The organism is Streptacidiphilus pinicola (assembly GCF_003258295.1).
In the GTDB taxonomy this organism is placed as follows: domain Bacteria; phylum Actinomycetota; class Actinomycetes; order Streptomycetales; family Streptomycetaceae; genus Streptacidiphilus; species Streptacidiphilus pinicola.
Genome location: NZ_QKYN01000010.1, coordinates 1 through 47,103, shown reverse-complemented (window position 1 = coordinate 47,103; position 47,103 = coordinate 1). Strand labels below are relative to the sequence as shown.

The following is a 47,103-nucleotide window of genomic DNA, read 5'->3' as shown; positions in this document are numbered from 1 at the left end:
GCAGCGGCGCGACCGCCGTCACCGCGCGGCGCAGCAGCTCGTCGTGGGTGATCTCGTCGCGGTAGGCCTGGCCCGTCTCCACGTCGTCGAACGTCCGGCCGTCGAACAGGTCCGGGGTGTGCACGGTGTGCCCCGCCGCGCGCAGGCGCTCCGCCGCGGCGTGGACGGCCGGGCGCAGGCCGTAGGTGGAGTGGAAGAGGACGATCTGGGCCACGGACGGATTCCTTCGCAGGCTGGACGGGTGCCCGTCCATCATCGCCGATGACCCGGCGGCTCAGCCGCCACGACGCCCGCTCGACGCCCGGGTCCGGACGTTCCCCACCGGCTGCCCGGTTCCCCACGGTGACCAGGCGGAGCCCGCCGCGGACTGAGCGGTCCCGGCGGGGTTCCGCGGCGGGCGTCGGGCGTGCGACGCTCCTACTCTCCGCAGTGCCCCGCCGACCACGATGGGGGACCCGCATGGGCCCGTTCCTGCCCGACGCCGTCCGCGACCATGCCGTCCACCGCCCCGACGCGCCTGCCGTCACGGAGGGCGGACGGACCGTCAGCTACGGGGAGCTGGACGCGCGCAGCAACCGGCTCGCGCAGGCGCTGTTGGCGGAGGGGCTGCCGCCGGGTGCGCGGGTCGGGTGTCTGGCCCGGCCGGGGCTGCTCACGGCGGAGGCGCTGCTGGCCTGCGCGAAGGCGGGATTGGTGCTGACGCCGGTCAACTGGCGGTTGGCGGAGCCTGAGTTGGCCGCCGTCGGGCGGGACGCCGAGTTCGCCGCCGTGCTCACCCAGGAGGAGTTCCTGCCCGGCGCGCGGGCGATCCGCGCGGTGCTGCCCAAGGCCCCACTGATCGTGGACGGGCCCAGCGCGCCCGGGCCGGACGAGCTCGCCCACGAGCTCTGGCTCGGGTCCGCGCCCGACCGGGACCCCGGCCGCGGCGGGCCGGGCGAGGCCGACACCGTCTGCCTCCAGCTCTACACCTCCGGCACCACGGGGCAGCCCAAAGGCGTGCTGACCACGCTCGGCAACCTCGACGGCGGCCCGCACATCCTCGGCGAAGTGGGCTGGGACGCCGACTCGGTGAGCATGAACGCGATGCCGTTCTTCCACATCGCTGGCGCCGGCTGGCTGGTGCAGGCGCTGGTCGTCGGCGCGCACACCGTCACCGTCCCGGACCTGGTCCCGCAGCGCGTCGTGGAGATCATGGAGGAGCGGCGGATCACGCACACCTTCTTCGTCCCGGCCGTGCTGCACATGCTCACCGCGCTGCCGGACATCACCGCACGCGACTTCTCCGCGCTGCGTCTGATCGCCTACGGCGCCTCACCGATCACCCCCGCGCTGCTGCGCCGCTCCATGGACGTGTTCGGCTGCGGCTTCCTGCAGATCTACGGCCAGACCGAGACCGCGGGCGCCGCCACCCGGCTGCTCCCGCAGGACCACGACCCGGACGGCCCCCGCGCCCACCTGCTGCGTTCCGCCGGGAACACCCGCCCCGACGTCGAGGTCCGCGTCGTCGACCCGGTCTCCGGCGAGCCGCTGCCGAGCGGCGCCGTGGGCGAGATCTGCACCCGTTCGCACTACGTCACCCCCGGCTACTGGCACCGCCCGGAGGAGAGCGCCCGGCTGTTCACCGAGGACGGCTGGCTGCGCACCGGCGACGCCGGCTACCTCGACGCGGACGGCTATCTCTTCATCACCGACCGGATCAAGGACATGGTGATCACCGGTGGTGAGAACGTCTACCCGGTCGAGGTGGAGGCGGCCCTCTCCGAGCACCCGGCCGTGCTGGACGTCGCGGTCTTCGGTACGCCCGACGAGCGCTGGGGCGAGGCGGTCACCGCCGCGGTCGTGCTGCGCCCGGACGCGGGCGAGGTGAGCTCGGCGGAGCTGATCGCCTTCGCCCGCGAGCGGATCGCGTCGTACAAGAAGCCGCGGATCGTGCTCTTCCTGGACGAACTGCCGCGCAATCCCACGGGCAAGATCCTCAAGCGGGTGCTGCGGGAGCGCTTCGTCGAGCAGCAGCCGTAGCGGGCACGGCTCCAGCGGTCAGCGTCGGCCGTCAGCCGGGCGTAGCGAACGGGCGCCCCTCCCGGTCCCGGTCCCAGAAAAGAATCAAGCGCCATTGATTTTTTCTCGGGCGAGTGCCATCGTCGCTCGGGACGCCGAAGGGAGACCGCGCCATGGCCGACGCCGCACCGGTCCTCGCAGACCTGCACGCCGAATCGCAAGCGCTCGACGACCTGGTGGCCCGGGACGGGCTCGACTGGGCCCGCGCGACCCCCGCCGTCGGCTGGACGGTGGCCCACCAGATCGCGCATCTGGCCTGGACGGATGAGAAGGCGCTGATCGCCGTCCGCACCCCGGAGGCCTTCGGCGAGGAACTGCGGCGCGCCCTCGCCGGCGGCGAGGAGTACGTCGACGCCGCCGCGCACGCATGGGCCCGGCGGCCCGTGGCCGACCTGCTGGACCAGTGGCGCGCCGGTCGGGCCACCCTCGCCGCCGAACTGGCCGCGGCCGCGCCGGACGCGCGGTTCCCCTGGTACGGGCCGCCGATGAGCGTCGCGTCCATGGCCACGGCGCGGCTGATGGAGACCTGGGCCCACGGCCTCGACGTGCGCGAGGCCCTCGGTCTGCCGCCCGTGCCCAGCGCGCGGCTGCGGCACATCGTCCGACTAGGGGTGCGCACCCGCGACTTCGCCTTCGGCGTGCACGGACTCACGCCGCCCGCGACGGAGTTCCGCGTCGAACTGCGGGCGCCCGGCGGCGAGCTGTGGACGGCCGGGCCCGAGGACGCCGAGCAGCGGGTGAGCGGGGACCTGCTCGACTTCTGCCTCGTCGTGACCCAGCGGCGGGACTACCGCGACAGCGAACTGCTCGCGGTCGGCCCGGACGCCGCCGCCTGGCTGCGGATCGCGCAGGCCTTCGCCGGGCCTCCCGGCAAGGGACGCGGGCGCGAGGACCGGAACCGGACGGAAGAGACCGCGTGACCGAGACGCCGGAGCGCCGCCAACTGCGCGAGACCGTCCGGAGCTTCGTGAAGGCACAGGTGCTGCCGCACCTCGACGGCTGGGAGCGGGCCGGCGAGCTGCCGCGCGAACTGCACCGCTCCGCGGCCGCGTTGGGTCTGCTCGGGGTCGCCCTGCCGGTCGAGGTCGGCGGCGGGGGAGGGGACCTGCTGGACGCCCTCGCCGTCGCCGAGGAGATCCTGCAGGCGGGCGGCTCCGGCGGCCTGGTCGCCTCGCTGCTGACGGGCGGGATCGCCCTCCCGCACCTGGTCGCTGCCGGCGACCCGGACCAACTCGAGCGCTTCGTGCGCCCGGTGGTCGCGGGCGAGCTGATCGGCGCGCTCGGCGTCACCGAACCCGACGCCGGGTCGGACGTGGCCGCGATCCGCACCACCGCGCGGCGCGAGGGCGACCACTATGTCGTCAACGGCGCCAAGACCTTCATCACCTCCGGCTGCCGCGCCGACTTCGTCACCACGGCCGTGCGCACCGGCGGTCCGGGCGCCCATGGCATCTCGCTGCTGGTCGTCGAGCGCGGCACGCCCGGCTTCACCGTCGAGCGGCGGCTGGAGAAGCTGGGCTGGCACTGCTCCGACACCGCCGAGCTCTCCTTCGTCGACGCGCGGGTGCCCGCGGCCAACCTGGTCGGGCCGGAGAACAGCGGGTTCGTGCAGATCGCCACCCAGTTCGTCACCGAGCGCCTCGCACTGGCCGCGCAGGCCTACGCGACCGCGCAGCGCGCGCTCGACCTCGCGGTCGACTGGACCCGTCAACGCCACACCTTCGGCCGCCCGCTGATCTCGCGTCAGCTCGTGCAGCACACACTGACCGAGATGGCCCGCCGGATCGACCTCGCCCGCGTCTACACCCACCACGTCGCCGCCCGGCACATCGCGGGCGAGGACGTCGTCACCGAGGCCTGCTTCGCCAAGAACAGTGCGGTGGAGACGGCCGAGTGGGTGGTCCATGAGTCGCTCCAACTCCACGGCGGCATGGGCTACATGCGCGAGTCGGAGATCGAGCGGCACTACCGCGACGTCCGGATCCTCGGCATCGGCGGCGGCACCGACGAGATCCTCACCGGCCTCGCCGCCCGCCGCCTCGGCTTCCACGCCTGAGGCGCGAGGCCGACGGCGGCTCCGGAGATCGCGTAGCGTGGCGCGCGGATCACCGAGGAGGCGTCGATGCTGGACACACCGCGGCTCACCTTGCGCCGGTTCCGCGCGGAGGACGCGCCGGCCCTCGCCGCCTACCGCTCCGATCCCGAGGTCGCCCACTTCAAGAGCTGGACGGCGCCGGTCTCGGCGGAGACCGCCCGAGCCTGGGTGCGTGACTTCGCCGCCGCCTCGCCGGCCGAGCCCGGCCTGTTCCCCTACGCGATCGAGCTCACCGCGGAGCGGCGGCTGATCGGCGACATCGGCGTCCGCCTGCACGAGAACCTGCGCCAGGCCGAGCTCGGCTTCACCCTGGCCAGGGACGCGCAGGGCCACGGCTACGCCACCGAGGCGCTGCGGGCCGTCCTCGCCGACCTCTTCGACACCCGCGGCCTGCACCGCGTCTCCGCGGAGTGCGACGCCCGCAACCTCCGCTCGGCCGCCCTCCTGGAACGCGTCGGCTTCGTCCTCGAGGGCCGCCCCCGGCAGGCCACCTGGCTGAAGGGGGAGTGGACCGACGACCTGGTCTTCGGCCTGCTCGTCACCGACCCGCGGTAACCACCGCGAGCCGCCGGGAGCGGGCCGGTGCCGACGCGGCGCGGGAGGTGCGGACCTTCGGCCGTTGATTCGGCTCACCGGACTCGACTACCGTAGTCAGGGAGCTACGAAATCAGCGCGTGTTTCGCTCTGGCGAGACGGAAACGGTTGTCCGGAAGGGTCGGCAATGTCAGAAATCGCAGTCACGGACCGAACGCAGCACCGGCGGATGCGGGAGAACGGCAGCACCCGCAAGGAGGATCTGGACGCGGTGCTGGCGGCCGGTTTCGTCTGCCATCTGGGCGTGATCGTCGACGGTGTCCCGATGGTCGTGCCCACCTGCTACGGCGCCACCGCCGACACCCTCTACTTCCACGGCTCCGTCGCCAGCCGCAGCCTGCGGCAGGACCCGGACGCCGAGGTGTGCGTGACCGTGACACACGTGGACGGCCTGAGCCTGGCCCGGTCGGTGTTCGAGCACGGGATCAACTACCGCTGCGCGATGATCTACGGCACCCCGCGTCTGCTGGAGGACGAGGAGAAGCTGGACGGCCTGCGGGTGCTCACCGAGCAGTGCGCGCCCGGCCAGTGGGACTACGCGCGGCAGCCGAACCGCAAGGAGCTCGCCGCCACCGCGCTGCTCGCGCTCGACCTGACCGAGGCCTCGGTCAAGATCGCCGCGGGTCCGCCGGAGGACGGCGACAGCCCGGACGCCGAGCTGGGCCTGTGGGCGGGCAACGTCCCGCTCCGCCCGGTCTTCGGCGCCCCCGTCCCGGCCCCCGACCTGGCCGCCGGCATCGCCCTTCCGCCCCACATCGCCGCCCTCCAGACGCGCTGAGCTCCCTCCGGCATCAACATTCCGGCGTGCGGCGTCAGGAACGCGTCAGGAGCGGCCTTCGGCCCGTGAGCAGCGGGAACGACCGGTCTAGCGTCGAAGGCGCACCGGTCGGGCGGCGGTTCCCCGTCGTGACGGCCGGTGGTTGACGACTGGTCACGCTCACGCGCGTCGGAAGGAAGCTCGCCATGACTGTCCACCTGGCTGGGGACGACTCCGAACCCGTGGATCACCTGCCGACCGGACTGTTGCTGGTCCCGGTCCGGTCGGGCCCCGCCGGGGCGGTGCTGCGCCTCTTCCGCTCCCCGCTGGGCGAGCGGACGGCGGTCGGGTTCAGCAGCAGGCGACAGCTGGCCGCCGTGCTCGGGCCCGAGCAGACCGCGGTGGAGCTCGCGGAGCCCGCGCTCCGGGCCATGGCCGACGCCCTCGGCGTCGGCCGGATCACGGTGGACCCGCAGCTCGCCGCCGCGCCCGCAGCGGCGGCGGTGGCCGGATCTGCCACGGCCCCGGTCTCCGTGCGGGTCTCCGCGCCGGTCGCGGCGCCGCGAGGCACCGATGGCGGGCGCGCTCGACGGGCTGCCCGGGCGCGGGGTCGGGGCGCGGAGTCCGCGCGCAGCGTCGCCGTCGGCTCGGGCCGTTGAGCAGCCCGATGCTCAACAGCCCGGCCGCCGAGGAGGAGACCGCGATGACCACCACCCTGATTCCCCCGCGCGTCCGCGCCGCCGAGGCGCCCTGGCTCCCGGTGTGGCCCGCGTCCACGCGGGCGCTGGCGAACGGGGACCTGACCGTCGGCGGCGTCTCGCTCGCCGACGCCGCCGAGCGATTCGGCACCCCCGCCTACCTCGTCGACGAGGACGAGGTGCGGGCCCGGTGCCGGGCCTACCGCGAGGCGTTCCCTGAGGCGGAGATCCACTACGCCGCCAAGGCGTTCCTGTGCCGGGCCATGGCCCACTGGGTCGAGGAGGAGGGACTGGGCATGGACGTCTGCTCGCGCGGAGAGTTGGAGCTCGCGGTCACCACCGGGTTCCCCGCCGAGCACCTGGTGCTGCACGGAAACGCCAAGAGCCCGGACGAGTTGGAGGCCGCGCTGCGCCTCGGCGTCGGTCGCATCGTCATCGACAACGCCACGGAGATCGCCCGCATCGCGGCGCTCGTGCCCTACGGCGCGCGCCAGCGCGTCCTGCTGCGGATCGCTCCCGGCATCGCGGCCGGTGCGCACCCGGCCGTGCGCACCGGGACCGTGGACCAGAAGTTCGGCCTCTCCAGCACCGACGGCACCGCCCAGCACGCGATCGCCAGGGTGCTGGAGCAGCCCCGGCTGGAGCTGGTCGGCCTGCACTGCCACCTCGGCTCGCAGATCGACAGCCCGAAGCCGTACCTGCAGGCCGTGCGCCGCCTGGTCGCGCTGATGCACGGGACCCGGTAGGCCCACGGCGTCGTGCTGCCCGAGCTGGACCTCGGCGGCGGCCACGCCATCGCCTACCGCCCCGGCGAGGACGCGCTGGACGTCCGGGCGCTGGCCGCCCGGGTCCGGGCCGAACTGCGGTCCGCCTGCGCCACCGTGGGCCTGCCGGAGCCGCGGCTGCTGCTGGAGCCGGGCCGGGCGATCGCGGGTCCGGCGGGCGTCGCGCTGTACCGGGTGCTCTCGGTCAAGCAGAGCGGGCGGCACACCTTCGTCGCCGTCGACGGGGGTATGAGCGACAACCCGCGCCCGGCACTGTACGGGGTGCGTTACGCGCCCCGTCTGGTCGGTCGCGCCGCGAGCGCGGAGCTGCGGCCGGTGCAGGTCGTGGGCCGTCACTGCGAGGCGGGCGACGTGCTGGCCGCCGGGGTCGAACTCCCGGCGGACATCCGGCCGGGCGACCTGCTGGCCGTGCCGGCCTCGGGCGCCTACCACCTCTCCATGGCCTCGGGCTACAACCTCGTCGGCAGGCCGCCGGTGGTCGCGGTGACGGGCGGGACGGCCCGGCTACTGGTGCGCCGTGAGTCGCTCGCCGACGTCCGCAGCCGCGACGTGGGGCTGTAGTCGGCCGTCGGTCCATACCAGAGAAAACAAGCGTGAGGTGGCTTGTCGCGTACATCTTCCTAACGCGAGGGTAACTAACGTATCGTCACCTGACGGTCCCTCTGTCAGGAAGGCGTACCCCCCATGCGTCGACGAATGATGTGGCTGAGAGCGGTGGCCGGCGCCGCCGCTCTCGTCACAGCGACCAGCCTCGCCCTGCCCGCCGCGGCCTCGTCCCCACCCAGGGCCGCCACGGCCGTGCAGGACTATTGCGGCGGTCAGTGCAACGACATCCTGCCGCCCGGTGAGAACGGCAACGCCACCCTCGCCGACATCCTCGCCAACCGGGCCTTCGGCACCCACCCCGCCCACACCGACGACCAACTCGGGCCGTACAGTTCGCTGGTGGACGGCTACACGGGCCTGTCCGACTCGACGCTCTCCAGCTACTTCAACTCCTCCTCCTTCGGGGTCCCCACCGACCAGGTGGAGAGCAGCATCAGCCCGCGCAGCGACGTCACCATCGTGCGCGACAAGGCGACCGGCACCCCTCACATCACCGGGACCACCCGCTACGGCACCGAGTACGGTGCCGGCTACGCCGCCGCGCAGGACCGGCTGTGGGTGATGGACCTGTTCCGGCACGTCGGGCGCGGGGAGTTGAGCAGCTTCGCCGGCGGCGCGGCCGCCAACCGCCAGCTGGAACAGAGCTTCTGGCAGGCCGCCCCCTACACCGAGGCGGAGCTGCAGCAGCAGATCGACTCCGTCGCCAACCAGGGCCCGCGCGGGCAGCAGGCGCTCTCCGACGCACAGGCCTACATCGACGGCATCAACGCCTACGTCACCCAGGCCTACAACGCCCGCACCTTCCCTGGCGAGTACGACCTGACCGGCCAGATCAACGCGATCACCAACGCCGGTTCGATCCAGCCGTTCAAGCTGACCGACCTGGTCGCGCTCTCCTCCGTGATCGGCGCGCTGTTCGGCAGCGGCGGCGGCAACCAGGTGCAGTCGGCCCTGGTCAAGGAGGCCGCCGACGCCAAGTACGGGACCACGCTGGGCGACCAGGTGTGGAACTCGTTCCGTGAGCGGGAGGCCACGAGCGCGGTGACCACCGTGCACGACGGCCAGAGCTTCGCCTACGGGCAGGACCCGGCCTCGCCGCAGGGCCTGGCCATGCCGGACGCCGGCTCGGTCACCCCGCAGCAGCTGATCTTCGACCCGACCGGCTCGGCCGCGACCTCGACCGCGTCGCCCAAGGTGGCCAGCCGGTCCACGGACGCGGCGGCGGCGAGGAAGGCCCCGGCCAAACTCCGGCCGTTGGCAGGCATGTTCGACAAGGGCGTGCTGCCGGGCAACCTGCTGACCGCCAAGCACGGCATGTCCAACGCCCTCGTCGTCTCCGGCAAGTACACCGACGACGGCCACCCCGTCGCCGTCTTCGGCCCGCAGACCGGCTACTTCGCGCCGCAGCTGCTGATGCTGGAGGAGATCCAGGGGCCCGGCATCAGCGCGCGCGGTGCGTCCTTCGCGGGCCTCAGCTTCTACGTCGAGCTGGGCCGCGGCCCGGACTACTCATGGAGCGCGACCAGCGCCGGCCAGGACATCACCGACGTCTACGCGGTGCGCCTGTGCAACACCGACGGCTCGCCGGCCACCAAGGACTCGATGGCGTACCAGCTCAACGGCGTCTGCACGCCGATGACGGCGCTGGAGCGCGACGACTCCTGGAGCCCGACCACGGCCGACAGCACGCCCGCCGGCTCCTACAGACTCATCATGTACCGCACCGCGTACGGGCTGGTGACGGCCCGCGCCACGGTCGGCGGCGTGCCCGTCGCCTACACCTCGCTGCGCTCGACGTACATGCACGAGGCCGACTCGATCATCGGCTTCCAGATGCTGAACGACCCGGGCGCGGTGAACTCGCCGCAGACCTTCCAGCAGGCGGCGCAGCACATCGACCTGACGTTCAACTGGTTCTACGTCGACTCCGCGCACACGGCGTACTACAACTCCGGCCGCAACCCGGTGCGCCCGGCGACGGTCGCCGCGGACCTGCCCGCGTGGGCCGACCCCAAGTACACCTGGCAGAACTGGGACCCGAGCAGCTGGACCGCGGACTACGCCCCGCCGGCCCAGCACCCGCAGAGCGTCGACCAGGACTACTACGTCTCCTGGAACAACAAGCAGGCCCCCGGCTTTGCCGCCGCCGGCTTCGGCGACGGCCCGGTGCACCGCGCCAACATGCTCGACGCCCGGGTCAAGGGCCTGGTCGCGACCGCGGCCGCGAACGGGCCGAAGGTGTCGCGAGCCTCGCTGGCCCAGGCGATGGAGTCCGCGGCGCTCACCGACCTGCGCGGCGAGGACGTGCTGCCGCTGCTGCTCTCGGTCGTCAACAGCGCCCCGGTGACCGACCCGACCCAGGCGGCGCTGGTCAAGCAGCTCCAGACCTGGCTCTCTGACGGCGCCCAGCGAAGGGAGACCTCCGCCGGCAGCCACACCTACGCCGACGCCTCCGCGATCCAGACCTTCGACGCCTGGTGGCCGCTGCTGGTCCAGGCGGAGTTCCAGCCCGGCATGGGCAGTGACCTGTTCAACGCCATGATCGGGGCCCTGCAGCTCAACGAGTCGCCGTCGGGCGGCCAGACCGGCCCGAGCACGGGCCCGGCCGACGCGAACGAGTCCATCCCGCACAAGGGCTCCTCGTTCCAGTTCGGCTGGTGGTCCTACGTCAACCTCGACCTCCGCGCGGTCCTCGGCCAGCACCCGGCCGACGCCCTCGCCCAGCCCTACTGCGGCGGCGGCGACCTCTCCTCCTGCCGCCAGATCCTGCTGACCAGCCTCCAGCAGGCCGCGTCCGAGTCCGCCGCCACGGTCTACCCGTCCGACTCCACCTGCTCCGCGGGCGACCAGTGGTGCGCCGACTCCATCGTCCAACGCGCCCTCGGCGGCGTCACCGACACCAACACCAACTGGCAGAACCGCCCCACCTACCAGCAGGTCGTCCAGTACACCTCCCACCGCTGACCCCCTGACCCAACCCCACCGGGGCGCGGGCACCTGCCCGCGCCCCGGTGGGGTTCAGCGAGCCGGACCGATTCAGCGCACCACGAGCGTGTGGGTCTTGCTGTAGTCCAGCGGCTTGACCTGCTGGGCCTGGCGCTGGCCGACGAAGAGGCGCAGCTGGTAGGTGCCCTTGCCGAAGCCCTTCTCCGCGGTCGCGCGGAACGCGCTGACGTGACCGGCCTTGGCACCCTCGCAGATCTGGGTGACCCAGGGACCCCACCCGTGCTTCTGGGTGTCGTACCAACGCTGCTGCAGGCACAGGAGGTTGCCGCGACGGTCTTCGCCGTGGCCGGAAACGGTGAAGGCGTGGTGGGCCTTGACCACGGACGGCGAGGACAGCATGGCCCAGCCGTGTGCCGGTGCGGCGTTCGCGGCACCGGTGGTGCCGACGATGGCGGCGGTGGCTATGACCGCAACGGCGGCAGCCTTCTTGAGCATGTGTGACCCCCCATGGATCAGACAGTTGGTATGCGCTTGATCGACAGCCAGGCTATCGGGGCTCGGGTCGGTCGGTCAGCGAAAGCCGCGTCGCGATCATGTAACAGGTCCCCGATCGCGTGATCGGCGAGGCGGACTCCCTCATCAGCGACGACGACGTCGTGGTCTTCGTCGACGCCGTGAGGGACCAGGTGATCGCGCTCGGGATCAAGCCCGCCGGTGGTGGCGAGAGGGGTGGGGAATGGGCGAGCGAACCGGGACGCTGCTGGTGGCGGAGGGATATCGGGATGCGTTGCGGCGGTACCAGGTGCTGGTCGACGGGGTGAAGGTCGGCAGTGTCGGCCGGGGGAACGGCGTCGTTCGTGTGTGCGCCCGGGGGTGACGAGTCCGAGGCGCTTGTGGCCGTCACCGTGGGGGCGGGCGACTGCATCGCGCTCGCGGGGACGGTCGAGCCCGTCGTGATCACCGCAGCGCCGATGCAGAAGGGCCTGCGCGAGCAGCTGTGGGCGGGTCGGCGGGCGGCGGCGGTAGGCCGCTGCGGTGTAGGTCACGTAGGGGTGAGGGCCGAAGCTGTGCGGGCGGAAGATAGCATGAGGTACGTCGCCCGGCTCGAATACCGCGAAAGATGAATTTGTGACTGTCAACGACGACGTGTTCACGGACTGGATGAACCGCGAGGAGATCGCGGAGTCGATGATTCCGATCATCGGCCGACTGCACCGGGAGAAGGACGTCAACGTCCTGCTGCACAGCCGCTCTCTGGTGAACAAGTCGGTGGTCTCCATCCTCAAGACTCACCGGTTCGCCCGCCAGATCGCCGGCGAGGAGCTCTCGGTCACCGAGACGATGCCTTTCCTGCAGGCGCTGGCCACGCTCGACCTCGGTCCGTCCCAGATCGACCTCGGCATCCTGGCTGAGCAGTACAAGGCCGACGACCGCGGTCTGACGGTCGAGGCGTTCACCGCCGAGGCCGTCGCCGGTGCCACCGGCGCGAACAAGCTGGAGCGTCGCGAGGCCCGCGACGTCGTGCTGTACGGCTTCGGCCGGATCGGCCGCCTGCTGGCCCGTCTCCTGGTGGAGAAGGCCGGCTCCGGCAACGGCCTGCGGCTCCGGGCGATCGTGGTGCGCAAGGGCGCGGCCGACGACCTCGTCAAGCGTGCCTCGCTGCTGCGTCGCGACTCGATCCACGGCCAGTTCAACGGTTCCATCACGGTGGACGAGGCGAACAGCACCATCGTGGCCAACGGTAACGAGATCAAGGTCATCTACTCGGACGACCCCTCCACCGTCGACTACACGCAGTACGGCATCCGCGACGCCATCCTGATCGACAACACCGGCCGCTGGCGCGACCGCGAGGGCCTGTCGAAGCACCTGCAGCCGGGCATCGCCAAGGTCGTGCTGACCGCGCCGGGCAAGGGCGACGTCCCGAACATCGTGCACGGTGTCAACCACGACACCATCAAGCCGGACGAGCAGATCATCTCCTGCGCCTCCTGCACCACGAACGCGATCGTCCCGCCGCTGAAGGCGATGGAGGACAAGTTCGGCGTGCTCCGCGGCCACGTGGAGACCGTCCACTCGTTCACCAACGACCAGAACCTGCTGGACAACTTCCACAAGGCCGAGCGTCGTGGCCGTTCCGCCCCGCTCAACATGGTGATCACCGAGACCGGTGCCGCCTCCGCCGTGGCGAAGGCCCTGCCCGACCTCAAGGCGAAGATCACCGGCAGCTCGATCCGCGTCCCCGTCCCGGACGTCTCGATCGCCATCCTGAACCTGCAGCTGGCCCAGGAGACGAACCGCGAGGAGGTCCTGGACTACCTGCGCGAGGTGTCGCTGACCTCGCCGCTGCGCCGCCAGATCGACTTCACCACCGCGCCCGACGCGGTCTCCATGGACTTCGTGGGCTCCCGCCACGCGTCGATCGTCGACGCCGGCGCCACCAAGGTCGAGGGCGACAACGCCATCCTCTACCTGTGGTACGACAACGAGTTCGGCTACTCCTGCCAGGTCGTCCGGGTCGTCCAGACGATCTCCGGCGTCGAGTACCCGACCTTCCCGGCCCCGGCGGTCTGATCCCCGGCAGCACGGCGAACCGGCCCCGCACCCTCGACGACGAGGGAGCGGGGCCGGTCCCGTCTCAGGCGGGCTGAGGGGTCTCCTCGACCTCGGCCAAGCCGGCCTTGTCCAGGCCGTGCTCGTCCAAGAAGCCACCCGACTGGTGCTGCCACAGCTTCGCGTACGCGCCCTCGGCGGCGAGCAGCTGCTGGTGGCTGCCCTGTTCCACGATCCGGCCGCGGTCCAGGACGACCAGACGGTCCATCCCGGCCACCGTGCTCAGCCGGTGTGCGACCACCAGCGCCGTGCGCCCGTCCATCAGGCGCCACAGCGCCTCCTGGACCAGAACCTCGCTCTCCGAGTCCAGCGCGCTGGTGGCCTCGTCGAGCAGCAGGATCGGCGCGTCCCGCAGGATCGCGCGGGCGAGCGCGACCCGCTGGCGCTGGCCGCCGGACAGCTTGACGCCGCGCTCGCCGACCATGGTGTCGAAGCCGTCCGGCAGGCCGTCCGCGAACTCGGTGACGTGCGCCGCCTCGGCCGCCCGGCGGATCTCCGCCTCGCCGGCACCGGGCCGGGCGAAGGCGATGTTCTCGCGCAGCGTGCGGTGGAACATGGCCGGGTCCTGCGGGACGTAGGAGATCAGGCTGCGCAGGTCGGCCTGGCGCAGTCGGCTCACGTCCTGGCCGCCGATCAGGATCCGGCCGCCCTCGATGTCCGTCATCCGCAGCAGCAGCCGGGTCAGCGTGGTCTTGCCACCGCCGGACCGGCCGACCAGGCCGATCTTCTCGCCGCTCGCCACCGCCAGCTCCATGCCGTCGAAGAGCGGACGGTCCGCGCCGCCGTGGGTGAAGACCACGTCCTCGAAGCGGACGTCAGCGCCGCGTGGGCGCAGCGGCTCCGGTTCCGGCTGGTCGAGCACCGTCGGCGGGTCCAGCAGCAGCTCGGTGAACTGCGCCGCCTCCGTCATCGAGCTCTCCAGGCGCCGGTAGATCTGGTTGAACTCGAACATGATCCGGGTGGCGTTGGAGTAGTAGGTGAACGCGACCACGACCGCCTCGACCCCGCTGCCGTGCGTGGCCAGCAGCACCGCGAGCAGCAGACCCACCCCGTTGGTGATCACCGACATCGGTGCCACCAGGGTGTCGATGTGCAGGTTGCCGTAGTCCCAGGAGAGCACCGAACGCCGGCGCGACTCCGCGACGCGGGTGCGGTGCTCGGCCGCCTCGCGTTCCTCCGCGGCGAAGGCCCGGACGGTGTCCATGTTCATCAGGCTGTCGGCGACGTGCCCGGAGACCCGGGCGATCGCCGCCTCGCGCTCGTTCACCAGCTCCTGGCGACGCCGGATCAGGGGTGTCACCAGCAGGCCGGTCACCGCGATCATCGCCAGCAGCACCACCACGAGCCACGGCTGGTACGTCCACAGCACCACGGAGCCGAAGACCAGCGGCACCAGGCTGCCGACGACGTTGAAGGTGAGCGTGTCGACGAGGTCCTCGAAGCGGGAGGCGAAGCTGAGCACCCGCTTGGTCAGCGAACCGGCGAAGTTGTCGTGGAAGAAGGAGGCGTCCTTGGCGAACAGCTCGTCCATGCCGACGACGTAGAGCCGCTCGATGCCGAGGCCGTCCACGCGGTTCAGACAGTGGATGCCGATCCGCCAGAATGTCTCGGACACCAGCAGCACACCGGCGAAGCCGAACACGTAGGGCAGCAGCGCCGCCGTGGTGAGGTGCTGTCCGGAGCCGCCCGGTTCCCCGGCGATTCTCGCCACCAGCTTGGCGACGATCAACGGAGCGATGTACGCGATTCCGATATTGCCCAGTGCGGGCCCGAGCATGGCGGGCACGGTCATGCGTTTGAGTCGGACCAGCTCCCGGCCGTAGTAGCGGAGCGCGAGGCGTACCGCGCCGCGCTGCGGTCGTCCCTCGGGGGGTTGGGGATTCGGCATCACACGTCCTGTGTGTCGTCAGGGTCGTAAGGCAGTCGGTTCTGGAAGCGGGCACGGCGAAGCCGCCGTGCGTATGCGGAGAAGGGGTGGGTACGGCAGTCTCCCGCGCGGCCGCCCACAGCGTCCAAGCCTTTTTCCCCGAATGGGCGAGTATGAGCCGATCACTGACGGACCGTCGGAACGCGAAAGCCGCTGCTCCCGGGTGGGAGAAGCGGCTTTCGTCCGGCGCTGGTTGCTTGCGGTGTCGTCGTCTCAACGGCTGCGGAGTTCGTCGAGGAGGCGCTCGATGTCGCGGTCGCGGTGGTCGGCGGCGGGGGTCCGGAGGGGAACGGCGGGGAGGGTGCGGCGCGCGCGGCGCGCGTTGCGCTCCAGGCCGAGGACGAGGACGGCGATGACGAGAGTGAGAATCAGGAGGCCCATGGCATAAATTCTGTGCTCATCGAGATCCTGCCACTAGTGGCAGAAGAGTCCCCCTGCATCGATATCCTGCCATCCGCGGGCGTACCATGGGCTCATGCTGCGCAGCGTCGCCGTCGCCCTGATCGACGATTTCGCCCCCTTCGAGTTCGGCGTGCTGGCCGAGGTCTTCGGCATCGACCGGACCGAGGACGGGGTGCCGCCCTTTGACTTCCGGGTCTGCTCCCCGCGGCCGGGGGTCCCCGTCCGCACCACGGTCGGCACGACCATGACGACCGAGTGCGGCTTCGACGCCCTGCTGGACGCGGACCTCGTCGCGGTCCCCGCCTACCGGATCCGCGACTCGTACCCGGCCGAGCTGATGGAGGCGCTGTGCGCGGCGCACGCGCGCGGGGCGCAGTTGCTGACGGTCTGCAGCGGCGCCTTCGCGCTCGGCGCCGCCGGGCTGCTGGACGACCGGCCCTGCACCACGCACTGGCGCCACGTCGAGGAGTTCGGCGCCCGCTTCCCCTCGGCCAAGCTCGACCCCGACGTGCTCTACGTCGACGACGGCGACATCATCACCAGCGCCGGCACCGCCGCGGGCATCGACGCCGCCCTGCACCTCGTGCGCCGCGAGATCGGCTCCGAGGCGGCCACGGCGATCGCCCGTCGTATGGTCGTCCCGCCCCAGCGGGACGGCGGCCAGCGGCAGTTCATCGTCCAGCCGGTGCCCGAGTACTGCGCGGACAGCCTGGACCCGCTGCTGGCCTGGCTCTCCGAGCGCCTCGACCGCGAGCACAGCGTGGCCGAACTGGCCCGCCAGGCGCACATGTCCGAGCGGACCTTCGCCCGCCGGTTCGTCGCCGAGACCGGCACCACCCCGCACCGCTGGCTCTCCGCCCAGCGCATCCTGCACGCCCGCCGGCTGCTGGAGCAGACGCCGATGGCCGTCGAGGAGATCGCCCGCGCCTCCGGCTTCGCGACGGCGGCGATGCTGCGCCACCACTTCCGCCGCGCGGTCGGCGTCGCTCCGGCGGACTACCGCCGGAGCTTCGCCCAGTCCCGCTGACGCCTCGTCAGTGCACGGACGCCGGAGCCGGATCGGCCTCGGCGGCTCGCTCCGCCGACGCCGCGCCGGCCGGGCGGTGGCGGGGGAGCGTGGCGGTGACGGCGATGGCCAGGAGCAGCAGCCCGGCGCCGACCTCGAAGGCGAGGTGGTATCCGCCCGTCAGCGCGGCCTCCGTGGAGACGCCGGGGCGGGCGAGGTGCGCGGTGCGGGAGGCGGCGACCGTGGACAGGGCCGCGACGCCGAGGGCCGCACCGAGCTGCTGCGTGGTGTTGAACAGCCCCGAGGCGACGCCCGCGTCCTGCGGCTCCGCCCCCGCCATGCCGATTCCGGTGACGGCCGGGAAAGCGAGCCCGCCGCCACCCGTCAGCAGCATCACCGGAAGCAGGTCGGCCAGGTAACTACCGTGCACCGGCAGGCGGATGAGCAGCAGTCGGGCGGCCAGCAGCAGGACCAGGCCCGCCAGCAGCACGGTGCGCTCGCCGAACCGGCCGATCAGCCGGGCCGACAGGCCGAGTGACGCGGCACCGATGGACAGCGCGGCCGGGAGCATGGCCAGACCGGTCGCCAGGGCGCTCTGGTGCAGCACCTGCTGCAGGTAGAGCGCGATCTGCACCTGGAAGCTGAACATGGCGGCCAGAAACAGCAGTTGGATCAGGTTCGCGCCCAGAAGGCGCCGCGACCGCAGCAGGCGCAGCGGGAGCAGCGGATGAGCGGCCACGGCCTGCCGGCCGAGGAAGGCGCTGAGCAGCACAACGCTCGCGGCGGCGAGCAGCAGAACCCGCCCCGAGCTCCAACCGAGCTGCTGGGCCTGGACGATGGAGTAGACGGCGAGCATCGCCCCGGCGGTCACCAGTACCGCACCGAGCGCGTCCGAGCCGCCGCGCAGCCCGGTGCCGGCCTCGGGGGGCAGTGCACGGAGCGCGAGGGCGACGGTCGCCACGCCGATCGGCACGTTGATCAGGAACACCCAGTGCCAACCGAGCGTGTCGGTGAGCACGCCGCCCAACACCTGCCCGGCCGCCGCGCCGGCGGAACCAGTGAACGCGAACGCGCCCAGCGCGCGGGCCCGTTCGGCGGGCGTGCGGAAGAGCGTGACCAGCATGCCGAGGCTGACGGCGGAGACCAGCGCGCCGCCGGCGGCCTGCAGGAACCGTGCGGCGACCAGGAGTGCCGGGCTGCCGGCCAGTCCGCAGAGCACGGACGCCAGGGTGAAGACCGTGAGCCCGGCGACGAAGACGCGCCGCCGTCCGAGCAGGTCCCCCAGCCGTCCGGCGAGCAGCAGCAGCCCGCCGAAGGCGATCAGGTAGGCGTTGACCGTCCAGGTGAAGCCGGAGGCGGAGAAGCCGAGATCGTGCTGGATGGCCGGCAGTGCCACGGTCACGATGCTGCCGTCAAGAATGATCATCAACGTGCCCGCGCACAGGACGGCGAGGGCGAGGCCGGGTGAACGGGTCTGGAGTCGGGCGGTGCGCGATGCGGGCATGGGCGTCTCTCCTGTCGATCGGCGACAGGTAGGACGCTAGCAGATGGTTTTGTAATAGACGATCTACTTCGGGATTAAGTTGGTTCAGTTGGTGGTGCGGTCAGCTCTTCCGTTCCCGGGAGCGGCGGACGGAGGTCGGGCCCTCGGCGGGTGTCGCCAGGCTGCCGGCGACGAGCCGCTGCAGGGCCTGCAGGACCAGCGACTGCTCGCGCGCCGGGAGGGAGGCGAGCGCCTCGGCGTGCACTGCGTCGACGATCCGCCGGCTCTGCTGGGCGACCTTCTCGCCCGCCTTGGTGACGGCGATGATCCGCGCCCGCCGGTCGGTGGTGGACGGACGCCGCTCGGCCAGACCCGCCTGCTCCAGCGCGTCCACCGTCGCCACCATCGTGGTCTTGTCCATCCCGCCGATCTCCGCGAGTTGGGCCTGGGTGCGCTCCTCCTCCAGGGCATGGACCAGCACGCAGTGCATCCGCGGAGTCAGCTCGATCTCGGCGAGCGCGGCGGCCATCCGGGTGCGCAGCACGTATCCGGCGTGGTCCAGCAGGAACGACAGGTCGAACTCGCCGGGTGCGGGTGCGGGTGCTGCGGCAGGCGGTGTCGCTTGGGCGGGTGCGGACGTCGTCATGGCTCCAGGGTACCCAGCTCGTCAGTTTGCGGATGATCCGCGAGGCGACCTATCGGGTCGAATGGCCGAGGTGCAACGGTCGGAGAAGACTTGTCCTGAACGCCGCCCGCCGGCCGGGGCGGACCCGCCCGGGCGTGCGTCGGCGCGGGCGCGGGCCGCGCACCTTCCCATATTCCTTCGGAAGGAGCGGTGATGACCACCGACACCGCGGCCGATCTGGCGCTGGCCATGTCCGGCGAGCTGTTCGGCCCTGCGGATCCCGGCTACGACGAGGCGAGGAAGATCGCCAACGGGGACCACGACCTGCATCCCGCGCTGGTGGCCCGCTGCTTCGGCCCGGAGGACGTCGTTGCCGCGCTCGCCCACGCGCGGCAGCACGGACTACGGGTCGCCGTGCGAGGCGGCGGCCACTCGACGGCCGGCTACTCCAGCTGCGACGGAGGGCTGGTGATCGACACCGGCCCGATGAAGGAGGTCGCGATCGACCCCGGCGCCCGCACCGGCCGCTTCGGCGCGGGCCTGAGCTGGGCCGAGTTCGACGCCGCCACCCAGGAGTACGGCCTGGCCGTCACCGGTGGCCGGGTCTCCGACACCGGTGTCGCGGGGCTCACGCTCGGCAGCGGCTCCGGCTGGCTGGAGCGGATGTACGGACCCTCGGCCGCCAGCCTGGTCTCCGCCCAGGTCGTGACCGCCGACGGCCGCACGGTCGAGACCGATGCGGAGCAGCACCCCGAGCTGTTGTGGGGCCTGCGCGGTGGCGGCGGCAACTTCGGCGTGGTGACCCGGTTCGGCTTCCGCCTGCACCCGGTCGGCCCGATCGTCCAAGGCGGCATGATCCTCCACCCGGCCTCGGCGGCCCGGGCGTTGACGCGGTACTACCGCGACTTCATGGCCGAGGCCCCGGACGAGGTCGGCGGCGGCCTCGCCATGATCACGGCTCCACCGGCGCCGTTCGTCCCGGAGCGGGCCCGAGGCCAACTCGCCTGCGCCCTGGTCCTGCTGTACGTCGGCGACCCGGACGAGGGCGAGCGGGCGTTGCGCCCGCTCGTCGACTGGGGCGACCCGTGGGTCACCCAGGTCCAGCCCATGCCCTACTCCGTGCTCCAGCAGCTCCTCGACGAGGGCTCGCCGCGCGGCATCGGTGAGTACTTCAAGGTCGACGCCCTGCGTGCCCTGCCCGACGAGGCGATCGACGCCTTCGTCGACCACGCGGAGAAGGTCACCTCGCCGCTGACGCAGCTGGTCCTCTGCCCGATGGGTGGCGCGATGTCCCGCCTCGACCGCGCGTCCATGGCGCTCAACCCGCCGGACGCGCCCTGGCTCTACTTCTGCCTCTCCATGTGGTGGGGCTCTGACGGACGCGAACGCCATGTCGCCTGGGCCCGCTCCTTCATGGACCTCATGCGACCCTGGTCCGCGGGCGGCGCGACGGTCCCCAACTTCATCGCCGCGGACGACGGCCGCGGCCGCCTGCTGACCTCCTTCGGCCCGGAGAAGTACGCCCGCCTGGTCGCCCTCAAGGACGTCTACGACCCGGACAACGTCTTCTCCCTCAACCAGAACATCCCACCGAGCCGGCTGATCTAGCGCATCCGGGGCCGGCCGACGTCGTGTCAGGAGCGGGGCTCGACGACGTCGGCAACGGCCGCGAGCAGGGCCGTGCGGTGCTCGTGGAGGCGGATCGGCAGGCCAAGTCAACAAATGGTTACTTCGCGTCGGATGTCTTGTGTTCTCCGGCTCGTCGCCCGACCATGCCAAGGCGTTTGCTCACACGTGTCACCATCCCTGCCGCGCGACCGATCCCGACAACGCCACGAGGAAACCTCATGACCCGACGAACGTCCCCGAAAGCCGCCCTGGTCGCGGCTGCCGCGACCGGCTTGGTCCTCTCGCTGACGGCGGCCGCGCCCGCCGCCGAGGCGGCCCGGCACGGCGGGCACCGGACGGCCGGGGCGCTGCCGCCCGCGGGGGCCATCTCCCACGTGCTGGTGATCGACCTGGAGAACGAGAGCTACGACAGCACCTTCGGGCCCGGCTCGCCCGCGACCTACCTCAACGGCACCCTCGTCCCGCAGGGCGAACTGCTGCCGAACTACTACGGGGTGGGCCACGTCAGCCTCGACAACTACCTCGCCCAGGTCTCCGGCCAGGCGCCCAACCTGGTCACCGGCAGCGACTGCACCACCGCCACCGGCGGCGGCTACAACGACCTGCTCCCCGGTACGCCCGACGCCGACCAGGGCCGCTACCCGGGCCAACTCGACGGCCAGGGCTGCGTCTACCCCGCCGCCGCGCAGACCGTCGGCGACCAGCTCCAGGCCGCGCGCCGCCTGCCCGGCCTGCCGACCGCGGTGGACTGGCGCGCCTACGCGGAGGACATGGGCAACGACCCGGCCCGCGACGGCGGCACGCCCGATCCGCTGGGCGGCACCGACTGTGCCCACCCGACGCAGACGGCGGGCGTCGCCGCCGACGGCACCAACAACGCCGAGGGCCCCAACGCCACCGGCTCCCAGGTGAAGTCGAGCGTCTCGGACCAGTACGTCGACCGGCACAACCCGTTCGTCTGGTTCCACTCCGTCACCGACGACGCCGCGTCCTGCGCGCACCACGTCGTCCCGCTCGGCCGTGCGACCGCCCAGGCCGGCGGCGGCTACCGCTACAGCGGCCGCCTGGCGCGGGATCTGGCCAGCCCGTTCACCACCCCGCGCTTCGCGATGATCAGCCCGAACGTCTGCGACGACGGCCACGACGAGACCTGCGCGGGCGTCAACTCCGCCGGAACCACGGCCGGTGGCCTGACCGGCGCGGACGCGTTCCTGAAGACCTGGATGCCGCTGATCCTCGACTCGCCCGCCTACAAGGACGGTTCGATGCTGGTGATGCTCACCTTCGACGAGGGCGGCATCACCGACACCGCGGCGGGCGACCACGAGCAGTCAGGTCCGGGCAACGCCAACCCCGGCTACTCCCCGCTGCTGAACGTGCCGATCCCGTCGCTCGGCGGCAAGACCTACTACCAGCTCCTCGGCGTCACCGACCTGACCCCCGGTCAGCAGCCGCCGGCCGGCACGATGCCGGGAGGCGGCCGGATCGGTGCCGTGCTGCTGAACCCGTTCTGGATCAAGGCGGGCAGCGTGGACACCGCCGGCTCCTACAACCACTACTCGGCGTTGCGCACCTTCGAGGACCTCCTCGGCCTCCGCTCCGGCGGCTCCGACGGCCAGGGCCACCTCGGCTTCGCCGCCACGGCCTCGGACTTCGGCTCGGACGTCTTCAACGGGTGACTCCTCAGGGGCGTGCACCTATCGCTCGGTCGGCAGCCGGGCCTCGATGCGTTCGAGCAGGGCTCGGAGCGCGGCCACGTCGGCCTTGTCGGCGAACTGGTCGCCCTCGCGGAGGCGGACCAGGACGGCGCCGCTGGGTTCGAGCTGGACCAGTTCCGTCTCGCCGATGGAGTCGCCGCCCTGGGTGTGGACCGCCAGGGCGACGTCGCCGCGGGAGATGCCCTGGCGGCGCATCGCGGGGATGTTGAGGACGCCGTCCTGGGCCAGGACGGTCGGGGTGCCCTCCAGGAGACGGGCGAACCAGGGCCGGCGGGCGCCCTGGCGGACCAGCACCGCGTCGGTCAGCAGCAGGACCGCCGCGCCGAAGACGCCGCCGCTGACCGAGTTGTCGTTGCCGATGACCGCGTTCTGCACCACGTTCGACAGCAGCAGCATCACGACCAGGTCGAAGGTGTTCAACTGCGCGAGCCCGCGTTTGCCGACGATGCGGAGCATGATCAGCAGGGCCAGGTAGACGATGATCGTGCGCGCGGCCTTCTCGCCGTAGGAGACGCCCGCGATGAACATGTCGTTCCACATCCTGGCCACTGTAGGGAGCCGCACTCCCGGCAGGCGGGGCGCCACGCGGGTGACGCGCGGTCAGGCCACGCCCCGGACGCGGCGGACCAGGACGCCGCCCAGCACGGTGACCAGCGCCATGGCGAGGTAGAGGCCGGTGTAGCCGCCGAGGTGGGCGATGACGGGCGCGGCCACCGCGGGGGCGAGGACCTGCGGGCCGGAGTTGGCGATGTTGATGACGCCGAGGTCCTTGGCCCGGTCCCGGGCCTCGGGGAGAACCTGGGTGACCAGTGCCTGGTCGACCGCGAGGTAGACGCCGTAGCCGGCGCCGAGGACGGCGGCGGCCGCCAGCGCCGCGGGCCAGGTGTGCAGCAGGGCGAGCAGCAGCGCGGCCGCGGCCATGATCAGTGAGCAGAGCACGACGAAGGACTTACGGCGTCCCACGCGGTCGGACAGGCGGCCGACGGGGATCGCGGTCAACGCGGCGAAGAGCGTGTAGACGACCGTCAGGATCAGCACGCCGGTGCCGGGGTCGCCGTAGCGGACGGCGTCGGAGAGGAAGAAGAACAGGTAGAGCGTGCCGAGCGCGTTGCCGAGGTTGATGAGGAAGCGGGTGAGCCAGGCCCAGCCGAAGTCGGGGTGCTGCCTCGGGCTGACCCAGAACGAGCGGGCGAAGGCGCGGACGTCGAAAGCGGGCCGCAGCGCGGGCGGCAGCGCCGGCTCGTCCTGACGCAGCACGAAGGGGAGCGCGAGGACGACGGTGAGGACCGCGAGCGTGCCGTAGCCGGACCAGACGCCGGTCACCAGCAGGCTGGTGATCAGCGCGCCGAGGACGAGGCCGAAGGACTGCATGATGCCGGTCCACCCGGAGACCTGGGCGCGCTGGGCCAGCGGCACCCGGTCGGCGATGGGCGTGGAGACGCCGGCCAGCATGGCGTTGAGCCCGGCCTGGCCGAGGCACCAGCCGACGGCGACCCCGGCGACGGTGTGCTGGGAGGCGGTCAGCGCCAGGCCCGCCGCGCCGGCGAGCGCGCCGCCGAGGATCCAGGGCCGACGGCGACCGAACCGGCTCGTGGTCCGGTCCGACAAAGCGCCGGCGATCGGGTTGGCCAGCACCGCGACCAGCGCGCCGAGGCCGGTGACGACCGACAGCGCGCCGCTCTTGTGCTGCGGGTCGATGTGCTCCAGCTGCAGCGGCAGCAGGATCTGGATCGGCGTCATGAAGGCCATGAAGACGGCGAGCGTGGCGAGCGAGAGGTCCACGGTCCAGGAGGGCCGGACCGGCGCGGTGGGTTCGGCGAGGACGGCGGAGCCGTCTCTGGCGTCCTCCTGGAGGGCCTGGCTCATGACGCTCCTTCAACGGGCTGGCGGGGACTCAGGGTCAGGGCCGCTGCGCGGCGATCAGGGCGCGGTACCACTCGAAGCTCGCCCGCGGGGTGCGGGTCTGCGTCTCGAAGTCGACCTCGACCAGGCCGAAGCGCTGGTGGTAGCCCTCCGCCCACTCGAAGTTGTCGAGCAGCGACCAGGTGAAGTAACCACGGACGTCCACCCCCTGCTCCCGGGCCCGCGCGACCGCGCCGACGTGGCCGGCAAGGTAGTCGATCCGGGCGCGGTCGTCCACGCCCGCAGGCTCGCTGCAGCCGTTCTCGGTGATCCAGACCGGCGGCAGCGCGTCGCCGTAGCCGGCCTTCAGGCCCACCAGCAGCTCGGTCAGCCCGTCGGGGACCACCGGCCAGTCGAAGGCGGTGCGCCGGTAGGCCTCCTGCGGTTCGGCCAGGTCGAACGGCAGGCCTGCGGCGGGATCGGCGGGAGCCGTGATCCAGGTCGGGTTGTAGTAGTTCACACCGAGGCCGTCCAGCGGTGCGGCGATCACCTTCAGGTCGTCGTCCTGCACGACCCCGCCCCAGCTCGGGTCGGCCAGGCCGTAGGCCGACAGGTCCGGGTAACGGCCCAGCAGCAGCGGGTCGTTGAAGAGCCGGTTGTGCAGCGCGTCGTAGGCGTCGGCGGCCAGCCGGTCCGCCGCGGAGGCGGCGTCGGCGCGCAGGCGTACCGGCGAGCAGTTGTTCGCGATCAGCACCTGCGCGTCCGGCCGCGCGCCCGCCCGCAGCGCCGCCACCGCGAGGCCGTGGCCCAGCAGTTGGTGGTGTGCGACGGGCAGCGCGTCCAGCATCAGCGCTCGGCCGGGCGCGTGGACGCCGAAGCCGTAGCCGAAGGACATGTGCACGAAGGGCTCGTTGAGCGTGATCCAGCGCCGGACCCGGTCGCCGAGCCGCTCGGCGACCACGGCCGCGTACTCGCCGAAGCGGTACGCCGTGTCCCGGACCATCCAGCCGCCCTCGTCCTCGAGGGCCTGCGGCAGGTCCCAGTGGAACAGCGTCGGCGTGGGCTCGATCCCGGCGTCCAGCAGGGCGTCGACGAGGCGGTCGTAGAAGTCCAGGCCGCGCGGTTCGACGCGGCCCGCGCCGGCCGGCAGGACGCGCGGCCAGGAGATCGAGAACCGGTAGGCGTCCAGGCCGAGGCGGCGCATCAGGGCCACGTCCTCGTCGAGGCGGTGGTAGTGGTCGCAGGCCACCGCGCCGGTGTGGCCGTCGCGGACGGCGCCGGGCCGCCGTACGAAGGTGTCCCAGATCGACGGTCCCTTGCCGTCCTCCTCGGCGGCTCCCTCGATCTGGTAGGCGGCCGTGGAGGCGCCCCAGACGAAGTCGGCGGGGAACCGAAGGAGGTCAGTCATGGGCAGGCACCCTCTCAGTTAATATGAGAATTACTCACGTTTTGGCGGTAGTGTTGTCGTGCCGGATCCGTCTGTCAACGGTGCGTCGAGCGCTTCGAGCGCCTCACGGATGCGCGCGGCCGTCGCGGTCGCCTCGGCCGGGGACGCGTAGCGGGTGCGCGGCCAGAAGAAGCCACGCAGGCCGTCCTTGGGATTGCGCGGCACCACGTGGACGTGCAGGTGCGGCACCGACTGGCTGACCCGGCTGTTGGTCGCCACAAAGCTGCCCTTGGCCGCCATGCCGTGCTCGACCGCCGCGGTGGTGCGCCGCACCTGCTCGAAGAACGGTCCGACCTCCTGCGGCAGCAGGTCCGTCAGGGTGGGCACGTGGCGGCGTGGGATCACCAGGACGTGGCCGGGAAAGAGCGGCCGGTGGTCGAGGAAGGCGACCACGTCCGCGTCCTCGTGGACCATCGGCACCTCGACCTCGCCGGCCACCACCGCGCAGAACAAGCAGTCCATCCGCCGATTCAAGGCTCCCCCGGCCCCTGCCCCAAGCAGGCGCGCGGGGGAGCCGGAGGTCAGCGGACGCGGGCGATCCAGTCGGTGATCGCGGTCAGGGCGTCCTCCGCCGCCGGGAGGGCGCCGAGACAGCCCAGGAAGCCGTGGAAGGTGCCCGGGTGCAGCTGCACCCGGACGGGGGAGCCGGCCGCGCCGAGGCGGCGGCTTCGAAGATCATCAAGAACTTCACGGCACCTCCCGATGGGCTGCTCGTGGGGCCGCCTTGCGATATGACTAGCAGTCATATCGCAAGGAAGAAAGAGAAGTGGGCGCGATCTGCCTACACTCACCGCATGGCCGACGAGACCGACGCCGTCCTCCCGCTGCCCGTGACGAGTTGGGCCGTGCTCGGCCTGCTCTCCTTCGGCGCGGAACTCTCCGGCTACGACCTGAAGAAGTGGGCGGACGCCTCGCTGCGGTACTTCTACTGGAGCCCGTCCTTCAGTCAGATCTACGGCGAGCTACGGCGTTTGGAGGCGGCCGGCTGCGCCACCTCGCGGCTGGTCCGGCCGGAGGCGGGGGCCCGGCCCAAGCGGCTCTACCGGATCACCGACGCCGGTCTGGAGGCGGTGCGCACCTGGGCGCGCGAGGCCCCTGTCGACGCGCCGATGCTCAAGCACCCGCCGCTGCTGCGCCTCTGGCTCGGGCATCTGACCGGGCCGGACCGGCTGCGGGAGACCCTCGACGCCCTCCGGCTCGACGCGGAGCGCCTGCGGGCCCGCGCCGCCGCCGACCTGGCGCTCGCGGCCGGCGAGCCGGACTGGGCCTTTCCGCTGCTGGCGCTGCGCTGGTCCGAGCGCTACTACGCGGCGCAGCGCGATCTCGCGGCGGGCCTGCGGGCGGATCTGGACGCGATGTTGGGGAAAGGTGAAGATCCTCTGTCCTGAGCGTCACCCACTCCGACCCGGGGTGACCTGGCTTTCTCTGAGAATGCCGAGAATGGGCGATCTTCGTCCCGATAAATGCCTGTTCTGTCCATGTTGACGGGATGTCAGCGCGCTGGTTCTCTGTGCATGCGACAACAGCACCCCCATATGTGGTGGCAATGCAAGCCCCTGGATCCGCGGCGGTGTGCCGACCTTTGCGTGCCGCATTTTGATGCGTGCACGACATATCGCCGTACCGTTCTTCTCTGCCTTTCCCTTCCCCTGGGCAGCCCACAAGGCTGTCAGAGAGAGGATCCCTCGAGATGGGCATACCCCTTCGTGGCGGAGTGCGGCGTGCGGCCCTCACCGGGCTGACCACACTCTCCCTGGCCGGCGCCGTCGCCCTCGGCCTGGTTCCGGCCGCCAGTGCGGCCCCGGCCGCCTCCGGCTCCTCCGTGGCCAACCCGTACAGTCCCGAGTACGGGCACACGTACCGGCACGGTGCGATCCCGACCCTCGGTCAGAACGCCAAGATGAAGCAGTGGGCCGCGGGTCACGCCTCCCCCCAGGCGGCGACCGGTCCGGAGACGCTGTCCTACGGCGGTGGCACCAGCGGTGTCGGCGTGCTCGACGGCCACGCCAAGGTCTACCTGGTCTTCTACGGCAACCAGTGGGGGACGCAGTCGACCAACAGCAGCGGCGACCTGACCTTCTCCGGTGACCCGGACGGCGCCGCCCCGGTCGCGCAGGAGATGTTCAAGGACATCGGCACCGGTGGCGAGCTCTGGTCCGCGGACCTGACCCAGTGGTGCGACGGCCCCAACGTCTCGGCCGGCGCGACGAGTTGTCCGTCCAACGCCAGCTTCGTGCCGTACCAGAGCGGCGGCGTGCTCTCCGGCGTCTGGTACGACAACTCGGGTGCCTCCCCGTCCGCGGCGTCCGGCAACCAGCTGGGGACCGAGGCCGTCAACGCGGCCGGCCACTTCGGCAACACCACGGCCGCGGCCAACCGTGACGCCTACTACGTCATCATCTCGCCGACCGGCGCCAACCCGGACAACTACCAGGGCCAGTACTGCGCCTGGCACGACTACACCGGCGACTCCTCGCTCACCGGCGGCGCGGTCAACTCGCCCTATGGTCCGTTGGCCTTCTCGAACCAGCCGTACAACATGGACTCCGGCTCGGGCTGTGGCGTCGGCTTCATCAACTCGCCCGGAACGCTGGACGGTTGGACGATGACCCTCGGCCACGAGTGGCACGAGACGATGTCCGACCAGTTCCCGGCGGGCGGCTGGACCAACCAGCAGTCCGGCAGCTCGTACAACGGCCAGGAGAACTCCGACGAGTGCGCCTGGATCGCGGCCGGCACCGCCGGCGGCGCCGCCAACGTGACCATGGGCAGCGGCACCTTCGCCGAGCAGGCCAGCTGGTCGAACGACACCAACGCCTGCGCGATCTCGCACCCGATCGTCAACCAGACCGAGACGGTCTCGGTGACCAGCCCCGGTAACCAGACCACGACGGTCGGCACGGCGGTCTCCAAGCAGATCTCCGCCTCCGACTCGGCGGGCAAGTCGCTGACGTACTCGGCGACCGGTCTTCCGGCGGGTCTGTCGATCTCGTCCTCGGGTCTGATCTCCGGCACCCCGACCACGGCCGGCACCTCGAACGTCACGGTCACCGCCTCCTCGGGCACCGCGTCCGGCTCGACGTCCTTCACCTGGACCGTGACCTCGCAGTCCACGGAGACCGTCACGGTCACCAGCCCCGGCAACCAGACCGGCACCGTGGGTACCGCGGCCTCGCTGCAGATGAAGGCGACGGACTCGGCGGGCAAGTCGCTCACCTTCTCCGCCACCGGTCTGCCCGCGGGTCTGAGCATCTCCTCCGCCGGCCTGATCTCCGGCACGCCGACCACGGCCGCCACGTCCAACGTCACGGTCACCGCGTCCTCCGGCACGGCGTCCGGCTCGACGTCCTTCACCTGGACCATCAGCTCCAGCGGTGGCGGCGGCTGCACCAGCCCCGGCCAGAAGCTCGGCAACCCCGGCTTCGAGTCCGGCAGCGCCTCCCCGTGGAGCATGACCGCGGGCGTCCTCAACAACGACACGGTCTCCGAGCCGGCCCACTCGGGCAGCTGGGACGCGTGGCTGGACGGTTACGGCACCACCCACACCGACACCCTGGCCCAGTCCGTGGCCATCCCGGCCGGTTGCAGCGCCAGCTTCTCCTTCTGGCTGCACATCGACACCGACGAGACCACCACGACCACGGCCTACGACACCCTCAAGGTCCAGGTCCTGAGCAGCTCCGGCAGCGTCCTCGGGACGCTCGCCACCTACTCGAACCTGAACGCCAACAACGGCTACAGCCAGCACTCCTTCAACCTGTCCAGCTACGCCGGACAGACCGTCACCCTCAAGTTCACCGGCAGCGAGGACGCGAGCCTGCAGACCAGCTTCGTCATCGACGACACCGCGCTGAACGCCTCCTGATCCACCCCTGATCGACCCGCTCGTCGGCACCACCGAGCGGACCGTGGCTCCCTCCCCGCGTGGGGAGGGAGCCACCGTGCTGTGCGGGGGCACCCCCTGTCGGGGGGACAGGTCCAGCCGATCAGCGGGAGCAAGCTCCACTGCTGCGGGGGTGCGCGCTGTGTACGAAGTTCGAGAGGGTGTTCCCTTGATGCGCGGATCACCCGAATGGCCCTGTGATCCGCGACCAACGAGAGGAACTCCCTGCATGGCCTTCTCCCGTAAGAAGACCCTGGTGGCCGGGTCGGCCGCCGCCGCGATCGCCGCAGCCACCGCCGTGGCGCTGCCGGCCTTCGCCTCTGCGTCCGCCGCTTCGGTCGACGCCCCCGCGGCCGCCGTCGCGGGTCACGCCTACCGCCACGGGGCCGTCCCGCTCCGGGATGCCGCCGGCCAGGCGCATGCGGCGCCGCAGGCGGACCAGTCCGGCCAGGGCAAGCCGGCCAACCAGACCAAGCCCATGACGTACCACGGCGGCACCGACGGCGTCGGTGTGACCACCGGGGCGCCCAAGGTCTACGTGATCTACTGGGGCTCCCAGTGGGGCAACGCCTCCCAGGACGCCCAGGGCCACACCACCCTCTCCGGCGACACCGCCGGCATGGCCCCGCGCCAGCAGGCGTTCTTCAAGGGCCTGGGCACCAAGGGTGAGACCTGGTCCGGTGTGATGACCCAGTACTGCCAGGGCGTCAAGACCGGTGCGACCAGCTGCCCGGCCACCAGCGCCCACATCGGCTACCCGACCGGCGGCGCGCTCGCGGGTGTCTGGTACGACGACTCCGCCGTCGCCCCGTCGGCCGCGACCGGCAACCAGCTGGCGCAGGAGGCCGTCAAGGCCGCGCAGCACTTCGGCAACAAGACGGCTGCCGCCAACCGGAACGTCCAGTACGTCATCACCTCGCCGACCGGCACCCACCCGGACGGCTTCAACACCCCCAGCGGCCAGTTCTGCGCCTGGCACGACTTCACCGGTGACTCCTCGCTCGACGGCGGCGGCGCGGTGAACTCGCCGGTCGGCCCGGTCGCCTTCACCAACATGCCCTACCTGACCGACATGGGGCACAGCTGCGGCGCGAACGCGGTCAACGCCGGCTCGGCGGGCCTGCTCGACGGGGTGACCATTGTCGGCAGCCACGAGTACGCGGAGACGGTCACCGACCAGTTCCCCTACTCGGCCGACCCGAGCTCCCCGGTGCTGACCAGCGGTGGCTGGATCACCGACAACGACAGCTCCGGCGGCGAGAACGGCGACAAGTGCGCCTGGGTCCGCACCGGTCCCGGCGTGGCGTTCAACCTGGCCCTGGCCACCGGCTCCTTCCCGGTCCAGACGACCTGGGCGAACGACGCCAACCACGGCGCCGGTGGCTGCGAGGGCTCGCACCCGATCGTGAAGAACTCGGCGCCGCACAAGGTGACGATCGCTCACATCGCGAACCAGACCGGTGTGGTGGGCCGCGGCGTGCGCGTCGCGGTGAAGGGGCACGACAGCGTCGCCGCCTCGCACCTGACCTACACCATCGTCGGGCTGCCCACCGGCCTGCGGATCGACGCCCGCACCGGCGTGATCACCGGCCGTCCGACCCGTGTCGGCACGTTCCACGTGACCGTGGAGGCGAAGGACGAGACCGGCGCCTACGTCCGGACGACCTTCACCTGGACCGTGCGCGCGCACTGAGCCAGGGAACGGCCTGGGAGCCCGACCGGGCTCCCAGGCCGTTCGCCGTATATCCGCACATGCAAAAGGCCGGTTCCTGATCGGAACCGGCCTCTCGCGGTGGTAGCGGGGACAGGATTTGAACCTGCGACCTCTGGGTTATGAGCCCAGCGAGCTACCGAGCTGCTCCACCCCGCGTCGGTGAGTTCACCTTAACAGAGACCGGAGCCGTTCTCCGAATCGCCTGTGTCCGCGTCGACGCCGGGGGCGGTCTCAGGCGGCGTCCGCGGGGGACGCGGCCGCGGCGACCGGGGTGCGGTCGGTGTCGGCCTGGCGCGGGAGGACGCGCTCGCGGTGGTGTTCCTCGTTCAGGTCGTGCAGGCGGGCGTGGAGCAGGTCGCGCAGCGTGATCACGCCGACCGGCCGGTGCGTCGCCGGGTCGATCACGGGCGCGCTGGTCAGGCCGGTCTCCGCGAAGCGGTAGGCGACCTGACGCAGCGTCTGGTCCTGGCGCACGGCCAGTCGGCAGGGCAGCGTGGCCTCCCGTACCGTGCCGGGGACCGACTCCGGGGTGACGAGCCCGGCCAGCCGGCGGCGGGTGGTGACGCCGACGAGCGTGCCGTCGACGGTGTCGACGACGGGCAGCAGGGCGTCGGCCGCGCCGGCCAGCGCGCGCAGCCGCTCGGGGGTGACGTCGTCGTGCTCGGTGAGCGTCGCCGCGTCGTCCAGCGGCAGCATGACCTCGCGGGCGAAGAAGGTCTCCAGCGGGTCGGTGGAGTACTCGCGGGTGAGGTGCAGGCCACGGCGGGCGATCTTCTCGGTCAGCACCGAGCGCTTGAGCACCAGGGCGGAGAGCGCGTAGGCCGCCGTGGCGGAGACCACCAGCGGGAGCAACATGTCCCAGGCGTGGGTGAGTTCGAGGGTGAACACGACACCGGTGAGCGGTGAGCGCATCACGCCGCCGACGACGGCGGCGAGGCCGAGGATGCCCCAGAAGCCGGGGATCGCGTGCGGGAAGAGCATGCCCTCCCAGGCGCCCAGCGCACCGCCGATCATGAAGACCGGCGCGAGCACGCCACCGGAGGTCCCGGAGCCGAGTGAGAGCGACCAGATCAGCGTCTTGACGGTGAGGATGCCGATGATGAGGCCGAGGGTCGCACGGCCGGTCAGCAGCTGGTCGATGACGTCGTAGCCGACGCCCAGGGCGCGCGGTTCGACCAGCCCGCCGAGGCCGATGATCAGGCCGCCGATGGCGGGCCACCACATCCAGTGCAGCGGCAGCCGGGCGAAGGCGTCCTCGGCGCGGTAGACCATCCAGGTCGCGGCCACCGCGAGTGCCCCGCCGGTGAGGCCGACGACCGCGGCCAGCACGTCGAGGGTCGGGGTCAGGTGCAGCCCGGCGGCGTTGACCGGGAAGACGGGCGCGGTACCGAGCAGGTAGCCGCGGCACACGGTGGCCACCGCGACGGCCGCGACGACCGGCACGAAGCTGCGCGGACGCCACTCGAAGAGCAGCAGCTCGACCGCGAGCAGGATCGCGGCGAGCGGCGAGTTGAAGGTCGCCGCCATGCCGGCGGCGGCGCCGGAGACGAGCAGCGTCTTGCGCTCGTTCGCGGTCAGGTGCAGCAGCTGGGCCAGGATCGAGCCGATCGCGCCGCCGGTCATGATGATCGGTCCTTCGGCGCCGAACGGGCCGCCGGTGCCGATGCTGATCGCGGCGGACACCGGCTTGAGGACGGCGACCTTGGGCTGGACCCGGCTGCCGCCGGTGAGTATCGCCTCGATCGCCTCGGGCATGCCGTGCCCGCGTATCTTCTCCGAGCCGTAGCGGGCCATCGCGCCGATCACCAGCCCGCCGGCGACGGGCGCGCCGAGCACCAGCCACCAGGCGTGGTGCATGGCGCCGGGCGCGATCAGGTCGGTGCTGACGCGCTGGTAGAAGACGAGGTTGGTGACCAGGCCGATCAGCCGTAGCAGCGCCAGCGCGGCCAGCGAGCCGGCGCCGCCGACGACCAGGGCGAGGGTGGTGATGGCCAGCATCCGGGGGCGGACGGTGAAGTCACCGAGGTGGACGTGTTTGGAGGCGTGCGCGGTACGCATGTTGCTCCACTTCTGTTCAGTTCGGGCAGCTCTTCGGTTTCGGGCCGTCACAGCGGGACGGGGCCGTGCAGGTCGGCCGCGTAGTCCTCGCCCACGACGTGGTGGAAGGCGTCCAGGCCGTCGGCGGTGGCGGCGCGGAGCGCGGGGTGGATCCGGGTGAGGATCCGGGCGAGTTCCTGCTCCCGCCACCGCAGCACCTGGTCGACCAGGGTCTGCCCGAGTGGCGCGAGCTGCAGCGTGACCACGCTGCGGTGGTGCGGGTCGGACCCGCGCAGCACGTGGCCGGAGGCGACCAGGCGGTCCGCCAGCCGGGTCACCGACGACGCGCCGAGGCCCAGGGTGCGGGCCACGGTCGAGGACGGGCAGCGCCCGAGGTCGTCGAGCGCGAGCAGCATGCGCATCTGCGGCAGCGATATGCCGCCGCCCACGGCCTCCAGGCTGTGGAGCGCGACCCCGATCAGGTCGCGGGTCGCGCGCTGGAAGGCCTGGATCTCGTCCGCGCTCGGGGTCGCCTGCGGAATTCGAGTCGCTGGATTCGCCATGCCTGAAGTATTGCATGCATCAAGAGTTGCTGGGAGGTAGTGTTGGTTGTGGCAAGCCATCGAGCGAAAGGCGGCGATCATGCTCGGTCGTACATCGGGACCCGCACCGGCCGACCGGATCAGCCCGGCGCTGCGCCGGGCGCAGGAGATGCTGCTGGCCGCGGTGGCCGAGGGCGGCCCGGCCCGGCTGGCGCACGTCTGCCTCGACGCCTGGGACGGCGGCGACGCGGTCGCCGCCGGCATGAGCCTCGGCGCCCTGCTGCGCGCGCTCCCGGGCATGGGCCCGATCACGGCGCACGAGATCCTCGCCCAGCTCCGCGCCTCGGAGGCCACCTGCGTCGGCGAGCTCGACCACGCGCAGCGCGTCGCCCTCCCGGCGGCCCTCGCGCGGGCCCGTCGTCCGCACACCGCCGCCGGCGAGTGACCGGCCCAGGGGGCACGCGCACCGCACCGACCCTGGCCGTGGTGAGCGGCGGTCCCGGCACCGGCAAGACCACCCTGGCCCACGCGCTCGCGGGCGAGCTGGGCTGTCCCGCGATCGTGCGCGACGAGATCAAGCAGGGTCTGGTGCTGTCCACGCCCGGCTACCGGAGCGGCGGCGAGGACCCCCTCAACCGTCCGGCGCTCGACGCGTTCTTCGACGTCCTGGGAGTGCTGCTGCGTGCCGGGGTGACGGTGGTGGCCGAGGCCGCGTACCAGGACCGGTTGTGGCGTCGCGGCCTGGAGCCGCTGGCCCCGCTCGCGCGGATCCGCGTCGTGCGGTGCGAGACCCCGGCCGCGCTCGCCCACGACCGCATCCTGCGCCGCGTCGCCGCGAACCCGCACCGGGCCGCCCACGGCGACCGGGAACTGCTGGCGGCCCTCGCCGCGGGGGAGCGGTCGCTCGACGCCCACGTCCCCCTCGCCCTGGACGTCCCCACCCTCACCGTGGACACCTCGGACGGTTACCGGCCCGGCCTGGCGGAGATCGCGGCCTTCGTTCTCTAGTCAGCCGGTCCTCCGGCTGCCACTCTGTACCGGACAGTAGCTAACACGAGTACAGCTCACGTCTGGAGATTCACGTGGGACCTGTCCGTCCCGCCCGCCCCGTGCGGGCTCTACGCCGCCTGCTGGCCACCGTTGCGGCGGTCGCCGCCCTGGTGAGCGGGCCGCTGGGGGCGCCCGGCGCCGCCGCCGCGTCCGCCGTCACTGCCGCGGGAGCGCCGACGGTGCTGACCGGGCCGCAGCTCGCCGCGTCCTGGAGCGGGCCGCTCAGCACCCGGGGGCGGTACATCGTCGACGCGAACGGCAACCGCTTCAAGCTCAAGGCCGGCAACTGGGACGGCGCCCAGGGTCACTACCTCGGCAGCGGATCGACCACCGACCCCGCGAACAACGAGCACGGCGAGGTCTCCTACGACATCCCGCTGGGCCTGGACCGCGTGCCGCTCGCGACGATCCTGGTCGACCTGCACGGCCTCGGCCTGAACGCGATCCGGCTGCCCTTCGCGGACGCGCTGATCCACGACACCTCGGTCGTTCCCGACGCGGCCGTCGCCGCCAACCCCCAACTGCGCGGCGACACTCCGCTGCAGGTCTACGACGCCGTCGTGGCGGCGCTGACCGGCGACGGGTTCGCGGTGATCCTCAACAACCACACCACCAGCTACCGCTGGTGCTGCGGTCTGGACGGCAACGAGCGCTGGAACAGCGGCCAGACGACGGAAGCGTGGGAGTCCGACTGGCTGTTCATGGTGAACCGCTACCGGGCCGACAAGCGCGTCGTCGGCGCCGACCTGCGCAACGAGGTGCGACGCGACACCACCGACGACCCCAACTGGGGCTGGTACGACGCCCACGACGAGTACGCGGCCTTCGAGGAGGCCGGCAACAGGATCCTCCAGGCCGACCCCGACCTGCTCGTCATCATGGAGGGCATCAACTGGTACGGCATTCCGCTCAACGGCCTGCCGCACGGCCGCCCGATGCTCACCCCGGTCGCGAACCTCTCCAACACCCTGATCGACTCCGGCAAGCTGGTCTACGCCGCGCACTTCTACGCCTACACCGGCCCCGCCAACTCCGGTGCCACCAGCGGCCTCGGCGCCACCAGCGACCCGCGCTACGAGGACTTCACACCGGACCAGCTCGCCCAGGTCGTCAGCCAGGAGGCGCTGTTCGTCACGCAGTCCGGGCAGCACTTCACCGCGCCGGTGTGGGTCAGCGAGTTCGGCGCCGCCGGACGCGGCTCGACGGACACCAAGGAGCAGGCCTGGTTCGACGCCTTCACGAACATCCTCGCCGCGAACGACACCGACTTCGCCGTCTGGCCGCTGATCGGCTGGACCGACGCGAGCGGCAACCTCCAGGACAACTGGGCGCTGCTCTCCTACGACGCCCGGGGGCACCGCACCGGCCTGGAGGACGGCGGCGACTGGCGAGCGGCCGACTGGGACAAGCTGGTCTCCGCGCCGAGCGCCGGCGGACCGATCGCCCCGGTGAACCACTGGAACATGCTCGACCTCGACCACGCCGACTACGACGTGTCCGCCACCATGCTGGCCCAGCCGGACTGGTCCTCCGGCAACCGCAAGGGCGACTGCCCCGACTCCGAGCGCCTGGTCGCACTCGGCCGCAGCGACAGCCGTGGCCTGTGCACGGACGCGGGCCAGCCGCAGAAGGCCGCCGGCGCCTGGACGGTGGTCACCGACGAGCGCTACGTCACCGAGGGCGACTGGGCATCCGGCTACAGCAAGCTCCAGTGCCCGGACAACACCTTCGCCGTCGGCTACAGCGTGCACAGCAACGCCATGGCCGCCCTGCTCTGCGCCCCGTCCGCGGCGCCGCTGCCGACCGGCGGCCACGACGTCTGGTTCGACCACGGCGACAACCGCCCGTCCACGGGCGGCTCGACGGCCAGCGACTGGGCGCCGGGCTACTACAAGGGCCAGTGCGCCGACGACGAGTACCTCGCCGGGGTCGCCTACACCTGGAACTGGAACGACGGCGGCGTGCCCGACGCCCTGCTCTGCCGTCCGCTCGGCTGAGCGGTCCCTGGTCGACGGCCGGTAGCGTGGCGGCATGACTCCGGCACCCGGGCCCCGCGCCGTCACCGACGACCAGGGCACACCGCTCGTGCTCGGCGCCGTGACACGCGTCGTCTCGCTGGTGCCCTCGCTGACCGAGGCGCTCGCGGTCACGGCCCCGGGCCTGCTGGTCGGCGCCACCGACTGGTGCACCCACCCCGCCGGGCTCGACGTCGTCAGGGTCCGCGGCACCAAGAACCCCGAGGTGGAGCGGATCGCCGCGCTGCGGCCCGATCTCGTGGTCGCCAACGAGGAGGAGAACCGCGCCGCCGACCTGGAGGCGTTGCGGCGGGCCGGCCTCGCCGTCTGGGTCACCGAGGTGCGCACCCTGGACCAGGCCTTCCGCTCGTTGGAGCGGCTGCTCACCCGCGCCTGCGGCCTGCCGCGCCCGTCCTGGCTGGACGAGGCCCGGCAGGCCTGGGACGCGCTGCCCACGCCGGACTCCGCGCGCCGCGCGGTCGTGCCGATCTGGCGCCGGCCGTGGATGGTCCTCGGCCGGGACACCTTCGCCGGGGACGTGCTGCGCCGCCTCGGGGTCGCGCAACTCTACGCGGACCACCCCGAGCGCTATCCGGCCGTTCCGCTCGACGAACTGCGCGGGTGCGGGGCGGAGCTGGTCGTGCTGCCGGACGAGCCGTACCGGTTCACCACGACGGACGGCCCCGAGGCCTTCCCCGGCATCCCGGCCGCCTTGGTGAGTGGCCGTCATCTGACCTGGTACGGACCCTCGTTGCGGGAGGCCCCGGCGCTGCTCTCGCGGCAGCTGGACGCCGCCCGCTGAACCCGCGGGCAACGAGACCGGCACCGTCGGGACCGCCGCGTCGCTGCAGGTCAGCGCCACCGACTCCGGCGGCGCGGCGCTCAGCTGCTCCGCCACCGGCCTCGCGGTCCTTTGAGGTCTCCGCGTCTCCGGGGACGAGGTAGCGGTAGGGCGGAAAGAGAGCTTGACTGGGGGAGAACGGCCGAGGAGGTACCGATGACCACCACAGATGAGATCACCGTCGAGGTCGTCGAGCACGACCCGCACGACGGGGACGCGGTTCTCGCCGTCCTCGCGGAGGCGTTCCAGGCCACGACCGAGATGGCGCCCATCCCGATGCCGCTGGCCCCGCTGCCCACCACCGCGATGCCGGGGACGCCCGCGAGCACGATGCCCATGACCGCGACGCCGCCGACGCCCGCGACCATGTGCCGGGCGCGCTCCTTCCTGACCACGTCCGGTGCGGCGGTCTCGGTGCACAGCAGCCCCGCGCACCTGAGCCGGCCCGTCGACGTGGACATCCTGGGCCCGGCCGACGCGGTCGAGCAGGCGCGGGCTCTGCTGGCGGGTGTCTTCACCGTGCAGGACCTCGGGTGGGTCTCCGGCGAGCACGAGTTCGAGACCCGGCTGCGCCTCACCTGACGTCCGTCCGAGGTCGGCCCGCGACGCCTTTGGATAGATTGCAGGCAGGGGACGCGGCACGCGTGTGCGCGTGCAAGTCCCCTGCCTGCAGCGGTTCTTCGGCGCGACCTCGGGAGCACGTGTGAGTGAAGTCGGTACGGCGGCCGGGCTGCCCAAGCAACCGGTCACGATCTCCGACGAACGGGTCGGCATCAACGGCGCCATCGCGGCGGCGTTGACCCAGGGGGTGGGATCGATGCCCACCCTGTACGTCACGCTGACCTTCTGCACCGGGTGGATGGTCCTCGCCACCTGGGGCCCGCTGCATCGCGTGGACCCCTACCCGTTCGGGTTCCTGCTGTTCATCAACAACGTGGTACAGCTGGTGCTGTGCGCGGTGATCCTGGTCGGCCAGCGGGTGTTGGGCCTGGCGGCGGACCGCCGCGCGGTACAGACCTACGAGAACGCCGAGGCGATCTTCGTGCAGGTCGCTGACCTGCAGGCGCATCTGGACCGGCACGACCGGGCGCTGGGCCGGGGCGCCAGCCTGCTGGAGTCCAGCCCACACCCGTGGATCCGCCGGCACCGGGTGCAGCCGCCGCCGCAGGCGATCGACCAGGTGATCGGGATCAACGGCAGGATCGCCGCGTGGCTCACCCAACGCCTGGGCAGCATGGGCGCGTTCTACATCGCCGCCGGGACGCAGGTGGTCTGGATCGGCCTGGCCGAGCTGGGCTGGCAGACCTTCGATCCGTACCCGTTCGCGTTCATGAGCTTTCTGTCGACCTTCGCGCAGCTGGTCTTCATGATCGTTATCATGGTCGGCCAGAAGGTGCTGAGCCTGGCCGGCGACCGGCGCTCCGAGCAGACCTTCCTCGACGCCGAGGCCATCCTGCACGAGTGCCGGCGCATGAAGGCGCGCCTGGTCGCGCAGGACCGGGTCATCGACAGCCTCTCCGACTACACCGCCGCCCAGGTCACCGAGCACCTCGCCCAGGCGCTGCACCAGAGCCGGATGCAGGCACGCGCCGACGCGACGCTGGAACTCGTCGTCCGACCGTCACTGCGCCCCTGGCACGAGCTCCCCGAGGAGCTGCGGGAGGCGGGCCGGCAGCACGCGCGCATGGTAGGCGACAGCCTGGCCGCGATCGGCTGCCTGATGTTCCCGACCTCGGAGGTGATCTCGGTCGAGGACCTCGGCGAGGTCGGCGGGGGTGACATGCTCCTCGCGTTCGAGGAGCACGAGGCGCAGGTGCTCGCCCGGCTGGAGCACGAACACCGCCTGAGCGGAGGGCCCGATCCGTACCGCCGGGGCGGCGATCTGGCGCCCTGGGACGAACTCTCGGACCGCGCACGGGCGCAGGCCGTCGACGCCGTCCGCTACCTGCCGACCGTGCTGGCCGACGTCGGCTTCCAGGTGCTGCGGCTCGGCGCAGGCGCCGACGGCGTGGGGGAGTCGGACTTCACCCCCGCGGAATGGGCGGTGCTGCGGCAGGCCCTGACGGCTGCGGGCGTGCTGGTCGCGCTGGCCGAGGGAGAGGTCGACGCGGAGGAGATCGTCGCCATGGTGCAGTTGCTGCGCGAGGCGAGCGTCAACCATCCGCGGCGACTCGTCCGGGAGTTGGCCGCGGCGGCGAGCTTCGACACCGGCCTGCGCGGGGACACCCGCTACGCCGACTACGAGAAGACCGCGCTGCACGGCATCCGCTCGGCGGCGGCGATCGTCGCCCGCGTCGCGCCCAGCGAGCTGGCCGGGTTCCGCACGTTCCTCGACGAGATCGCGGCGGCGGTCGCCGAGGCCAACAACGAGGGCGGCTTCTTCGGCCTCGGCGCGCGCCCGCGCACGCCGCGCGAGGCGGCGGCGATGGAGGCGGTGGCGGGCGCGGCGCGGCAGAGCGGTTGACGCCGTCTCAGATAGGAAGACGAGCGGGCATCCTGGCTCGCAGATGCGGCGGCTCTTCTGGTTGTCGGCTGGCAGCTGCGAGGGGCAGGTGTCGCCGCTCACAGGGTGGGGCAGCAGTCCAGTCGGCGACCGGGCGGCGGTCGCCGACTGGAGGTGAACCCGCGGTGCTGACCGTTCCCGGCGTGATCGAGATGACCGGCGACCTCAGGCGTCCGAGACGCCTGACCGCCCCCGAGCTGCGGGCCTGGACGGAACACGCCACCCGTGCGGACTTCGCCTGCGCGACCAGCGGCACGCAACGGCACTCGTTCGCGGGCCCACTGCTGTACGACGTCCTGCGCGACGCCGAGCCCGACTTCCACCCGACCGCGCGGAAGGACCGCGCCCGCTTCCTCATCTGCGTCCGCGGCGCGGACGGCCACCGGGCGCTGCTCTCCTGGGCCGAGATCGACCCCGAGTTCTCCGCGTTCCCGGTCCTGCTCGCGACGTCGGTCGACGGCGTCCCGACCGCCCCGCGCGGCCCTCAGCTGGTCGTCCCGCAGGACCACTGCGGGACGCGCTTCATCCAGCACGTCGTCTCCGTCCACGTGGACGGCGGCTACGCCGCCGCCCACTGAACGTCACCGCCGTCAGCTCAGCCCCGGGCCGCGGCCACGGCCGCCCCGAGCGCCTCCTTGATCCTCGGCCCGAGCCGCGAGAACCCGAGCTCCTTCATCCCCGCCCGCAGCAGTTCCTCGTCACTGCGCTCGACCCCATCGGCGTCGATCCACCGCACGATCGCCTCCAACTGCTCCGCGCTGTACGCGGTCACGGGCTTCCCCGCCACGACGTCGGGCCGCGTCCGCGCCTCGGCGGCGGGCGCCTCGTCCTCGGACGCGAGCCCGGTGTCCGGCAGGACGTCGGCGACCGGCTCAGCCTCGGACGCCGGGTCGGCGTCGGGGGCGTCGGTCACGATCGACTCCGCCTCGGCGTCGACCTCGGGCGCGAGCCCGGTGTCCAGCAGGGCACCGGCCACCGGCTCCGCCTCGGCGGCGCCCGCCGCGTCGGGCAGGCCAGCCTCGCCCTCGGGCGCCGACTCGGCCTCCAGCAGGCTGTCGGCCACGGGCTCCGCCTCGGCGACCGCCTCCGCAGCCGGCTCGGCCTGGGCGACGGGCTCCGCTTCGGCGTCAGCCTCCGGCTGTACCTCGGCGACCGGCTCGGTCGTGGCGTCGGCGATGGCCTCCGCCTCCGCGATCGCCTCCGGCGCCGCTTCGGCGACCGGCTCCGCCTCGGCGTCGACCTCGGGCGCGGCGGACAGTGCCGACTCCTCGGACACGAGCCCGGTGTCCAGCAGGGCACCGGCCACGGGCTCCGCCTCGGGCAGGACAGCCTCGCCCTCGGGCGCCGACTCGGCCTCCAGCAGGCTGTCGGCCACGGTCTCCGCTTCGGCGACCGTCTCCGCAGCCGGCTCGGCCTGGGCGACGGGCTCTGCCTCGGCGTCAGCCTCCGGCTGCGCCTCGGCGATCGGCTCGGTCGTGGTGTCGGCGATGGCCTTCGCCTCCGCGATGGCCTCCGGCGCCGCTTCGGCGTCAGCCTCCGGCTGTGCCTCGGCGATCGGCTCGGTCGTGGTGTCGGCGATGGCCTCGGCCTCCGCGTCGGCCACCAGCTCGGCCTGGGCGAGCGGCTCCGGCTCGGCGTCAGCCTCCGGCTGCGCCTCGGTGGCCGGCTCGGGCGCGGCCTCCGCGCTCAGCGCGGCGTCGGCCTCGGCGGTCGGCTCCGCCTCCGCGTCGGCGTCCGCGACGGTGGCCGCGTCGGCGGCCGTTGGCTTCGCGGCTGGGGCCGCGTCGAGTGCCGTGCGTTGGGCGATGAGGGCGGCGGTGGTCTTCACATCGGCCTGTTCCTCGGTGAGTTGGGCGAGGAGGTCGGTGAGGCCCTGGGCCGTCAGGGTGTCGTGGAGTTCGCGGAGGCGAGGGAGGCGGTAGAGGGTGCCCTCGTCGCTCGCGAGGCGGTCGAGGAGGTCGGTGAGGGCCTCGAAGGGGAGCGCGGTCAGGGAGACCTTCCGGCCCAGCAGGGCCGTCAGCTCGTCGAGGCCGGTGAGCGCGGCCTCCGCGGCGGGGACCGCGGTGTCGAGGAAGCCCGCGTCGGACGGAAGCGTGGGACGCGTGCCCGTGGTGGCGAGTGACACCCACTTGCTGCGGGTCGCCGCGGCCTCGGCCAGCGCGGTGTGGAGGTCCTCGCGGCGGGCGCCGCGCGCCGCGGCGAGGCCGCGGGCGCGGCGGGCAAGGAGGGTGCGCTGCCACCAGGACTGGCTGACGCCGCGCTCCGCGCGCCACGCGGGCGTGGCCGTCGCGGCCAGCAGGGCGTCGAGCGTGTGGGCCTCCGTCAGGTACGTGTCGGGGTGCAGTACCTCCAGCGTGGCGCGGACGCGCGCCAGCAGGGAGACGAGGGTCGCGGTCTCGCGGACGGTCGTGGGCGCGTCGAAGCCGGGGACCGAGGCGAGGCGCTCCGCGGCCTGCTGCAGATCGGGGACGTTGTGGCCGCGCAGCTCCGCGAGGATGCTGGACGCGGCGCGCGCCTCGTCCAGGCGGGAGACGGAGGCGAACGCGGCGTACCAGGGATGCGTCTCGGCACGGAGGGTGAATCCACCGGCCTCGGCATAGCGGTTGAGGTCCTCCCGCGCCTCGGGCGACGCGAGCGGTGACGGAACGGTGCTGCTGCTTTGCACGGGAGCGAGGGTCATAAGCGGAAGGTCCCTGGCTGAGTCGATGGTCTAGGGCGGTGGGCACCCACGATAGGGGTAACCGACGGCGGAGCGTTGCCCGCATCCGCGCCGACACGGCCGTAGCCCCTCGTGCGGCTCTCACCAGGGGCCGTGACCGACCCGCCCGGCCCGGACCGCACCCCTGCGGCGCTAGCCCAGTTGGGCGAATTGTGTGTCAAATCGGCTCAACGGCAGCACTACTTCGTGAGTTCGGTTTTTCTGTGAAGTGAGTGTGTCGTGATATCCGGTAGCTCCAGAAGGTCCAGAAGTCGGCGAAGCAGCGCGCTGCTCGGCCGGTGGGGGCGGCTGGTGATCCCGCTCCGCTGGCCGATCCTGATCGCCGCCCTGCTCTGCGCGGTGCTCGGCGCGCTCGGCGCCGCCGGTGGACTGGAGAAGCTGATCAGCGGCGGGTTCAGCGATCCCGGGAGTGACTCGGCGCGCGTGGCCCACCGGGTGTCCGTCGAATTCAACGGCGACGAGCCGGACTTGCTGGCCCTGTATTCCAGTGCGACGGCGACCGTGGACGACCCGTCGTTCCGTGAGCGGCTCCTCCCGGCGCTCGACGCGCTGCGCGGGCGCGCCGGGATCGCCGAAGTCGCGGACTACTACGACGCACACGATCCGGCCCTCGTCTCCCGGGACCGCCACGCCACCTACGCCGTGATCCGGCTCGCCGCGGCCGACCCGGTCGGCAAGGCGCGGGAGCTGTCCGCGCTGCGGCCGGAGCTCGCGGTGCCGGGGCTGCGGACGCGGCTCGGCGGGCAGGTCGCCATCGACGCCACGGCCGACGCCATGACCATGGCGGACGTCGCGCGCGGCGAGAAGATCGCACTGGTGCTCGCGGTGCCACTGCTGGTCGTGATCTTCGGCGGGCTGGTCGCCGCCGGGATGCCGGTGCTGGTCGGCGGGATCGCCGTCGTGGGCGCGCTGGCCGTCACCCGGTGGCTGGCCGCCGTCACGCTCGTGTCGGTCTTCGCGGTGAACACGATCACCCTGCTCGGGCTGGGCATGGCGATCGACTACTCGCTGCTGTTCGTCGGTCGCTTCCGCGAGGAGCTGCGGTCCGGGTGGGGGCCACGGGGAGCGATCGCCCGGACGATGAGCAGCGCGGGGCGGACGGTCCTGCTGTCCGGGCTGACGGTCACCCTGGCGCTGGCCAGCATGTTGGTCTTCCCGGAGGTCTTCCTGCGCTCCATGGCGCTCGGCGGGGCGGCGGCGGTCGTGGTGGCCATGCTCGCGGCGCTCACCGTGCTGCCCGCCGCGCTCGCCGTGCTCGGGCACCGGATCAACGCGCTGCGGGTGCCGCTGCCCCGGCGCTCCTACCGCCGCCGCATGGCGGCGCGCGGCGGCTGGGAGCGGCTGGGCGGCAGCGTCATGCGCCGGCCGTGGCGTTACGTCGTCGCCAGCCTGGTCGCGCTGACCGTGCTGACGCTGCCCTTCCTGCATGTACGGTTCGGCGGCGCGGACGAGCGGGTGCTGCCCGCGGCGAGCCAGGCCCGCGTCGTGCCCGAGGCCATCGCCGCGGACTTCCCGCGCGCGGTGGACGCGCCGGTGCAGCTGCTGGTCGAGGGCGCGGGGCCGGGTCGGGTGCGGGAGGTCGTCGACCCCGTCCGGGCGCTGCCGGACGTCCTCGGCGTTCAGGTGGTCGCCCGGCACGGCGCCGACACGCTGCTGGCGGTCGGCTATCCCGGCGCGCGGACGGGACGTCAGGCCTACGGCGTGGTCCGGGCCGTGCGCCGGCTGAGCGAACCCGGTGGCGTCCGGGTGCTCGTCGGCGGGGCGCCGGCGGAGGACGTGGACCGCCTGGCCGGCCTGGGGCGGCGCCTGCCGTGGATGCTGGCGATCCTGGTCGGCGTCACGCTGGTGCCGCTCTTCGCGGCCTTCCGCTCGGTGCTGCTGCCGCTGAAGGCGGTGGCGATGAACCTGATCTCGATCGGCGCGTCGTTCGGGGTGATGGTCTGGGTCTTCCAGGACGGCCACCTCTCCCGCCTGCTCGGGTTCACGCCCACGGGCGTCATCGAGCCCACCATCCCGATCCTGGTCTTCGCGGTGTTGTTCGGGCTGGCCACCGACTACGAGATCTTCCTGCTCTCCCGGGTGCGCGAGGCCTGGGAGGAGACCCGGGACACCGTCTCCTCCGTCGCGCTCGGCCTGGAGCGCACCGGACGGATCATCACCACCGCGGCGCTGCTGCTCGTCGTGGTGGTGGCCGGTTTCGCGGCGGGCGACATCGTCTTCGTCAAGCTGATCGGTGTCGGCATGATCACCGCGATCGTGGTCGACGTGACGCTGGTGCGTGCGCTGCTGGTGCCCGCGACGATGCGGCTGCTGGGTCGCTGGAACTGGTGGGCGCCCGGTCGGGTACGTGGACGGCCTGGAGGCGACGGCCGTCCACGCCGATGCGGTCAGTGGTGCTGATGTCCCTCGTGCGACATCGAGTGGTGGTCCATCGCCCCGTGGTCCGTCCCGCCGTGGTCCGGCGCGTCGGGGGAGCCGCCCATCATGGCGAGCATGCCGCGGCCGCCGGTGCGGAAGAACCGGATCAGCAGCGCCGCGGCCAGGAGCAGGAAGGCGATGTTGAGGTACGTGGTGTAGTTCCAGCTGATCCCCTCCATGGGGATCCTCGCGTCGGCCTGGTCCGGGATCAGGCCGAGCCCACCGAAGAGCAGTTCCACCGCGTAGCCGGCCGCGACCATCGCTAGGTAGAAGGTCCCGGCCAGGTAGATCGCCATCCGGGTGCCGTAGTACTTCCGGTAGATGTTCAGGATCGGCAGGATCAGCAGGTCCGCGAAGATGAAGGCGACCACGCCGCCGAAGCTGATACCGCCCTTCCACAGCACGACCGCCAGCGGCACGTTGCCGATCGAGCAGACGAAGGACACCAGCGCCACGATCGGGCCGATCAGCGGGCCCCAGATCTTCGACAGCAGCGGGTGGCCGTCGAAGAAGAAGTGCTGCCAGAAGGAGTCCGGCACCCAGGCCGCGATCGCGCCCGCGACCAGTAGGCCGATCACCAGGTCGCGCAGGATCGCCGCCCACTCCATCACGAAGACGTGGGAGACGGAGGTGTAGCCGCGGCGCGACAGCAGGCGCCTCCAGAACGAGCCCTCGCCGCTCACGGACATGTCCATCGCCGCATGGCCCTCCATCGAGCCGGCGACGCCGCGGTCGGCCTGCTCGCGGGCCTCGCGCAGGAGCCTGCCGCGCAGGGTGAGCCGGAACAGCACCGCGAGCAGCACGATCATGATCGGACCGCCGGTGAACTCGGCCAGCGTGAACTGCCACCCCATCAGCAGGGCGAGAATCACGCCGAGTTCGACCACGAGGTTGGTCGAGGCGATCTCGAAGGCCATCGCCGCGGTGAAGTCGGCGCCCTTGCGGAAGAGCGAGCGCGCCAACGCCACGGCCGCGTAGGAGCAGGACGAGGACGCCATGCCGAGCAGCGAGGAGACGGCGAGCGTGCGCGGGCGGTCGTCGCCCATCAGGCGGACCACGGTGTCCTTGCGCACCACCGCCTGGACGATCGCGGAGAGCAGGAAACCGAGGATCAGCGCCCAGGTGATCGCCCAGGTCATCGATCCGGTGATGGACAGGGCGTGGAGCAGGGCGTGAAGGGCCGACATGGTGTGATCATCTCCGCGGAACGGTGGGTGTGCGAGCCGGTGCGGTGGATCGGTCAGGTGCGGAGCAGGCGGGCGACCGCGGCAGTGGCCTCGGCGACCTTGGCGCCGGCCTCCTCGCCGCCCGCGCGCACCGCGTCTGCCACGCAGGAACCCAGGTGCTCCTCCAGCACGGTCAGCGCGAACGACTGGAGCGCCCCCGTGGTCGCGGCGACCTGGGTGAGCACCTCGATGCAGTAGGCGTCCTGCTCGACCATCCGCTGCAGCCCGCGCACCTGGCCCTCGACGCGGCGCAGCCGCTTGAGGACGTCGTCCTTGTGGTCGCTGTGGCCGACTGTCGTACTCATGGGGTGCCACCTCCTCCGTCGTACCCCCCTGGGGTATCTCGACACTCCTCCTTTGTATACCCCTATGGGGTATAACGCAAGGCCGAAAAAAGGCCGCCCTCGCTCGGAAGCGAGGGCGGCCTTCGGGCCAGCGGCGAGGACAGGGTTAAACCGCCGCTGGAGCAGGGGTGCGGATCAGTAGCCCTGGGTGCCGTAGGCGACGTTCTCGAACGCGCCGTAGGTGGCGTTCGCGTAACGGACGGCGGCGACGATGTTGTCGACCGGGTTCCAGATGTCCGTGTGGCCGGGCAGCGCGTAGGTGGCGAACGTCGAGTCGATGGTCTGCATCAGACCCTTCGACGGGGTGCCCGCGGCGGCGTTGGAGTCCCAGTTGTTGATGGCGCTCGGGTTGCCGGAGGACTCGGTCATGGCGCGAGCCTCGATCGCGGCGGCCGGCGGGACGTGGTCGCCGTGGGCGGCCAGGATGGCCTGCGCCTGGGCGATCCAGCCGCTCAGGTTGTTCGCGTAGACCGGCTGCGCGGCCTTGGCGGCGGCAGCGGCCGCGGCGGCCTTGGCAGCGGCGTCAGCCTTCGCCTTGGCGTCGGCGGCAGCCTTCGCGTCGGCGGCGGCCTTGGCCTTC

At 72.2% G+C, this 47,103-nt stretch carries 36 protein-coding genes, 1 tRNA gene and 3 pseudogenes; 23 read left to right on the top strand and 17 right to left on the bottom strand.

Features of this window, described 5'->3' with window-relative positions; all coding sequences use genetic code 11:
• Nucleotides 1–253 (bottom strand): annotated as a pseudogene (locus DN069_RS40825) (hypothetical protein); the annotation flags it as partial.
• Between the two features lie 206 nt (nucleotides 254–459).
• On the opposite strand from DN069_RS40825, the gene DN069_RS02805 reads away from it, so the two are divergent.
• The 8 genes and pseudogenes from DN069_RS02805 to DN069_RS02770 all read left to right on the top strand — a co-directional run bounded on the left by DN069_RS02805 (nucleotide 460) and on the right by DN069_RS02770 (nucleotide 10,557).
• Complete coding sequence (locus DN069_RS02805; protein ID WP_111499166.1) at nucleotides 460–2,019, top strand: long-chain-fatty-acid--CoA ligase; 1,560 nt, start codon at nucleotides 460–462, stop codon at nucleotides 2,017–2,019.
• A 152-nt stretch (nucleotides 2,020–2,171) separates the two neighbouring features.
• Nucleotides 2,172–2,978 (top strand): TIGR03084 family metal-binding protein, encoded by an 807-nt coding sequence (locus DN069_RS02800; RefSeq protein WP_111499165.1) that lies wholly within the window; start codon nucleotides 2,172–2,174, stop codon nucleotides 2,976–2,978.
• Nucleotides 2,975–4,114, top strand: coding sequence for an acyl-CoA dehydrogenase family protein (locus DN069_RS02795; protein ID WP_111499163.1), 1,140 nt, complete (start codon nucleotides 2,975–2,977; stop codon nucleotides 4,112–4,114). Before DN069_RS02800 ends, DN069_RS02795 begins: the two co-directional genes overlap by 4 nt.
• Before the next feature lie 66 nt (nucleotides 4,115–4,180).
• Nucleotides 4,181–4,708 (top strand): GNAT family N-acetyltransferase, encoded by a 528-nt coding sequence (locus DN069_RS02790; RefSeq protein ID WP_111499161.1) that lies wholly within the window; start codon nucleotides 4,181–4,183, stop codon nucleotides 4,706–4,708.
• Between the two features lie 166 nt (nucleotides 4,709–4,874).
• Nucleotides 4,875–5,525: a pyridoxamine 5'-phosphate oxidase family protein gene (locus tag DN069_RS02785; protein ID WP_111499160.1), complete on the top strand. Its 651-nt coding sequence runs from the start codon at nucleotides 4,875–4,877 to the stop codon at nucleotides 5,523–5,525.
• Between the two features lie 185 nt (nucleotides 5,526–5,710).
• A complete protein-coding gene (locus tag DN069_RS02780) occupies nucleotides 5,711–6,163 on the top strand; it encodes an SAV_915 family protein (protein WP_243638860.1) in 453 nt (150 codons plus the stop codon).
• Between the two features lie 44 nt (nucleotides 6,164–6,207).
• A pseudogene (gene lysA / locus DN069_RS02775) lies at nucleotides 6,208–7,548 on the top strand (diaminopimelate decarboxylase).
• Nucleotides 7,549–7,671: 123 nt separating this feature from the next.
• The gene (locus DN069_RS02770; RefSeq protein ID WP_111499158.1) at nucleotides 7,672–10,557 is read left to right on the top strand and encodes a penicillin acylase family protein; all 2,886 of its coding nucleotides are present in this window, start codon (nucleotides 7,672–7,674) and stop codon (nucleotides 10,555–10,557) included.
• Between the two features lie 72 nt (nucleotides 10,558–10,629).
• Here DN069_RS02770 and DN069_RS02765 read toward each other — a convergent pair whose 3' ends face one another.
• On the bottom strand, nucleotides 10,630–11,034 hold the full coding sequence (locus DN069_RS02765; RefSeq protein ID WP_111499156.1) for a hypothetical protein: 405 nt from the start codon (nucleotides 11,032–11,034) through the stop codon (nucleotides 10,630–10,632).
• A gap of 633 nt (nucleotides 11,035–11,667) precedes the next feature.
• Between DN069_RS02765 and DN069_RS02750 the strand changes: the two genes are divergently transcribed.
• Complete coding sequence (locus DN069_RS02750) at nucleotides 11,668–13,113, top strand: glyceraldehyde-3-phosphate dehydrogenase (protein ID WP_111499151.1); 1,446 nt, start codon at nucleotides 11,668–11,670, stop codon at nucleotides 13,111–13,113.
• 64 nt (nucleotides 13,114–13,177) lie between these two features.
• Here the strand turns inward: DN069_RS02750 and DN069_RS02745 are convergent, their stop codons facing one another.
• Together DN069_RS02745 and DN069_RS39795 are read right to left on the bottom strand one after the other, a co-directional pair.
• Nucleotides 13,178–15,040 carry an ABC transporter ATP-binding protein gene (locus DN069_RS02745; protein ID WP_111499149.1) on the bottom strand — a complete coding sequence of 621 codons (1,863 nt, stop codon included), beginning with the start codon at nucleotides 15,038–15,040 and terminating at the stop codon, nucleotides 13,178–13,180.
• A gap of 252 nt (nucleotides 15,041–15,292) precedes the next feature.
• The gene (locus DN069_RS39795) at nucleotides 15,293–15,460 is read right to left on the bottom strand and encodes a hypothetical protein (RefSeq protein WP_165845345.1); all 168 of its coding nucleotides are present in this window, start codon (nucleotides 15,458–15,460) and stop codon (nucleotides 15,293–15,295) included.
• Between the two features lie 94 nt (nucleotides 15,461–15,554).
• Here DN069_RS39795 and DN069_RS02740 point away from each other — a divergent pair, with 94 nt between their 5' ends.
• A complete protein-coding gene (locus tag DN069_RS02740) occupies nucleotides 15,555–16,508 on the top strand; it encodes a GlxA family transcriptional regulator (protein WP_111499147.1) in 954 nt (317 codons plus the stop codon).
• 7 nt (nucleotides 16,509–16,515) lie between these two features.
• On the opposite strand, the gene DN069_RS02735 is transcribed toward DN069_RS02740, so the two are convergent.
• Together DN069_RS02735 and DN069_RS02730 are read right to left on the bottom strand one after the other, a co-directional pair.
• Entirely contained in the window at nucleotides 16,516–17,991 is a 1,476-nt protein-coding gene (locus DN069_RS02735; protein ID WP_111499146.1) for an MFS transporter, read from the bottom strand.
• A 100-nt stretch (nucleotides 17,992–18,091) separates the two neighbouring features.
• Entirely contained in the window at nucleotides 18,092–18,616 is a 525-nt protein-coding gene (locus DN069_RS02730) for a MarR family winged helix-turn-helix transcriptional regulator (RefSeq protein ID WP_111499144.1), read from the bottom strand.
• A 192-nt stretch (nucleotides 18,617–18,808) separates the two neighbouring features.
• Between DN069_RS02730 and DN069_RS02725 the strand changes: the two genes are divergently transcribed.
• Both DN069_RS02725 and DN069_RS02720 read left to right on the top strand, forming a co-directional pair.
• A complete protein-coding gene (locus DN069_RS02725; RefSeq protein WP_111499143.1) occupies nucleotides 18,809–20,203 on the top strand; it encodes an FAD-binding oxidoreductase in 1,395 nt (464 codons plus the stop codon).
• Between the two features lie 239 nt (nucleotides 20,204–20,442).
• Nucleotides 20,443–21,903 carry an alkaline phosphatase family protein gene (locus DN069_RS02720; protein ID WP_111499141.1) on the top strand — a complete coding sequence of 487 codons (1,461 nt, stop codon included), beginning with the start codon at nucleotides 20,443–20,445 and terminating at the stop codon, nucleotides 21,901–21,903.
• Between the two features lie 18 nt (nucleotides 21,904–21,921).
• Here DN069_RS02720 and DN069_RS02715 read toward each other — a convergent pair whose 3' ends face one another.
• From DN069_RS02715 to DN069_RS02700, 4 genes are read right to left on the bottom strand one after another with little or no spacing between them, the layout of a single operon-like run.
• Nucleotides 21,922–22,482 carry a DUF421 domain-containing protein gene (locus DN069_RS02715; RefSeq protein ID WP_111499140.1) on the bottom strand — a complete coding sequence of 187 codons (561 nt, stop codon included), beginning with the start codon at nucleotides 22,480–22,482 and terminating at the stop codon, nucleotides 21,922–21,924.
• A 60-nt stretch (nucleotides 22,483–22,542) separates the two neighbouring features.
• Nucleotides 22,543–23,808: an MFS transporter gene (locus tag DN069_RS02710; RefSeq protein WP_111499138.1), complete on the bottom strand. Its 1,266-nt coding sequence runs from the start codon at nucleotides 23,806–23,808 to the stop codon at nucleotides 22,543–22,545.
• A gap of 34 nt (nucleotides 23,809–23,842) precedes the next feature.
• Complete coding sequence (locus DN069_RS02705; RefSeq protein WP_111499136.1) at nucleotides 23,843–25,192, bottom strand: GH1 family beta-glucosidase; 1,350 nt, start codon at nucleotides 25,190–25,192, stop codon at nucleotides 23,843–23,845.
• A gap of 30 nt (nucleotides 25,193–25,222) precedes the next feature.
• Nucleotides 25,223–25,693, bottom strand: coding sequence for an HIT family protein (locus tag DN069_RS02700; RefSeq protein WP_111499134.1), 471 nt, complete (start codon nucleotides 25,691–25,693; stop codon nucleotides 25,223–25,225).
• 332 nt (nucleotides 25,694–26,025) lie between these two features.
• On the opposite strand from DN069_RS02700, the gene DN069_RS02695 reads away from it, so the two are divergent.
• From DN069_RS02695 to DN069_RS02685, 3 genes are all read left to right on the top strand, one after another.
• Entirely contained in the window at nucleotides 26,026–26,619 is a 594-nt protein-coding gene (locus tag DN069_RS02695; protein WP_111499132.1) for a PadR family transcriptional regulator, read from the top strand.
• A 302-nt stretch (nucleotides 26,620–26,921) separates the two neighbouring features.
• On the top strand, nucleotides 26,922–29,096 hold the full coding sequence (locus tag DN069_RS41235) for a putative Ig domain-containing protein (RefSeq protein WP_243638859.1): 2,175 nt from the start codon (nucleotides 26,922–26,924) through the stop codon (nucleotides 29,094–29,096).
• A 247-nt stretch (nucleotides 29,097–29,343) separates the two neighbouring features.
• Entirely contained in the window at nucleotides 29,344–30,807 is a 1,464-nt protein-coding gene (locus DN069_RS02685) for an Ig domain-containing protein (protein ID WP_111499130.1), read from the top strand.
• A gap of 100 nt (nucleotides 30,808–30,907) precedes the next feature.
• On the opposite strand, the gene DN069_RS02680 is transcribed toward DN069_RS02685, so the two are convergent.
• The 3 genes from DN069_RS02680 to DN069_RS02670 form a co-directional block, all read right to left on the bottom strand.
• Nucleotides 30,908–30,984, bottom strand: a tRNA-Met gene (locus tag DN069_RS02680).
• 75 nt (nucleotides 30,985–31,059) lie between these two features.
• Entirely contained in the window at nucleotides 31,060–32,886 is a 1,827-nt protein-coding gene (locus DN069_RS02675; protein ID WP_207892029.1) for a chloride channel protein, read from the bottom strand.
• A 47-nt stretch (nucleotides 32,887–32,933) separates the two neighbouring features.
• Nucleotides 32,934–33,428: a MarR family winged helix-turn-helix transcriptional regulator gene (locus DN069_RS02670; RefSeq protein ID WP_111499129.1), complete on the bottom strand. Its 495-nt coding sequence runs from the start codon at nucleotides 33,426–33,428 to the stop codon at nucleotides 32,934–32,936.
• 79 nt (nucleotides 33,429–33,507) lie between these two features.
• On the opposite strand from DN069_RS02670, the gene DN069_RS02665 reads away from it, so the two are divergent.
• From DN069_RS02665 to DN069_RS02635, 7 genes and pseudogenes are all read left to right on the top strand, one after another.
• The gene (locus tag DN069_RS02665) at nucleotides 33,508–33,852 is read left to right on the top strand and encodes a hypothetical protein (RefSeq protein WP_133259810.1); all 345 of its coding nucleotides are present in this window, start codon (nucleotides 33,508–33,510) and stop codon (nucleotides 33,850–33,852) included.
• A gap of 41 nt (nucleotides 33,853–33,893) precedes the next feature.
• The gene (locus tag DN069_RS02660) at nucleotides 33,894–34,415 is read left to right on the top strand and encodes a P-loop nucleotide/nucleoside kinase family protein (protein WP_243638858.1); all 522 of its coding nucleotides are present in this window, start codon (nucleotides 33,894–33,896) and stop codon (nucleotides 34,413–34,415) included.
• Nucleotides 34,416–34,489: 74 nt separating this feature from the next.
• Nucleotides 34,490–35,725, top strand: a pseudogene (locus tag DN069_RS42760) (glycoside hydrolase family 5 protein); the annotation flags it as partial.
• A 763-nt stretch (nucleotides 35,726–36,488) separates the two neighbouring features.
• Nucleotides 36,489–37,274: a helical backbone metal receptor gene (locus DN069_RS02650; RefSeq protein ID WP_243638856.1), complete on the top strand. Its 786-nt coding sequence runs from the start codon at nucleotides 36,489–36,491 to the stop codon at nucleotides 37,272–37,274.
• A gap of 195 nt (nucleotides 37,275–37,469) precedes the next feature.
• A complete protein-coding gene (locus DN069_RS02645) occupies nucleotides 37,470–37,895 on the top strand; it encodes a hypothetical protein (protein WP_111499124.1) in 426 nt (141 codons plus the stop codon).
• Nucleotides 37,896–38,016: 121 nt separating this feature from the next.
• The gene (locus tag DN069_RS02640) at nucleotides 38,017–39,777 is read left to right on the top strand and encodes a DUF1003 domain-containing protein (protein ID WP_111499122.1); all 1,761 of its coding nucleotides are present in this window, start codon (nucleotides 38,017–38,019) and stop codon (nucleotides 39,775–39,777) included.
• A gap of 164 nt (nucleotides 39,778–39,941) precedes the next feature.
• Nucleotides 39,942–40,394: a molybdopterin-binding protein gene (locus DN069_RS02635; RefSeq protein ID WP_243638855.1), complete on the top strand. Its 453-nt coding sequence runs from the start codon at nucleotides 39,942–39,944 to the stop codon at nucleotides 40,392–40,394.
• A gap of 17 nt (nucleotides 40,395–40,411) precedes the next feature.
• Here the strand turns inward: DN069_RS02635 and DN069_RS39790 are convergent, their stop codons facing one another.
• On the bottom strand, nucleotides 40,412–42,481 hold the full coding sequence (locus DN069_RS39790; protein ID WP_165845344.1) for a hypothetical protein: 2,070 nt from the start codon (nucleotides 42,479–42,481) through the stop codon (nucleotides 40,412–40,414).
• Nucleotides 42,482–42,826: 345 nt separating this feature from the next.
• Here DN069_RS39790 and DN069_RS02625 point away from each other — a divergent pair, with 345 nt between their 5' ends.
• Entirely contained in the window at nucleotides 42,827–44,935 is a 2,109-nt protein-coding gene (locus DN069_RS02625; RefSeq protein ID WP_207892028.1) for an MMPL family transporter, read from the top strand.
• Here DN069_RS02625 and DN069_RS02620 read toward each other — a convergent pair.
• The 3 genes from DN069_RS02620 to DN069_RS02610 form a co-directional block, all read right to left on the bottom strand.
• Nucleotides 44,923–46,140 (bottom strand): permease, encoded by a 1,218-nt coding sequence (locus DN069_RS02620; RefSeq protein WP_111499119.1) that lies wholly within the window; start codon nucleotides 46,138–46,140, stop codon nucleotides 44,923–44,925. The two genes, DN069_RS02625 and DN069_RS02620, sit on opposite strands and share 13 nt — an antisense overlap.
• Nucleotides 46,141–46,193: 53 nt before the next feature.
• Nucleotides 46,194–46,484: a metal-sensitive transcriptional regulator gene (locus DN069_RS02615; protein WP_111499117.1), complete on the bottom strand. Its 291-nt coding sequence runs from the start codon at nucleotides 46,482–46,484 to the stop codon at nucleotides 46,194–46,196.
• Nucleotides 46,485–46,658: 174 nt separating this feature from the next.
• Nucleotides 46,659–47,103 (bottom strand): lytic transglycosylase domain-containing protein (locus DN069_RS02610; protein WP_165845343.1); only part of this gene is annotated, 445 nt, incomplete at its 5' end.

Bases quoted from the DNA above. Each gene is read 5' to 3' on its own strand.
- DN069_RS02805 (WP_111499166.1), top strand. From the start codon at position 460: ATGGGCCCGTTCCTGCCCGACGCCGTCCGCGACCATGCCGTCCACCGC.
- DN069_RS02765 (WP_111499156.1), bottom strand. From the start codon at position 11,034: ATGCTCAAGAAGGCTGCCGCCGTTGCGGTCATAGCCACCGCCGCCATC.
- DN069_RS02780 (WP_243638860.1), top strand. From the start codon at position 5,711: ATGACTGTCCACCTGGCTGGGGACGACTCCGAACCCGTGGATCACCTG.
- DN069_RS02615 (WP_111499117.1), bottom strand. From the start codon at position 46,484: ATGAGTACGACAGTCGGCCACAGCGACCACAAGGACGACGTCCTCAAG.
- DN069_RS02665 (WP_133259810.1), top strand. From the start codon at position 33,508: ATGCTCGGTCGTACATCGGGACCCGCACCGGCCGACCGGATCAGCCCG.
- DN069_RS02700 (WP_111499134.1), bottom strand. From the start codon at position 25,693: ATGGACTGCTTGTTCTGCGCGGTGGTGGCCGGCGAGGTCGAGGTGCCG.
- DN069_RS02695 (WP_111499132.1), top strand. From the start codon at position 26,026: ATGGCCGACGAGACCGACGCCGTCCTCCCGCTGCCCGTGACGAGTTGG.
- DN069_RS39795 (WP_165845345.1), bottom strand. From the start codon at position 15,460: ATGGGCCTCCTGATTCTCACTCTCGTCATCGCCGTCCTCGTCCTCGGC.
- DN069_RS41235 (WP_243638859.1), top strand. From the start codon at position 26,922: ATGGGCATACCCCTTCGTGGCGGAGTGCGGCGTGCGGCCCTCACCGGG.
- DN069_RS02620 (WP_111499119.1), bottom strand. From the start codon at position 46,140: ATGTCGGCCCTTCACGCCCTGCTCCACGCCCTGTCCATCACCGGATCG.
- DN069_RS02705 (WP_111499136.1), bottom strand. From the start codon at position 25,192: ATGACTGACCTCCTTCGGTTCCCCGCCGACTTCGTCTGGGGCGCCTCC.
- DN069_RS02770 (WP_111499158.1), top strand. From the start codon at position 7,672: ATGCGTCGACGAATGATGTGGCTGAGAGCGGTGGCCGGCGCCGCCGCT.
- DN069_RS02730 (WP_111499144.1), bottom strand. From the start codon at position 18,616: ATGACGACGTCCGCACCCGCCCAAGCGACACCGCCTGCCGCAGCACCC.
- DN069_RS02745 (WP_111499149.1), bottom strand. From the start codon at position 15,040: ATGCCGAATCCCCAACCCCCCGAGGGACGACCGCAGCGCGGCGCGGTA.
- DN069_RS02735 (WP_111499146.1), bottom strand. From the start codon at position 17,991: ATGCCCGCATCGCGCACCGCCCGACTCCAGACCCGTTCACCCGGCCTC.
- DN069_RS02720 (WP_111499141.1), top strand. From the start codon at position 20,443: ATGACCCGACGAACGTCCCCGAAAGCCGCCCTGGTCGCGGCTGCCGCG.
- DN069_RS02725 (WP_111499143.1), top strand. From the start codon at position 18,809: ATGACCACCGACACCGCGGCCGATCTGGCGCTGGCCATGTCCGGCGAG.
- DN069_RS02800 (WP_111499165.1), top strand. From the start codon at position 2,172: ATGGCCGACGCCGCACCGGTCCTCGCAGACCTGCACGCCGAATCGCAA.
- DN069_RS02790 (WP_111499161.1), top strand. From the start codon at position 4,181: ATGCTGGACACACCGCGGCTCACCTTGCGCCGGTTCCGCGCGGAGGAC.
- DN069_RS02685 (WP_111499130.1), top strand. From the start codon at position 29,344: ATGGCCTTCTCCCGTAAGAAGACCCTGGTGGCCGGGTCGGCCGCCGCC.
- DN069_RS02650 (WP_243638856.1), top strand. From the start codon at position 36,489: ATGACTCCGGCACCCGGGCCCCGCGCCGTCACCGACGACCAGGGCACA.
- DN069_RS02715 (WP_111499140.1), bottom strand. From the start codon at position 22,482: ATGTGGAACGACATGTTCATCGCGGGCGTCTCCTACGGCGAGAAGGCC.
- DN069_RS02645 (WP_111499124.1), top strand. From the start codon at position 37,470: ATGACCACCACAGATGAGATCACCGTCGAGGTCGTCGAGCACGACCCG.
- DN069_RS02740 (WP_111499147.1), top strand. From the start codon at position 15,555: ATGCTGCGCAGCGTCGCCGTCGCCCTGATCGACGATTTCGCCCCCTTC.
- DN069_RS02675 (WP_207892029.1), bottom strand. From the start codon at position 32,886: ATGCGTACCGCGCACGCCTCCAAACACGTCCACCTCGGTGACTTCACC.
- DN069_RS02670 (WP_111499129.1), bottom strand. From the start codon at position 33,428: ATGGCGAATCCAGCGACTCGAATTCCGCAGGCGACCCCGAGCGCGGAC.
- DN069_RS02785 (WP_111499160.1), top strand. From the start codon at position 4,875: ATGTCAGAAATCGCAGTCACGGACCGAACGCAGCACCGGCGGATGCGG.
- DN069_RS02710 (WP_111499138.1), bottom strand. From the start codon at position 23,808: ATGAGCCAGGCCCTCCAGGAGGACGCCAGAGACGGCTCCGCCGTCCTC.